The organism is Chryseobacterium sp. T16E-39 (assembly GCF_002216065.1).
In the GTDB taxonomy this organism is placed as follows: domain Bacteria; phylum Bacteroidota; class Bacteroidia; order Flavobacteriales; family Weeksellaceae; genus Chryseobacterium.
On sequence record NZ_CP022282.1, the window covers coordinates 1,787,817 to 1,845,487 of the forward strand.

At 35.4% G+C, this 57,671-nt stretch carries 53 protein-coding genes (1 of these 53 only partly in view); 31 read left to right on the forward strand and 22 right to left on the reverse strand.

What is annotated here, in order from left to right:
* The first annotated feature begins 789 nt into the window (after positions 1-789).
* From CEY12_RS08070 to CEY12_RS08080, 3 genes are all read left to right on the forward strand, one after another.
* A complete protein-coding gene (locus tag CEY12_RS08070) occupies positions 790-1,008 on the forward strand; it encodes a cytochrome C551 (RefSeq protein ID WP_089027208.1) in 219 nt (72 codons plus the stop codon).
* A gap of 261 nt (positions 1,009-1,269) precedes the next feature.
* Positions 1,270-1,482: a hypothetical protein gene (locus CEY12_RS08075; protein ID WP_089027209.1), complete on the forward strand. Its 213-nt coding sequence runs from the start codon at positions 1,270-1,272 to the stop codon at positions 1,480-1,482.
* A gap of 152 nt (positions 1,483-1,634) precedes the next feature.
* On the forward strand, positions 1,635-2,795 hold the full coding sequence (locus CEY12_RS08080) for a thioredoxin family protein (RefSeq protein WP_089027210.1): 1,161 nt from the start codon (positions 1,635-1,637) through the stop codon (positions 2,793-2,795).
* 60 nt (positions 2,796-2,855) lie between these two features.
* On the opposite strand, the gene CEY12_RS08085 is transcribed toward CEY12_RS08080, so the two are convergent.
* Entirely contained in the window at positions 2,856-3,590 is a 735-nt protein-coding gene (locus tag CEY12_RS08085; protein ID WP_089027211.1) for a hypothetical protein, read from the reverse strand.
* A gap of 596 nt (positions 3,591-4,186) precedes the next feature.
* Entirely contained in the window at positions 4,187-5,209 is a 1,023-nt protein-coding gene (locus CEY12_RS08090) for a 3-oxoacyl-ACP synthase III family protein (RefSeq protein WP_089027212.1), read from the reverse strand.
* A 72-nt stretch (positions 5,210-5,281) separates the two neighbouring features.
* Between CEY12_RS08090 and CEY12_RS08095 the strand changes: the two genes are divergently transcribed.
* From CEY12_RS08095 to CEY12_RS08110, 4 genes are all read left to right on the forward strand, one after another.
* A complete protein-coding gene (locus tag CEY12_RS08095; protein ID WP_089027213.1) occupies positions 5,282-6,181 on the forward strand; it encodes a CorA family divalent cation transporter in 900 nt (299 codons plus the stop codon).
* Between the two features lie 207 nt (positions 6,182-6,388).
* The gene (locus CEY12_RS08100) at positions 6,389-7,975 is read left to right on the forward strand and encodes a patatin-like phospholipase family protein (RefSeq protein ID WP_089027214.1); all 1,587 of its coding nucleotides are present in this window, start codon (positions 6,389-6,391) and stop codon (positions 7,973-7,975) included.
* Between the two features lie 52 nt (positions 7,976-8,027).
* Positions 8,028-8,693, forward strand: a complete 666-nt coding sequence (locus CEY12_RS08105) for a DUF4919 domain-containing protein (RefSeq protein ID WP_089027215.1) — start codon at positions 8,028-8,030, stop codon at positions 8,691-8,693.
* On the forward strand, positions 8,693-9,193 hold the full coding sequence (locus CEY12_RS08110; RefSeq protein WP_089027216.1) for a DUF2199 domain-containing protein: 501 nt from the start codon (positions 8,693-8,695) through the stop codon (positions 9,191-9,193). Before CEY12_RS08105 ends, CEY12_RS08110 begins: the two co-directional genes overlap by 1 nt.
* Before the next feature lie 151 nt (positions 9,194-9,344).
* Here the strand turns inward: CEY12_RS08110 and CEY12_RS08115 are convergent, their stop codons facing one another.
* A complete protein-coding gene (locus CEY12_RS08115; RefSeq protein WP_089027217.1) occupies positions 9,345-9,875 on the reverse strand; it encodes an NAD(P)H-dependent oxidoreductase in 531 nt (176 codons plus the stop codon).
* A 92-nt stretch (positions 9,876-9,967) separates the two neighbouring features.
* Between CEY12_RS08115 and CEY12_RS08120 the strand changes: the two genes are divergently transcribed.
* On the forward strand, positions 9,968-10,336 hold the full coding sequence (locus CEY12_RS08120) for a winged helix-turn-helix transcriptional regulator (protein ID WP_089027218.1): 369 nt from the start codon (positions 9,968-9,970) through the stop codon (positions 10,334-10,336).
* Between the two features lie 130 nt (positions 10,337-10,466).
* Here CEY12_RS08120 and CEY12_RS08125 read toward each other — a convergent pair whose 3' ends face one another.
* The 4 genes from CEY12_RS08125 to CEY12_RS08140 form a co-directional block, all read right to left on the reverse strand.
* Positions 10,467-11,018: a DNA-3-methyladenine glycosylase I gene (locus CEY12_RS08125; RefSeq protein ID WP_089027219.1), complete on the reverse strand. Its 552-nt coding sequence runs from the start codon at positions 11,016-11,018 to the stop codon at positions 10,467-10,469.
* Entirely contained in the window at positions 11,015-11,332 is a 318-nt protein-coding gene (locus tag CEY12_RS08130; protein WP_089027220.1) for a MazG-like protein, read from the reverse strand. The genes CEY12_RS08125 and CEY12_RS08130 overlap by 4 nt, the downstream gene beginning before the upstream one ends.
* Before the next feature lie 7 nt (positions 11,333-11,339).
* Positions 11,340-12,251, reverse strand: coding sequence for a helix-turn-helix domain-containing protein (locus tag CEY12_RS08135; RefSeq protein WP_089027221.1), 912 nt, complete (start codon positions 12,249-12,251; stop codon positions 11,340-11,342).
* A 137-nt stretch (positions 12,252-12,388) separates the two neighbouring features.
* Positions 12,389-13,210 carry an SDR family oxidoreductase gene (locus CEY12_RS08140; protein ID WP_089027222.1) on the reverse strand — a complete coding sequence of 274 codons (822 nt, stop codon included), beginning with the start codon at positions 13,208-13,210 and terminating at the stop codon, positions 12,389-12,391.
* Between the two features lie 217 nt (positions 13,211-13,427).
* On the opposite strand from CEY12_RS08140, the gene CEY12_RS08145 reads away from it, so the two are divergent.
* The 3 genes from CEY12_RS08145 to CEY12_RS08155 are packed head-to-tail and all read left to right on the forward strand — an operon-like array spanning position 13,428 to position 15,825.
* Positions 13,428-14,342 carry an alpha/beta hydrolase gene (locus CEY12_RS08145; protein ID WP_089027223.1) on the forward strand — a complete coding sequence of 305 codons (915 nt, stop codon included), beginning with the start codon at positions 13,428-13,430 and terminating at the stop codon, positions 14,340-14,342.
* Positions 14,343-14,402: 60 nt separating this feature from the next.
* Positions 14,403-14,762, forward strand: a complete 360-nt coding sequence (locus tag CEY12_RS08150; RefSeq protein WP_089027224.1) for a hypothetical protein — start codon at positions 14,403-14,405, stop codon at positions 14,760-14,762.
* A gap of 52 nt (positions 14,763-14,814) precedes the next feature.
* Positions 14,815-15,825 (forward strand): TQO small subunit DoxD, encoded by a 1,011-nt coding sequence (locus tag CEY12_RS08155; RefSeq protein WP_089027225.1) that lies wholly within the window; start codon positions 14,815-14,817, stop codon positions 15,823-15,825.
* Between the two features lie 50 nt (positions 15,826-15,875).
* On the opposite strand, the gene CEY12_RS08160 is transcribed toward CEY12_RS08155, so the two are convergent.
* The 6 genes from CEY12_RS08160 to CEY12_RS08185 form a co-directional block, all read right to left on the reverse strand.
* Positions 15,876-17,453, reverse strand: coding sequence for a DHA2 family efflux MFS transporter permease subunit (locus CEY12_RS08160; protein WP_089027226.1), 1,578 nt, complete (start codon positions 17,451-17,453; stop codon positions 15,876-15,878).
* Positions 17,454-17,593: 140 nt separating this feature from the next.
* The gene (locus CEY12_RS08165) at positions 17,594-18,706 is read right to left on the reverse strand and encodes an HlyD family secretion protein (RefSeq protein ID WP_089027227.1); all 1,113 of its coding nucleotides are present in this window, start codon (positions 18,704-18,706) and stop codon (positions 17,594-17,596) included.
* A 15-nt stretch (positions 18,707-18,721) separates the two neighbouring features.
* The gene (locus CEY12_RS08170) at positions 18,722-20,044 is read right to left on the reverse strand and encodes a TolC family protein (RefSeq protein WP_089027228.1); all 1,323 of its coding nucleotides are present in this window, start codon (positions 20,042-20,044) and stop codon (positions 18,722-18,724) included.
* Positions 20,028-20,654: a TetR/AcrR family transcriptional regulator gene (locus CEY12_RS08175; protein ID WP_089027229.1), complete on the reverse strand. Its 627-nt coding sequence runs from the start codon at positions 20,652-20,654 to the stop codon at positions 20,028-20,030. The genes CEY12_RS08170 and CEY12_RS08175 overlap by 17 nt, the downstream gene beginning before the upstream one ends.
* Positions 20,655-20,993: 339 nt before the next feature.
* Positions 20,994-22,214, reverse strand: coding sequence for a tail fiber domain-containing protein (locus CEY12_RS08180; protein WP_089027230.1), 1,221 nt, complete (start codon positions 22,212-22,214; stop codon positions 20,994-20,996).
* Positions 22,215-22,440: 226 nt separating this feature from the next.
* Positions 22,441-23,559, reverse strand: coding sequence for an ATP-binding protein (locus CEY12_RS08185; protein WP_089029821.1), 1,119 nt, complete (start codon positions 23,557-23,559; stop codon positions 22,441-22,443).
* A gap of 196 nt (positions 23,560-23,755) precedes the next feature.
* Here CEY12_RS08185 and CEY12_RS08190 point away from each other — a divergent pair, with 196 nt between their 5' ends.
* The 5 genes from CEY12_RS08190 (at position 23,756) to CEY12_RS08210 (ending at position 28,885) form a co-directional block, all read left to right on the forward strand.
* Entirely contained in the window at positions 23,756-24,190 is a 435-nt protein-coding gene (locus CEY12_RS08190) for an organic hydroperoxide resistance protein (RefSeq protein ID WP_089027231.1), read from the forward strand.
* 98 nt (positions 24,191-24,288) lie between these two features.
* Complete coding sequence (gene mdlD, locus CEY12_RS08195) at positions 24,289-25,608, forward strand: NAD(P)-dependent benzaldehyde dehydrogenase MdlD (protein WP_089027232.1); 1,320 nt, start codon at positions 24,289-24,291, stop codon at positions 25,606-25,608.
* A gap of 327 nt (positions 25,609-25,935) precedes the next feature.
* Complete coding sequence (locus tag CEY12_RS08200) at positions 25,936-27,240, forward strand: hypothetical protein (RefSeq protein ID WP_089027233.1); 1,305 nt, start codon at positions 25,936-25,938, stop codon at positions 27,238-27,240.
* 1 nt (position 27,241) lies between these two features.
* Positions 27,242-27,832, forward strand: a complete 591-nt coding sequence (gene lptC, locus CEY12_RS08205) for an LPS export ABC transporter periplasmic protein LptC (protein WP_089027234.1) — start codon at positions 27,242-27,244, stop codon at positions 27,830-27,832.
* A gap of 9 nt (positions 27,833-27,841) precedes the next feature.
* Positions 27,842-28,885: an anhydro-N-acetylmuramic acid kinase gene (locus tag CEY12_RS08210; RefSeq protein WP_089027235.1), complete on the forward strand. Its 1,044-nt coding sequence runs from the start codon at positions 27,842-27,844 to the stop codon at positions 28,883-28,885.
* A gap of 31 nt (positions 28,886-28,916) precedes the next feature.
* Here CEY12_RS08210 and CEY12_RS08215 read toward each other — a convergent pair whose 3' ends face one another.
* Positions 28,917-29,306 carry an orotate phosphoribosyltransferase gene (locus tag CEY12_RS08215; RefSeq protein ID WP_089027236.1) on the reverse strand — a complete coding sequence of 130 codons (390 nt, stop codon included), beginning with the start codon at positions 29,304-29,306 and terminating at the stop codon, positions 28,917-28,919.
* A 29-nt stretch (positions 29,307-29,335) separates the two neighbouring features.
* Here CEY12_RS08215 and CEY12_RS08220 point away from each other — a divergent pair, with 29 nt between their 5' ends.
* Positions 29,336-29,947: an NUDIX hydrolase gene (locus CEY12_RS08220; protein ID WP_089027237.1), complete on the forward strand. Its 612-nt coding sequence runs from the start codon at positions 29,336-29,338 to the stop codon at positions 29,945-29,947.
* Here the strand turns inward: CEY12_RS08220 and CEY12_RS08225 are convergent.
* Together CEY12_RS08225 and gldJ are read right to left on the reverse strand one after the other, a co-directional pair.
* On the reverse strand, positions 29,940-31,211 hold the full coding sequence (locus tag CEY12_RS08225; protein WP_089027238.1) for a UDP-N-acetylmuramoyl-tripeptide--D-alanyl-D-alanine ligase: 1,272 nt from the start codon (positions 31,209-31,211) through the stop codon (positions 29,940-29,942). The two genes, CEY12_RS08220 and CEY12_RS08225, sit on opposite strands and share 8 nt — an antisense overlap.
* A gap of 65 nt (positions 31,212-31,276) precedes the next feature.
* Complete coding sequence (gene gldJ / locus CEY12_RS08230) at positions 31,277-32,878, reverse strand: gliding motility lipoprotein GldJ (protein ID WP_089027239.1); 1,602 nt, start codon at positions 32,876-32,878, stop codon at positions 31,277-31,279.
* A 164-nt stretch (positions 32,879-33,042) separates the two neighbouring features.
* On the opposite strand from gldJ, the gene porU reads away from it, so the two are divergent.
* The 3 genes from porU (at position 33,043) to CEY12_RS08245 (ending at position 40,499) form a co-directional block, all read left to right on the forward strand.
* Complete coding sequence (porU, locus tag CEY12_RS08235; protein WP_089027240.1) at positions 33,043-36,930, forward strand: type IX secretion system sortase PorU; 3,888 nt, start codon at positions 33,043-33,045, stop codon at positions 36,928-36,930.
* A gap of 60 nt (positions 36,931-36,990) precedes the next feature.
* Entirely contained in the window at positions 36,991-38,154 is a 1,164-nt protein-coding gene (gene porV / locus CEY12_RS08240; RefSeq protein WP_089027241.1) for a type IX secretion system outer membrane channel protein PorV, read from the forward strand.
* 77 nt (positions 38,155-38,231) lie between these two features.
* Positions 38,232-40,499: an FUSC family protein gene (locus CEY12_RS08245; protein ID WP_089027242.1), complete on the forward strand. Its 2,268-nt coding sequence runs from the start codon at positions 38,232-38,234 to the stop codon at positions 40,497-40,499.
* Here CEY12_RS08245 and CEY12_RS08250 read toward each other — a convergent pair.
* Complete coding sequence (locus CEY12_RS08250; RefSeq protein ID WP_089027243.1) at positions 40,480-41,094, reverse strand: 4'-phosphopantetheinyl transferase family protein; 615 nt, start codon at positions 41,092-41,094, stop codon at positions 40,480-40,482. The two genes, CEY12_RS08245 and CEY12_RS08250, sit on opposite strands and share 20 nt — an antisense overlap.
* Before the next feature lie 200 nt (positions 41,095-41,294).
* Positions 41,295-41,825, reverse strand: coding sequence for a pyridoxamine 5'-phosphate oxidase family protein (locus CEY12_RS08255; RefSeq protein ID WP_089027244.1), 531 nt, complete (start codon positions 41,823-41,825; stop codon positions 41,295-41,297).
* Positions 41,826-41,992: 167 nt separating this feature from the next.
* Here CEY12_RS08255 and ahcY point away from each other — a divergent pair, with 167 nt between their 5' ends.
* The 5 genes from ahcY (at position 41,993) to CEY12_RS08280 (ending at position 48,859) form a co-directional block, all read left to right on the forward strand.
* A complete protein-coding gene (gene ahcY / locus CEY12_RS08260) occupies positions 41,993-43,309 on the forward strand; it encodes an adenosylhomocysteinase (protein ID WP_089027245.1) in 1,317 nt (438 codons plus the stop codon).
* A 110-nt stretch (positions 43,310-43,419) separates the two neighbouring features.
* Positions 43,420-44,223: a hypothetical protein gene (locus CEY12_RS08265; RefSeq protein ID WP_157676787.1), complete on the forward strand. Its 804-nt coding sequence runs from the start codon at positions 43,420-43,422 to the stop codon at positions 44,221-44,223.
* A 215-nt stretch (positions 44,224-44,438) separates the two neighbouring features.
* Positions 44,439-44,831 carry an inner membrane protein YiaA gene (gene yiaA / locus CEY12_RS08270; RefSeq protein WP_089027247.1) on the forward strand — a complete coding sequence of 131 codons (393 nt, stop codon included), beginning with the start codon at positions 44,439-44,441 and terminating at the stop codon, positions 44,829-44,831.
* Positions 44,832-44,975: 144 nt separating this feature from the next.
* On the forward strand, positions 44,976-47,096 hold the full coding sequence (locus tag CEY12_RS08275) for a BspA family leucine-rich repeat surface protein (RefSeq protein ID WP_089027248.1): 2,121 nt from the start codon (positions 44,976-44,978) through the stop codon (positions 47,094-47,096).
* Positions 47,097-47,104: 8 nt separating this feature from the next.
* Positions 47,105-48,859, forward strand: a complete 1,755-nt coding sequence (locus CEY12_RS08280; protein ID WP_089027249.1) for a BspA family leucine-rich repeat surface protein — start codon at positions 47,105-47,107, stop codon at positions 48,857-48,859.
* A 56-nt stretch (positions 48,860-48,915) separates the two neighbouring features.
* Here CEY12_RS08280 and purE read toward each other — a convergent pair whose 3' ends face one another.
* Entirely contained in the window at positions 48,916-49,419 is a 504-nt protein-coding gene (gene purE / locus CEY12_RS08285) for a 5-(carboxyamino)imidazole ribonucleotide mutase (RefSeq protein ID WP_089027250.1), read from the reverse strand.
* Between the two features lie 252 nt (positions 49,420-49,671).
* Here purE and CEY12_RS08290 point away from each other — a divergent pair, with 252 nt between their 5' ends.
* The 4 genes from CEY12_RS08290 (at position 49,672) to CEY12_RS08305 (ending at position 54,244) form a co-directional block, all read left to right on the forward strand.
* Positions 49,672-50,568: a DMT family transporter gene (locus tag CEY12_RS08290; protein WP_089027251.1), complete on the forward strand. Its 897-nt coding sequence runs from the start codon at positions 49,672-49,674 to the stop codon at positions 50,566-50,568.
* Between the two features lie 180 nt (positions 50,569-50,748).
* On the forward strand, positions 50,749-51,315 hold the full coding sequence (locus CEY12_RS08295; protein ID WP_172821022.1) for a hypothetical protein: 567 nt from the start codon (positions 50,749-50,751) through the stop codon (positions 51,313-51,315).
* A 9-nt stretch (positions 51,316-51,324) separates the two neighbouring features.
* Positions 51,325-53,448 carry a cation:proton antiporter gene (locus tag CEY12_RS08300; protein ID WP_089027252.1) on the forward strand — a complete coding sequence of 708 codons (2,124 nt, stop codon included), beginning with the start codon at positions 51,325-51,327 and terminating at the stop codon, positions 53,446-53,448.
* Between the two features lie 163 nt (positions 53,449-53,611).
* Positions 53,612-54,244: an HdeD family acid-resistance protein gene (locus CEY12_RS08305; RefSeq protein ID WP_089027253.1), complete on the forward strand. Its 633-nt coding sequence runs from the start codon at positions 53,612-53,614 to the stop codon at positions 54,242-54,244.
* 42 nt (positions 54,245-54,286) lie between these two features.
* Here the strand turns inward: CEY12_RS08305 and CEY12_RS08310 are convergent, their stop codons facing one another.
* Together CEY12_RS08310 and CEY12_RS08315 are read right to left on the reverse strand one after the other, a co-directional pair.
* A complete protein-coding gene (locus CEY12_RS08310; protein ID WP_089027254.1) occupies positions 54,287-55,396 on the reverse strand; it encodes a 5-(carboxyamino)imidazole ribonucleotide synthase in 1,110 nt (369 codons plus the stop codon).
* 232 nt (positions 55,397-55,628) lie between these two features.
* On the reverse strand, positions 55,629-56,177 hold the full coding sequence (locus CEY12_RS08315; RefSeq protein WP_089029823.1) for a DUF1543 domain-containing protein: 549 nt from the start codon (positions 56,175-56,177) through the stop codon (positions 55,629-55,631).
* A gap of 87 nt (positions 56,178-56,264) precedes the next feature.
* On the opposite strand from CEY12_RS08315, the gene CEY12_RS08320 reads away from it, so the two are divergent.
* Positions 56,265-57,095 (forward strand): sulfite exporter TauE/SafE family protein, encoded by an 831-nt coding sequence (locus CEY12_RS08320; RefSeq protein ID WP_089027255.1) that lies wholly within the window; start codon positions 56,265-56,267, stop codon positions 57,093-57,095.
* The gene (locus CEY12_RS08325; RefSeq protein ID WP_089027256.1) at positions 57,092-57,475 is read left to right on the forward strand and encodes a DUF1634 domain-containing protein; all 384 of its coding nucleotides are present in this window, start codon (positions 57,092-57,094) and stop codon (positions 57,473-57,475) included. The genes CEY12_RS08320 and CEY12_RS08325 overlap by 4 nt, the downstream gene beginning before the upstream one ends.
* A gap of 5 nt (positions 57,476-57,480) precedes the next feature.
* Here the strand turns inward: CEY12_RS08325 and CEY12_RS08330 are convergent, their stop codons facing one another.
* Positions 57,481-57,671 carry the 3' portion of a VOC family protein gene (locus tag CEY12_RS08330; RefSeq protein ID WP_089027257.1) on the reverse strand. Its footprint extends 187 nt past the window's final position, so the window shows 191 of its 378 coding nt (coding positions 188-378); its start codon lies beyond the right edge, outside the window; it ends in the stop codon at positions 57,481-57,483.

The window sequence follows — 57,671 nt, forward strand, 5'->3', positions numbered from 1 at the left end:
ACTTAAAAATAACTTAAGTGTTTAAAAACTTTTGTGACTTTTGACTACGTCGAACCTTCGGTTTGTGGTTAAGTTTACTACGGTTCTCGATACATTTTTCTTCATTTCATGATGAAAAACACTCGAACTGACGGTAGATCATTATTTCTCGGAATATACTTTTTCTATACTGCTATGGTTATCGATTGAAATTACTTCACATTCATTCATAATAGCAGAGTCAGTAAAAGATCAGGAACCAAAAAATCAAAGATTTTTAAAAAGCTTATGTGTACTTTCTTATGTAGTAAGTATTAAACTTAAAAATAACTAAAGTGTTTAAAAACTTTTGTGTCTTTTGTGGTTAAGTTTACTACGGTTCTCAATACATTTTTCTATAAGGTTGCTGTTATCGATTGAAATTACTTCATATTCATTCATAATAGCAAAGTCAGTAAAAGATCAGGAACCAAAAAATCAAAGATTTTAAAAAGCTTATGTGCACTTCTATGCAGTATGCATTAAACTCAAACTCACTTAAGTGTTTAAAAACTTTTGTGACTTTTGACTACGTCGAACCTTCGGTTTGTGGTTGAATTTACGGTTCTCGATACATTTTTTCTCATTTCATGATGAAAAACACTCTAACTGACGGGTAATGTCTTTAAAAACAGTAAATTAATTCAAAAAATTCCCTATAAAGTTATTTTAATTAACATAATTTTTATTTTTTTATCGTTTTTTTAATAGCACCACTATCCTGTTAGGAACAATTATTGAACTTTTATTAGTACACCAAAACAGAATATTATGAAAAAGTTGATGTTGCTAACCCTGGGTTTAGGGATATTTGCAGTGAGTTGCGGGACAAAGGAGGCACAAATGTCATCAGGAAATAAAGATTCTACAGCAGTAGATCAGTCGGTAAAACCGACATCTTCTACGACTGATACGATGAATACAAAGATGACTACTCCTGACAGTATCAAAATGAAAATGGATACTGTAAAAGCTCCGGCAACCCGATAATAATTTTTTAATTAAATATGGAAAATCCGCAGACGAAACGCTGCGGATTTTTATTGTTTAGTAAAGAAGTATCTCCAGTATTTTAAGTTCTCGTCACAGGATCTTTATTATTTACAACTCCATTTCTACCGATGAAATATATTGATACCTGATGATTTTCAAAAATAGCTTTGATTACTTTGCTTTTATACTCTGTATTGTTCGTTCTTTACTGTTAATATTTTTCTATATTTGATTCTACAAACATTAAAATAAATTACTATGAGAAAATTATGGATCGGAGTCATTTTAGGCTCACTTTTTTTAGGTAGTTGTGCTCAGAATAAAGAAAAGCGTGAAGAGTTTAAAGATGAACATGATAAGAATGCCATGAGAAATACAATGGGCGATTCAGCTGTTGCTAATTCGGAACAGGCTCCGGCGATGAAATCGGATACTGTAAAAATGAAAACAGATTCTACAAAAACAAAATAATAAAATAATCCGCAGAAATTCTGCGGATTATTTTATTAGAAAGGGATTATTAAAAATATCCTATCAAAAAATACAATATCGTAACAATTCTCACTACTGCACGACTTATCAATTAACATATTTGTTACATTTGTAATTAATAAAAAGTATTTATGAAAAAGTTAGCTATACTCTCTTCCATCTTTATTGGAATACTTGCCTTTGGACAAGGAATAAAGTTTGAAGATACCAGCTTTGCAAGCGTTGTTGCCAAAGCGAAAAAAGAAAACAAACTTATTTTTATCGACGCCTATGCTTCGTGGTGTGGACCATGTAAACTGATGGTCAAAAATATTTTCCCTTTGAAAGATGTTGGGGATTATTATAATGCTCATTTTATCAATGCAAAAATTGATATGGAAAAAGGAGAAGGAATAGATCTGGCCAAAAAATATAATGTTAAGGCTTTTCCTACCTATCTATTTATCAATGGAAATGGTGAAGAAGTACACAGAACTTTAGGGTATGTAGAAGAAAAAGATTTTATTCAGTTTGCTAAAGATGCTGAAGACCCTAACAAGAGATTGACGGCATTGAAACAAAAATTTGAGAATGGAGAAAAAGATCCGGAATTCTTAAAGAATCTTGCCGATCTTACCATCTACAATGATGCTGAATTTGCAGGTAAGGTTTTAGACCGTTATTTTATGGCAAAACCAAATCTGGATAAAGAAGATGTGCAGATGCTTCTTCAGGGAATTCAAAGCACGGAGAGTCCTTTATATAAAATATTTACAGATAAAAAAGAAGATATTGTTAAGATCCTTCCCGCTGAAAAGTATGATATGATCAACAAAAATATCAAGATGAACACCATCGTTAAAAAGTCTTACAATCCTGATACGAAAACATGGAGTGACAGCTACTTTTTTGCTGAAACACAAAAATTCTTAACCAAAGAAGAATCCGAAAAAATATTAAAAAGAGCGAAGGCGAACAGAGCATTAAAAAATAAAGATATTGCTACTTATGAAGCATTGACTTTGGAGCTGTATAAAGATTACGCTGCATCATCTTCAGAAGAACTGAATGCTATCGCATGGAATTTCTTTGAAAATGTAAATACTAAATCATCTCTTGAAAAAGCTGTCCTTTGGGCTCAGGAGTCTGTAAAGAAAAGTGAAAACTCAGCGAATACAGATACTCTGGCTAATCTATATAATAAAGTTGGAGATAAGAAAAATGCAAAAGTTTGGGCTGAGAAAGCAATAGCCCTTGCTAAAAGCACCGGAGAAGATGCTTCAGAGACTGAAAAATTATTGAAAAGTCTTTAAATAAAAGCTTTATATAAAAACAAAAAACCGTAGCGTATGCTACGGTTTTTTTATTGAAAATTATTTTAAGCGCTTCAAAGACATTTGTGTAACAGGACCAGAACCTGTGTTTCCACTACTTAGGTACTTCACAGTTACATTTCGAGTATTTGAAACTCTAAATGAATACTTTTTTGATGCCTGCATAGGAATAGAAGTGAGTAATGTGTAGGTTTGTAAGCTTCCAGTTGGAGCTGTAAAATCATCATTGACCCGGGCAACCCAGTTATTGGCACCATTATCCCAAATACCAATCACAGGGGTAGTTGCATTACTTGTTGATAATTGTGCATTCATTCTCACCTCATACACACCATCGGCCGAAACTTTAAATGAATTGGTTGTAGCCGTCCCGGAATATGTATTTTCATTATCTATAATTTCATTTGTTAATTGTCCAATAGGATCTGCTATAGTAGATGAGGACGCAGATGTGTAATCAGCAGTCATTTGCACCACAATTTCCTGAGCCACTATAAACTTTCCATCTACCACAATTACTGTTCCGGTAGCATCAGGAGCCCCTGCAAGACTTTGCCAGGTAGGAGCCGTTCCAGGACCATTAGATTTCAATACCTGGCCTGCTTCTCCAGCAGAACCTGCGGTTGTGCCATCTCCACCGACGTTGAGCTCATTGACCAATTGTAAGGAACCGTTTACGTGTAATGTTTTTTGTGGAGTTGTCGTGTTAACCCCCACTTGTGCGTAGGAGATTAAAGGAAGCAGTACTGCTCCCAGAAATAGATTTTTTTTCATTGTTTGTATTTTTAAAAATTATAAATATTATCAGAATAAGTAACCATAGTTATTTACTGGATACCCATTCTATCCATTGATTTTTATACCAATAATTGGGTTTTTAAATAAAATCCGGAAAGGGATCACAACATATATACCAACTATGCGTAATATTGTCTCTCAAATGAATTCAACCCACTCATTATCACACCATTACACACAAGTGTTCCGAAAAATTTATACGGTAAAATATGCTGCTTTGCTATTTCTCTTCAGATCGAGTTTATTGACGAACTGTAAAGAATTTTTTCATAGAAATGCAGAAGATCGTTGTAATATTTCCTGATCGTACACAGGAAATCATGTAGAGTATCTACTACTTTGAGATTGTTTTTTCATTTTTGCTTTAGTTTGTGTTTTTTAAATAATTACCCAAATATAACAATTATAAGTGAAAATAAAACAATTTCATTCTTTTTTAATAAATTTTTAATATTCTCATTTACAATTCTTTTGGCCTTAGGAATGTCTCTAAAACAGCCGTACCATATAAAATATCATATAAAAAAAACCGCGAAAATTTGCGGTTTTTATTTTTGATCACATTGAAAATTTTAATATTCAAAAAGCACACTTCCCCAGGTAAATCCACTTCCGAAAGCGGAAAGAAGAACTAAATCCCCCCTTTTTATTTTACCTTCTTCAATCGCTTCACTTAAAGCAATTGGAATAGAAGCAGCTGTTGTATTTCCATATTTCTGGATATTGTTGTGAATCTTCTCATCCGGTAATCCAAATTTTTGCTGCACAAACTGGGCAATTCTCAAATTAGCCTGATGCGGAATAAACATATCCACATCTTCAATTGTTTTTCCGGCTTTATCCAAAGCTTCCATCATCGTTTCAGGAAATCTTGTCACGGCATTCTTAAACACAAAGTTTCCGTTCATGATCGGATATACTTCTTTATTGGTGACATTTTCCGGCTCTTTTCTCATCCTGTCACTCCATCCGTATTTAGAACCTGGAAACTGGGTACACAGTTCGTCTGCATATTTCCCTTCAGAATGCATATTGAACGATAAAATATCCCCGGCATTCTCATCTTCGGTTGCAGAAAGAATAATCGCTCCTGCCCCATCTCCGAAAATTACAGAAACCCCTCTTCCTTCATCAGAAAAATCCAAGCCGAAAGAGTGGACTTCAGCTCCGACTACCAGAATATTTTTATAGGCTCCTGTTTTAATAAAAGCATTGGCTACGCTCATCGCATACACAAACCCAGAGCATTGATTTCTCACATCCAATGCTCCAATAGTATCACAGCCTAACATATCCTGAAGCAATACTCCACAACCCGGAAAATAGTAATCGGGAGAAAGCGTAGCGAAAACAATATAATCGATATCTTTACCGGTTAAGCCTGCTTTTTCAAGTGCTTTTTCAGTAGCTTTATATGCTAAATAAGCCGTTGTCTCCTGAGAATCGTTTCTGTTTTTTCGATGTCTTCTTTCTTTGATGCCGGTTCTTTCTGTGATCCATTCATCATTAGTGGTCATTAATTTAGCTAAATCATCATTGGTTACAACATTATCCGGAACATAAAATCCGATTCCTTTTATTGTACTTTTAATCATATAGTTTTTTAATTTTGGCAAAGATAAACTTATTTAATCCATAGTATTTCAAAATATTAGTATTTTTACTTTATGCCAATTGATACGATATACAGAGATTCCCACTGTGAGTGGGTAGATGTAGAAGCTCCTACTGCTGAGGACCTGCAATTTCTTCATGAAAGATATGAGATCAACAATCTTCTTCTGGAAGATACGCTGGATCCGAATCACTTACCGAAATATGAAGAGGATGGAAATGTAAAATTCTTTTTACTACGGGAAAGCACAGAGCTGGAAAGGAAAAACCTGAATACCATCAGTGATATCAGCACCAAGATTGGTATTTTTATTTTAGGGAATACCATCATCACTGTTCACAGGATGAAAACAAAAAGTATCTCCGAAACCAAAAAGCAACTTTCTGCTGATCAAACCAGCACATCTCCTGAAAAAGTGGCATTAATGATTGCCCTGCTGATCATGAAAAGTTTTGATGATGAATCGATCAGCCTGCTGGAAACTATGGATAATATTGAAAATGAGATTTTTCTAAAGAATACCAACCACACAACACAGATCCGAAGACTTTATAAGCTAAAGAGAAAATCAGGATTGAATTCCAGAGTATTGATCATTTCTACAGATGCGGTTGACAAGTTTAAACTCTTAAACTTACAGGATTCCGAATTTGTGGATCTGAAAGATAAACACAAGGATGTTGTGGCCGATTTTGATCACCTGAACATTCAGATTACCAACCTTATTTCTATGTTTCTTGCACTCTCCGATCAAAAGGCCAACCAGGTGATGAAAGTACTGGCTATCTATTCAGTTTACTTTTTACCGATCACCTTTATTGCTGGAGTATATGGGATGAATTTTGATAATATGCCGGAACTTCACCATAAGCATGGATATTATTTTACATTAGGGTTAATGGCATTAATTGTCATTGTTACTTTTATCTATGCGAGAAGAAAACAATGGTAGTTTTACGGATGAATTAGGGGGAAAACACTTCTTTCCCGGATTTCTTTTATCATTATTTTTATGCTTTGAAACTTTGTAAGGGAGTAATTTCTTATAAAACCTGCAGAATATTTTTTAACGCAGAAATGCAAAATAATTGAAGTCGCTATTGTAAGAGATTGCTTCACCTTCGGTTCGCAATGACAATTAAGTAACACTAAAAACACCATGAAAACTGATCTTCTTAATAAAATTCTGGATGATGATGTCCTTTCAAAGGCGTCTAAAGATAAATTGAAAGCCCTCCATGAAAATATTTCCACCAAGGAGTTTTCAGACCTTCTTGATGATGCCGGAAACCAGTATGTAGAATTTGTACAGGAAGGCGGCGGTGTTTGGGGAAGCGCCCTTGTAGGGTATCTGTATGGCCTTGAAATCTTTGGAGTCCGTTTTCTGAAAGTAGCTGGGACAAGCGCCGGAGCTATCAATACCATGCTTATTGCAGCTTACAAAACAAAGGAAGAAGCTAAAAGTGAAATGATTAAAGAAATCCTATTCAACTGGAATTTTGCTGATTTTATGGATGGTAAACCTTATGTACGGACAACCATCCATGCAATGCTCAATAATAAGAACTTTCTGAAAATAAATGCGATTATTGCAGTCATTCTTTTACTCATTCTTGTTATTTCCCCATTTGCAATTCCTTCAGAAACCATATGGCAGGCAAAACTTCTTTTCCTTGTTCCCATTATTCCTCTGATCATCCTGTTCTTTTGTATCCGAAAATTTTATAATGATTTCAGGAAGCAAAACAGTGGTCTTAATCCTGGAAATGCTTTTCTGAATACCATGAAAGACGCACTGGACGGTTTTGGAGTAAAAACGGTAGCCGAGCTGAATCAAAAATTTGCGGCAAAAGAATACGACCTCAATCTCAATTACAGGTATGGAAATAATCAGGAATATTATACCATCGCATTAAATAGTATCGAAGAGATCAAGAACAACATTCAGGAACATATTGACGAAACCCAGTATAAAATATTTTACGATAGCGCCGTCAGCAATGATCACTATAAGAATAATCCTTTCTATCAATTAAGATCTGAATATGTAGTAATCGCTACTGATATCAATGCGAAGATCAAAGTTGAATTGCCATCAATGGCCAATCTATATTGGTCGGAAGAAGAATTGAAACACAGCAGCCCGGCAGAATTTGTGCGTGCTTCAATGTCTGTACCCTTCTTTTTTGAACCATTACAAAAACGGATCAACAAAGATGATGATTCAGTGAAATACGCCTGGAGATTCTGGATGAATACAAAATCTGAAGATATTTATCCTGTAGGTGTTTTTATTGATGGTGGAAGCATCTCAAATTTCCCCATCGATCTTTTTCATGCCAATGATGTATTTTATCCTAGAATGCCTTTGTTTGGGGTACAACTCACCAGTAATTCTGAAGTGGATGCTGAAAAAGGAAAAACAAGTGAACAGATTTTAAAGACTCCTTTTTCCTATGCCGGAAATATGATTGATACTTTAAAAGGATTTAATGATAAATCTTTTCTTACTAAACATACTTTTTATCGGTTGTACAGCATACAAACTGTAGATTGTGGTACCAGCAGCTGGCTTAATTTCTTTATGAAAAGAGAAGAAAAAGAACAGCTTTTTAATGCCGGCTTCCTTGCAGCCCTCGATTTCCTTAATGGCTTTGATTGGAAAAAATATAAAAAGGAAAGAATGATGATCTCCATGAAAGAGAAAAAAATACTGAAAGAGGAAGATACCAAGACGGTGGGATGAGAGATTTTTGAGTATTTTTGAAACAAATTTTTCAATAAAACCATTATTATCAATGAAGACCTTAGTAATATTATTTTCTATTATTCCATTATTTGTCTTTAGTCAAAACTTTGATTACAAAAGAGACTTCGAAAATATTCTAAAAGAAACTCAAGATAAAAAATCTGATCTGAACTATGAAAGTTTACTGGAGAGATACAATAAAGTTGACACAACTCTTACAAATAAACAAATGCTATCATTACTCATTGGATTTACTGTTAATAAAAATTATAAGCCATATAAAGACATTGAATTTGGAAGAAACCTATACAAGTTGAATGATGAAAAAAAATTCAATGAAGTTATTAAAACTGGAAATGAATTTCTAAGTACTCATCCCTTTGATATCAAAACTCTTTATGAAACTTCCTATGCACAAAGCGAAAGTGGGAATGACAAAGTAGCCGAAAGCTATTTAATTAAGGCAATGTTAATTTTTAAAGCAATGAACTATAGTGGTAGTACTACATCAATGGATACTGCATTTTTCGCATTAAATCCAACTGATGGACAAGACTTTATAAGAAAGGGAATTGGTGCTAAAATTGGAATGATGGGCTCCAGTAAAGATAAGAATGGATACTTTATAGATATATTAGAGGCCATTTTTAAAGATGATTCAAGACAAACTTTCTATTTTGTAATTCCTCATGCAACTAAAAAAATGTTTGAATAATGACAAAATATATCTGCGAATGTTGTGGCAAAGAAATGGAAGACTGGCCTGCCCTTGCTTACAAATCTCCTTCAAGTTATATGCAATTAACTAAAGAGGAATTAGAGAATGCTGAACTTAGCTCAGATTTGTGCGTTATTGAACATCCCGAACAAACAGACCGATTTATCCGTACGGTATTGGTGCAGGAAGTTATTGAAAGCTGTCAAACTCTTGAATATGGAGTTTGGGTGACTTTAAGTGAAAAAAGCTTTAATGAATATGTCGAAAACTATGATAATAAAGAATTCGAAGCTGAATATTTTGGATGGCTTTCAAATTATCTGCCTGATTATGATTTCTCAGAAAGTATCCCTACTAACGTTGTAGTAAATAATAAAATAGGACGACCTTTTGTTTATCCACATGAGAGCTTTGAACATCCATTTGTGGAAGATTTCTATAATGGGTTACCAATAGAAGAAGCTGAAAGGAGAATTAACAACCTTTTAAATAGATAAAATAATGATTCAACTTTAATAAGTTGGAGAATAGAGAATGTAAATTATAAAGAGTAGGTCTTAAGTAGATCCTTCGACTCCGTTCAGGATGAAATTCCTAATACAAATTGTTCTATCAGAACAGAATCGACGATACTACTTTCTTAAATAGCTATAGCTTATCAATAAACTCCAGATACATTGGAACACTTCTATCAATCCATTCTTTAGAACTATTAAGCTCTATTCCATAATACACAAACATTCCCTGATAATGAGCTTTTATATACTCAAAACTTAGCTCATAGGGTCTTGCCAACTCTTCCATTGTGTATTTATATTCACCGGATGCGGAGTAGTCTTCCTTTTCAACTCCTGCTGTTATGGATAAGGCAACCTTCTTCCCTCCCACTTTGAATCCACTTTTGCTTCCGTATGCCCAGCCATAAGTTAGCACTTCATCAAACCATTTTTTCAAAAGTGGCGGACTGCTGAACCAATAGAATGGAAACTGGAAAACAATTTTATCATAGTTTTCAATAAGTTGCTGTTCTTTGGCGACATCAATTTTCTCATCAGGATATACACTGTATAAATCATGAACAGTATATTTTTCAGGATATTTCTCCAATTCCTCTTTCCATTTTTTATTAATTAAAGAATCCTCCATATGGGGGTGGGTTATAATAACTAATGTTTTCATTTTCTTAAAATTTACTCCTACAAAAATAATCCACTTCACTTACATTTCGTACATTAGCATCTAATTGTATGGTACTATAAAAAAGGTAAGTAATGGGTAAAATAAAGGAAACTTCTACAAATTTCGCTAATAAAAAGGTACTTGCTGATGAGTGTTCAGAGGTGTATGCATCCAATATCATTGGTGGACAATGGTCACTGGCGATATGCAGCTGGCTGATCAACGGGAAATTAAGATTTGGGGAATTGAAAAAACTCCTTCCAAATATTACGGAACGGATGCTTACTCTACAGCTTCGAAGGCTTGAAGAAAGTAAGATCATTACCCGAACTGTATTCGCAGAAGTTCCGCCCCGTGTTGAATATGAACTTACAGAAATTGGCTATAAACTTAAACCCATTATTACGGAGCTTGAACAATGGGGAAAAGAGCATAAGGAAATTGTGAAGACAAGTGAATAGGAAAATATTAGATAAAGCTACTGTATAATTTTTACTTTGTTAGTTGAATATGCAAAGGTTCTCGATACATTTTTCTTCATGAAATGAAGAAAAACACTCGAACTGACGGACAAGCAATATTTATCTTATTTTATCCTTTTTGCCACATCGGGTGATGCTTCAATATCGTTTTATAAATAGAACAGTTTTCTGTGTGAGCACCATTGAGATAGCCAATACTCATTAAAAATTCATTAACAATTTCGCCTCCTGTAAACTTAAATGTCTTCTTAAATAGTTTCATCCATTCCTGTAGTGTTTTAGGATGATGATGTTCCAACCATTTTTCAAAAGAACCAAATTCCTTTTGTAATTCAATAATCGTCTTGGCATTTTCGATGGCAGCATTCACTTTTAATTTATTCCTGATGATACCACTATCGCTCAATAATCTTTCACGATCTTCCTCGGTATATGCCGCAACTTTCTGAATATTGAAATTGTCATAAGCATTTCTAAAGCTTTCTTCCTTTTTTAGAATGGTTTCCCAGCTTAATCCTGCCTGATTAATTTCCATCACCAAGCGTCCGAACAATTCATTATCGTCATGAATAGGAAATCCGTAATGATTATCGTGATAATTTTTATGAAGTGATTTTCTACTTTCAGGCTGCATCCCTTCTATGGCTGAACAATAACTCATTTAAATAAATTTTCTGTTTTAGTTAAAAATTTTTCCAGAGCATCTTTGATATCAATGCCTGTTCGATCTGCTAAGATAATCAACCACCAGATATTTTCTCCTAACTTATGTTCCAGCTCAGCTGCTGACTCTTTTTTCAACCATGTTTTTTCATGGGACATTACATCTCTTCCAATAAGCGCGGCATCTGTAAGGTAAGCCAAGACATCCTGTTCCAACGTCCATTCAGAACCATTATGTTGCTTTTCCAAGAGATGGTACTTTTCTCTGATATCCAGAGAACGTTCTATGATTTTGTCTAAGTTATGATCCATGATGTAATTACTGAAAAGATTGTCTGTATTGATTAGGAGTCTGTTTTGTTTTATTTTTAAATAATTTATTAAACGATTGTGGATGTTCAAACCCCAGCTGATAAGCTGTTTCAGAAACGGATAAATGTTCCTCTGACAAATACTCTTTAGCTTTTTCAATGAGTTTTTCATGGATATGCTGCTGTGCACTCTGCCCGGTATGATGTCTAAGCATATCACTCAGATACCGTGGAGTAAGATTGAGCTGAGAAGCGATATATTCAACAGTAGGTAATCCCTTAATTCCTTTTTCTTTGTCGAAGTATTCATCCAGTAAATCTTCCATTTTAGATACTAAATCATTATTTACTGATTTTCTGGTGATGAACTGTCGGTTATAAAAACGATTACTGTAGGTAAGAAGCAATTCTATCTGGGAAATAATAACATCCTGACTGAAATGATCGATCCTTTCATTCAGTTCGCTCTGAATGTTTTCAAAAACGTCCATAATTGTTTTCTTTTCCTTCTCTGAAAGGTATAGAGCCTCTGAAGCAGCATATGAAAAGAACCCATAATTCTTAATTTTCTTCAACAGGGAATACGGTCTTATAAAATCCGGATGGATATGCAGTGACATCCCTGAATAGGTCCTTTCTTCCTGCTCAAACATTAGAACCTGACCAGGTGCCACAAATGATAATCCTCCCTCTTCAAAATCATAATATCCCTGTCCATAACGAACTTTTCCTTTAAATTTTATTTTAAATGAGATCTTATAAAAATCAGACTTTGTTCCATGCTCAAAAACTTTGGGATCAAAATTTACATCTTCATAATTAACAATAGTAATTAGAGGATGAAGCGGTGCAGAAAGCCCCATAGCTTCACGTAAAGCAGATAATGAACGAAAATGGACGGGTGTGTGATTGGTTTTCATAGTACAAAGATATGATGGTTTGTGACAACTGTTAGTCAGTAGGGAATTTTATTGAATTGAAAATTGAAAGTTGAGAATTGAAAATTAATACTGAGACTACTACGTCTTAATCACTTTCCTCTTTTAACTTTCCACTTTCAATTTTCAACTTCTTTAAACGCAAACCCTGATTTTACTTTCTGAACATAGTTTTCAATTCCGATTGTATTGCGGTCGTTGTACAGAGCAATAGCATCTTTACCGGCAATATATCTCAACTGATCTTTACCATCGGTAGCAGCTTCAAAAATTACACTGGCAATGTCTTCTGATTTTGAATAATTGGCCATCTGTTCAGGACTGTATCCCTCCTGCACTTTTTCAGTCAGTTGCTGATACGCTTTATGCTGGGCTCCATCCAAAGACCGTCCTGCAAAATCAGTTTGAATCCCTCCGGGAGCAACTACTTTTACCTGAACTCCAAACTGAGCCAGCTCATATCCCATACTTTCTGAAAAACCATCAACCGCAAATTTTGTTGCACTGTAAATAGAACATGTTGGAAAGCCCATTAATCCAAAACTGGAAGTAATATTAATCAGAACCCCCTCTTTTCTTTCTCTGAAATAGGGCGTAAATGTTTTGGTGATACGGATCACGCCCATCAGATTGGTTTCAATCTGCTTTTTGATCTGCTCATCTGTAAATGCTTCCAAAGGACCAACCAAACCATATCCTGCATTATTAACGACCACATGGATCTGAGTTTCGGTAAGAACTTGTGCTATCGTTTTTTCCAATTCTTCTTTATTAGTAACGTCCAATTTAATAACAGACACGTTATCTAGTGTAGTAAGTTCAGTTTCATTTTCTGGATTTCTCATGGTAGCAATCACATTCCATCCATGACTATGAAATAGTTTTGCTGTCGCCTTTCCTAATCCAGATGAAGCTCCGGTGATGAAAATTGTTTTTCGCATTGTTATATTTTTATGGTACAAAGGTCTTTAGAAATCGAAAATTAAAAGTAGCCATATTGAGTATCCTTGTAGCTATTTTGACGAAATACAGGAAATGAGTAGTTTAGTAAAAAATAAATGATCGAATAGGTAATATATTTTTTTGTTCCCTTGTCTTATCAATATAAACTGCATGAACTTGTCTTAACCCTAAAATTTCAAACTCAATTCAATCATTATGAAACAGGTTATTTTCATTCTTTGCTTTCTATTTTTTAGCTTTATAAAATCACAAACCATATATTCTAAAGATTATGGGAACAAAGACAATCCACCAATTATTTTTATTCATGGTGGGCCAAGCGGAAATGCAACCTTATTTGAAGGAACTACTGCTGAAGCTTTAGCCAATAAGGGATTTTATGTAATCGTGTATGACAGACGTGGTGAAGGACGTTCAAAAGATGATAAGGCAACCATGACTTTTAAGGAAAGTTTTGAAGATCTCCTGCAGCTTTATAAAACCTATAACCTTAAAAAAGCAAATATCCTGGGGCATAGTTTCGGGGGGATTATTGCGACTTTATTTACCAATCAATATCCAGAGAAAGTAAACTCTTTGACACTCGCTGGTGCCTTATTCTCACAACAGGAAACTTATGATCACATTCTTAAAGGGGCTAAGGAGAAATTTAAAGATGATCCTTCACACTTGAAACATATTGGTGAGATTGAAAATTTAAACAAAAACTCCGCCGAATACAGGAAAAGCTGTTACGATATAGCCAGTGAAATGAATCTTTTCACAATGCCTGCCCCAACTCCAAAAAGTAAACAGCTAAGGGAAGAATATGCATCCGGTGATTTTTATAAAAATAACTACAGAAACCCGGATTCACCATTAAAATTTTACAAAAACGAAAGTCAGAATAACCTTAATAACATTAATGTTTTAAAAAGTATAAAAAAGAAGGGTATTCCCATTTTTGCTGTCTACGGGAAGGACGACGGGATATTTTCTGAAAAACAAATCAGTGAATTGCGCTCTATCACGGGAGACGAAAATTTCAGCCGTATAGATAATTGTTCACACTACTTATTTGTAGATCAGCAGGACGAATTTTTAAAATTCATCGTTCAACACCTGCATTAAATGCTTCTATTGAAATATAAAAGCCTAGTTTTGTAAAGCATGCAAAATCACAAAATACATATGAAACCTTCCAAAGCAATTATCACATTGCTTGTTTTGATATTTTCATTGTCACCGTGTTCTGTAAAAAGAGATTTGCTGGATATTTTCGATATACAATATATCAGTCCTCTCAACAAATTCAAAACGACTCCCAATCCAAGTTTCAGTTGTGACAGTTCTGCTGAAATCTCATCCGGAAAAATCGTTCATTCAAAAAAACAATCCCGTTCTGAAAAAGATTTCCCATTTCGATCCGATTCCGGGTTATGTTTTTCTGCAGAGAGAAAAAACATTTATACAAACTTTTCGGGTACAGCTTCCGGAAATAGTCCTCCAAAATATATTTTATTTAAACAACTGAAATTAAATGTGATCTAGTTTTCATCCTAAAATTAGTGACATTCAATTATTTAAATAAAATAACATTCAAATGAAAAATATTACCAATCAGCCTACTGATAGGGCTGGTTTATATACCTTATCGATCCGGATGGTTATCGGATGGACTTACTTTTCAGCTTTTTGGCGCCGCCTTGTCCTTGAAAATAAACTCGTTCCGGATGAACACGGATATATAGGGGAAAAATTCAATCACTTCCTTCCCAATGCCCTAGGGATCAAACCTATTATAGAATATCTGGTTACCCATCCTGATGCTTTACATACCTCAATGGTTACCTTTACAATAGTTGAGGCCGTTGTTGGATTACTGATTATGTTTGGACTGTTTACCCGTTTAATGAGTATTGGAATCTTCGGACTTGCTTTTGGGATCCTGCTTGGATCCGGCTGGTTGGGAACAACATGTCTTGATGAGTGGCAAATTGGTGTTTTGGGGATTGCAGGTGGATTCACTTTATTCCTTACAGGTAGTGGACCTTATTCTTTAGACTACTATTTTTTAAAAAACAAATTACGTTTCACCTCCAGGAGATGGTTTCAATGGCTTGGCTCAGGTGACCTTCCTATTCGTAGCCCTCAACCTTTTGTATTGGTAGTTTCAGTTTTCATCCTGGCTCTTACTCTTTTCACCAATCAATATTTCCACGGTGGTGTTTGGGGAAGATTGCATAATAAATCTGTAAAACCAAAAGTTGAAATCTCCAATCTTTCTCTTACTGATACTCATATTCAATTCGAAGTATACAGAACAGAAGGTGCCGATGTTTACGGTTCGTTTCTTATTGGAATTCACATTCTGGATAATAAAGGACATCTGTTAAAAGAGTTAGATCATATTGAATTATCAAAATTTCAACCGGAAAATATCAAAAATCACTATGTGGCTAAAGTAAAGGCAGGTAAACACAGCTTGATTATTCCATTAGGAGCTAAGGCAGATTTAAAACTGAATATTAAAGATATCCCCGATCTAAAAAACAAAATCCACAGTATAAAACTGATCGATATCAGTGGCATCGAATGGATTGCTGAACTTTAGATTTTTATAAAAAAATACCTCCGAAAATTCGGAGGTCTTTTTTTTAAAATTTAGTGCATGGCTTCACTCAAATCTATTTTTTCTTTACTTTTCCGTTCTTTTACAAACAAGATAAATGGTATACAAATTAGGAAAGCGATTCCCAAATACAGGAATACATCCATATAAGATAACACCGTTGCCTGTTTCGTTACCGACATATCCAGCATTTTGTATGCTGCATTCAATGCGTTATCAGGAGTCATACCTTTAGATATAAAGCTTGCTTTCAGGGCTGCTAACCTTTGTTGCACTTCAAAGCTGTCTCCATCGAGATGGGTAATAAGATTCACTCTGTATTTCTGGCTCGCATTCGCAATGAATGTGGTAATAGCTGCAATCCCAAAGGATCCTCCCAACTGCCTCATCATTCCGGTAAATGCCGCTCCCTGTCCAATTTCCTGCCCTTTCAATGTACTTAAGGATAAGGATGTAATCGGTATAAACAAGAGTCCCAGTCCGGCCCCTCTTACAATCAACATCCAGAAAAAGGCTTCTTTACTGGTGTCTGGTGTAAGGATCTTATAGCCCCAGAAACTGTAAACAAAGAAGATAAACAGTCCCAAGGAAACAAGGATCTGCTGTTTCGCTCCTTTTGAAAGCAATCTACCGATAATTGGCATCATGAAAGCTGTCGTCAAAGCAGCAGGGATCATTAATGCTCCAGACTGTAAAGCCGTCCACCCTAAAATACTCTGTGTATATAATGGAACAATAAAGGTGGAACCATATAAACCAAATCCTAATACAAAGGACATCGCAGTTCCGATCCTCAGATTACTGTTCTTTAAAACCCGCAACTCTACAATAGGATATTTAAAGGTAAGTTCCCTCCAGAGAAAGAGTATAAATCCTAATATTGCAGATACGGTAAAGGCCACAATCATTCCACTGGCAAACCAATCTTCTTCATGTCCCCTTTCCAGAATAAACTGTAATGATCCTACAGTAACTGCTAATAAAGCAATTCCAAGCCAGTCAACATCGGAGACTTTCCTTTTTTCAGCATATTTCGGACTTTTTACAAATTGTAAAGTCATTAAGGTAGCTGCAATACCAATTGGAATGTTGATATAAAAAATATAAGGCCAGCTAAAATTATCAACGATATATCCTCCCAGTGGTGGACCTAACGTTGGACCAATGATTACTCCCAGCCCATAAATCGCCTGAGCCATACTTCTTTTTTCAACAGGATATGATTCCGTGATGATCGTCTGCGAGGTTACCAATAATGCTCCTCCACCGATACCCTGGCATAATCTGAAAAATACCAGCTCCCAGATGTTCGTCGCATTCCCGCATAAAAATGAAAATATGGTAAATATAATAATAGAGGCTGCAAAATAATTTCTACGTCCGAACTGCTGTGAAAGCCAGCTCGTCATCGGTACGATAATTACGTTACCTATCGCATAGGCAGTAATTACCCAACCCACTTCAGAAAGTGTAGATCCCAGGTTACCTTTCATTTCGTTCAAGGCAACGTTCACAATCGTGGAATCCACAATTTCAAGCAGAGCACAAAGAATAGCTGTAATCGTAATGATTACTCTCCGGGCTCCATATTCTACTAATGAATCTTGCATAGTTAATTGTGTGTGATGTACAATTGTATTTACGTAAAATGTATTAATGACTTAGATTGACTAAAAGTCCTTCAATCTTTAAATTTTTAAATCCTTAAATCAATCAGCGATACATTCTACATAAATACATTTTACATATTTTATTTTAACGAAACTTCAGCTTTCACATTCATTCCTGTTCTCAGTTTTTTAGCGATATTCGGATCTAGTTTTACAAAGTCAATTTTTACGGGAAGTCTTTGTACCACTTTTACGAAGTTACCACTTGCATTATCTGGAGGCAGGATAGAGAATGTAGCTCCCGTTGCAGGAGAGAAAGAGCTTACTACCCCTTCAAATTCCTGATCAGGGAAAGCATCAATTTCAATTTTCACTTTTTGCCCTTCTACCATTTTATCAACCTGAGTTTCTTTAAAATTGGCAACTACCCATTTTTGGTCATTCTTTACCAAACTGAATAATTGAGCTCCTGCCTGTAAATACTGTCCAACCTGAATAGGAACTTTTCCAACGAATCCATCTTCAGAAGCTGTAATTACGGTATATGAAAGATTTAATCTTGCATTTTCAACATCTACTTCTCTTTGTTTAGCTACAGAATTCGCAACTCCAATTTGTTGAGAAGTAGCTTCAGTTTGAGAAGAAGCAATACCCGTTTGCTGAGCAATCTGATTTCTCTGATCTACCAGAACCTGTAATTGTCTGTCAGCAGACTGTTTTGCTGCTAAAGCCTGTTCGTACTGTTGTTCAGTAATCGAATGGTCTTTTACAAGAACACTGTATCTTTTTAAATCCTGACCTGTTTTCCAAACATTTACTTTAGCGGCCTCTATCTGGGCATTAGCCGTAGCTACTGCAGCTTCAGAGCTTCCAATATTTTTGGAAGAAGCGGTTGTAGATGCCTGTGCAGTTGATATATTACTTTTTGCTGTAGATAAAGCGGCTTCAGCTTGGCTCAAAGCCATTTTCTGATCTCTGTTATCCAAAATAACCAAAGTATCCCCTTTCTTTACCAGCTGGTTATCTTTTACTTTTATTTGTGTTACATATCCTGAAACCTTAGAAATAACCGGGCTTAGATTAGAAGCAATTTGTGCATCATCAGTTTCTTCGTGAACCTGTCCGTAAGTGTAAGTTCTGTATCCGTAAATCCCACCTCCGATCAATACAACGGCTAAAATGATAGGAAAAACTAAACTTTTTTTCTTTTTTGGTTCTATGTTCTCTATTTGTTCTGTTTTATTATTTTCCATTGCGGTATTATTCTTTTATTTAATTGTTAAAGTTCCTGTAGTTTGTAATAGTTTTCTGTACGCAAGTGCTGCATCTGCTTTTGCATTAATTACTCCAACATTGGCTGAAATCTGAGCTGCATCTGCATCTAAAAGTTCTGTCATTGTTGCCAAACCATTGTCAAACTTATTTTTTGTAATTCTATAGTTTTCATTGGCCTGAACTGCTGACTTTTCAAAAACGGCAATTCTTTGTTTAGAATAATTTGTATTTAAAAATTCTCTGTTGACGTCAAGTTTGATATTGTCATTTAATAATTCATTATTTGCTTCCAATTGCTTTTCTTTAGCCTGAGACTGTCTTAAAGATGAATTTTGCTTCCAAAGATTAGCCAGATTATATTGTATTCCCAATCCAACATTCACTGCATTATAGACGGTTAGGAATTTCGGTGCATCCACTGCAATATAACCTCCGGTTAAAGCTACTGTAGGATAGTATTCAGCTTTTGCTGCTTTGGTTCCTAGTTGTGCTGCTCTTCTTTGTTGACTTAAGGCCTGCAGGTCTTTACGATTTTGCTGAGCCTCATTCATGTAATAATCTACAGGTTTGGCATCCTGACTTTCGTCAATATAATTAGGATCAACTTCTATCTCAGTGGTTTCAGGAAGACCTAATAATAAATCCATATTGAGATTAGCAATATTGTAATTGTTTTTAGCATCCAATAATTGCAATTCAAGATCTGAAGTTTGAAGATTGGCTTTTAAACGGTCGTTTCTTGCAATCACCCCATTATTTTCCAATTTAAGAAATGTTTCATCTCTTTTTTGAGAAGCCGTAAGGTTTTCCTCCAGAACTTTTATAGATTGGTTCGCTTTAAACAAGTTATTATAAGCCTGTGCAACGTTATAAGCAATAGCTATTTTATCGTTTTCAGTACTTAGTTTTGATGCTTCCACAAGATATTTTGCAGATTCAATCCCGTATCTGATTCTTCCACCAGCATACAACGGCATTGAAAGATTTGCCTGCCCCAGAAATACAGATTTTGGGGATGCCATCGATCCGCCTCCACCTGATCCTGATTCATTCAAAAACTTCACATCAACTTTTGCATTCGTTAAACGCATGTACTGCCCTGAGATTTTCAAATCGGGAAGTTGCTTATTCTTTGCTTCCAAAAGATCTGCGGTTGCCTCTTCTATTTTAGCAGCATCGATCTTAAGATTCTTGCTATTTTGGATTCCCAACTGAACAGCTTCATCAAGGCTGAGTTGTTTTTTCTCCTGAGCATTTATGTTTGCAATTCCTACAAATAGAGCAAGTGCAATAACTGAATTATTTATTTTGTTCATAACCCAAAAGGTCTTTTAGTAAATATTTTATATGTTTATTAAGTTCTTTGTAATATTTTTCATCAAAAGTTTCTTCATCATCGGTATCATTCAGGAACTCCTTATACATTTCCTTAGCATTGGATGCATAAAACAACGTTCCGCTTACCGTTGTGTGTAATAAGTATATAAGAGGATTTTTAGTGAAAATACCTTTTTCCAAACCACTTTTCAATATCTGTGAATACATGGAAAGAAAACCCATTTTTGTTTGCTTTAAGAATTCTACAATTTGTGGATTCTCCGCATGGAGCTGCTCACGTTGCATGATCCTGTAAAAGCATTTATTATTTTTCACTTTCCCTGAAAATTCATCTACTATCTTTTCAATTTTTTCCCATTCATTGATATCTGTTCTCTCCAAAATGTCTTTTGAAAAAAACTGACCTTCATTCATTCTGTATTCAACCAATTTTTCATATAATTTCTCTTTTGAACCGAAATAATAAGAAATCATGGAGATATTTACATTTGCTGCCTTAGAGATTTCTCTTGTAGAAGTCCCGTCAAAACCTTTTTCTGCAAAAAGCTTTTCTGCGGCAAATAATATATTTTCTTCTTTTGAAATCATGTCACTGTTAATTTTTCAGGCTGCAAATTTACACAAGTTTTCATATGAATCAAACGATTGATTGATTATTTAATATATTTTTAATCTATCTTAATTATAACTTACTGAAAATTAATACTTTTAAGCTAATTAAAATTACAAAATATTACGAAATAGTTTATATTTAAACCATGAAACGATCGTTAGCATTAATTTTTTCAGATAAAAATCACACGGCTTAAAAAGAAAAAATTCTATTTAAAAGACTAAAATGGCTAAAACGATCTGACTAAACTCTATAAAAAAACAACTTCCAGCATAGCAGGAAGTTGTCTGATTTATGGTATTAGTTTTACCCTGTTAATTGGTCACAATCATTTTCTTTGAATCTACTGTTTTACCATTTACAACAAGATTATAAAGGTAGGTTCCCGGAGATAAAGTCCTTGCAGAAAGCGTAATTTGTTTTTCTCCTTTTTTTATGGGTATCAGTTCCATTTGTCTGCCACTCAGATCATACACCCCAATAGCTGCGTTATTATCATTGACATTAAATCGTATTACTGTTTCCTGATTAAAAGGATTGGGAACATTCTGTTCAAGAGAAAAAGATCCGGTAGTTTTTACCATTTCATAAGAGGTACCCTTACTTGAAATAGCATTGATTTTAGCTTCCATTTCATCCATCTTAGATTTCAGTTCTTTTATTTCGCTTTTCTGGTCTTTTAATTCATTGAGTAATAATGGTATTATTTCAATATAATTAAGTGCATAGTTTCCTTTCTCATCTATACTAACTAAATTAGGAAATTCCTTTTCTACTTCTTGTGCAATAAGACCAAAATGCACTCTAGTATCAGCTCTGCTTTCTAAATCTTTTTTAGGCTTAAAAGTATAAGAATAAGTATTTAGGTTAAATAGATTGCCTGAAATTTCTTTCAAGGGTTTAATATTATCTTTTAGTCTTCTGTCTGATGTACTGATAAAAGATTGGGCTCTTGCTTCAAGAGCGACCTGAAAACGTCCGTCCACATAGAGTTCATTGTTTCCATTTCCTAAAAGAGTAACTCCTCCGGTAGAAGAGCCATTCCCACCGTTCAGGAAATTAAAATAAGCTACTCCTCTTATAGAATTAATAATAGTTCCATTCCCAAAGCTAGGACTGGAATACATCGTAATTCCGGAAGATCTCACATTTCCCAGATTATCATTATACATCATACGGCTTTCATTTGCTGCGTTAGATAATGAAAGAAGCCCAAAAGTTCCGCCAGTACTGAGCCAGTTAATTAATACCGGATTTACCGGAGGAATTATATTAGTTGCCTGATTATAAATTTCCACAATATTTGCAACATTTGAACCGAGAAAGGGCTTGTAAAAATGATTAATTTTCACAGCAGAAATAGCACTTCCTGAGCTTATATCTAGTCGTGCTGCGGGAGTTGCAACACCAATACCTACATTCCCACTTGTAGTAGTTGTGGGTGTTGCTGTCCCTGTCCATACGTTAGTCTGTGCAGATACAAACATTGTTATACCTGAGAAAAGTAAAAATAAAGAAGTTGTGATTTTTTTCATAATATTAGTTTTAATGATTGGATTTTCCGTTCGTTAATAAATATACCATGAAAAAGAGCTTTTCACTTTCTCAAAATAAGTAAGTGTCGGACTATTTTTAGTAAGTGCATTCACTTTAAAAATAAGTGTAAGCAATTGACCAGATGTTATTTACTTTTAAAGCAAAAAAATCCGGTAATATACCGGATTTTCTATTTTCTGTGTGGTGACTTTTATTTAGTCATTATTATGTCGTTTTGTGAATATATCTCGATAACTTGATTCCAAGATCTGTCCAGATAATTTTTGGATTTCCATTTCTCGTTAAGTGCAGATCGGCAGTACTGATTTCTTCTAAAATACTTTCAATGTTTGCCCCACTGATAAATTTTGAAAATCCTGCCCAGTTGAAACCATTGGCATCGATTTTTTTATAAACCAAACTTTCTGACTGATAATTCTGCAACAGCGCCAAACGGAATATTTCAGAGCAATAGTCTAAAAAGTTTTTCTGTTTTTCTCTGTTCCATCCTGCAATTTCCCTCGCCCAAAGTATAATATTTTTAAGAAATTCAGGCTTTTTTTTGACCTGGAAAGCATCTCTTACCCACTGAATAAAAAGTCGCTCAAATTCTTCGTTTTTATTTCCTGATTGTAAAAGCTTTACCGCATCATTCAGGTTTCCTTGTGCCTCGTGAACTATTTCTCTGGACTGATCTTCCGAAACCGAAAAATTTTTCTTTAGATACCCTTCAATATCCGCATCGTTAATCCTTGGAACTTCGACAATTTGTGTTCTTGAAAGTATCGTTGGTAGGATGTCATTCGAATTTTCTGCCGTAAGCAGAATGATTGTTTTAGCCGGAGGCTCCTCAAGAAATTTTAAAAATTTATTAGAGGCAGCAATATTCATTTTATCCGCTCTCCAAACGACCAAAATCTTGGTTCCCCCTTCAAAACTTTTCAGAGCGAATTTTTGGTTTTGATCATCAACTTCGTCAGCAGAAATAAAAAGCTGTTTATTTTCTGAATCCAGAAAAGCCGTCCAGTCGTCATAACTTGCATAAGGAGAAGCGAGAATCATTTCCCGGAAATCTTCAAACTTATTTTTACTTAAAGAGTTTTTGTTGTCTGTATAGACAGGAAAGCTAAAGTGCAGATCCAAATGGTTCAAATGTTCAACTTTAGAAGCTGCATGCTCATTTTCGCGTTGTAAGATCTCTTTTGCATAAGCGAGGGCTAATGGAAATGTTCCATATCCTTCTTTTCCTATGAAAAGCTGGGCGTGGCTTACTCTGTTTTCATCGATACTGTCTCTGAGAAGTTTTTTCAGGTTTTCTTGTCCGGCAATGTTCTCCCAATTCATGCTCCAAAGATAAAAATCTTCTTTCAAATCCCCGAAATTTAACATGCTCTATTTGTTAAATAATTTCAGAATGCCACTTCTCTGTGGTGATAGTCTGTATCAATAATCTAATTTAAATAATTCATTAATTAAATTGTGTGCAATTTAATTTTTAACAATACATTTGCTTTATAATTAAATAACAAGTATAGACATTATGAAAGTATTATATCGTATTGGCGCAACTGCCACAGGAGGAAGAAACGGACACGTAAAAAGTGAAAACGGGATATTGGATCTTGAAGTAAGAATGCCAAAGGGACTGGGTGGAGCTAATGAAGATTATGCCAATCCGGAAATGTTATTTGCGGCAGGATATTCTTCTTGTTTTGACAGTGCTTTGAACTTAGTCATTAAACAAACCAGAGTAAAAACGGGAGAAACTACGGTTACGGCCCAGGTAAGTCTTGGCCAAATTGAAAATGGAGGTTTCGGTCTGGCAGTGGATTTACACGCTAATATTCCCGGGGTTTCTTTGGAAGAAGCTCAGTCTTTAGTTGAAAAAGCACATCAGGTTTGCCCTTATTCTAATGCAACCAGAGGAAATATTGATGTAAAATTAAGTGTAACAAATAATGAGTTCTCCAATTAATACAGAAACATCTGTCTAAATTTCAATTAAAAATCAATAATTTAGATTAAGTTTTTAACAAACGGTACATAGAACTCACTAATATTAACACGAAAGAAATGACATCAGAATTAGAACAAAAAATCAGGACTGTTTTCGAAAAACAAAAAACGTTTTTTAAAACCAATCAAACCAAGAATATTGAATTCAGAAAGGCACAGCTAACCAAATTCCGTGAGGTATTTCTTGGGCATACGGATGCACTTTGTGAAGCCTTGGACATCGACCTGGGAAAAAGCAGGAAAGAAGCAGAATATGTAGAAATTCAAATTGTATCCAGCGAACTGGATTACCTTCTGGAAAATATTGATGACTGGGCCCAGCCTACTCCGGTAGAATCCAAACCACATCCGTCCGGAGCTGAAATTGTGAGTAAAATAATGTATGAACCTTATGGCGTAAATTATATCATTGGTCCGTTCAATTATCCTGTACAGCTTACGTTCAGTCCTTTAATCGGAGCGTTAATTGCAGGAAATACCGCCATTATCAAACCATCTGAAAACACTCCCCACGTTGCAAAAGTGATTGAAAAGATCATAGAAGAAGCTTTCGATGAATCTTATGTCAAAGTGTTTCAAGGTGCTATAGAAGAAAATACCTTATTATTAAGTCTTCCTTTCGATTATATATTCTTTACAGGAAGTCCTAATGTCGGTAAGATTGTGATGAAAGCTGCTGCTGAACAATTGATTCCGCTTACACTTGAATTAGGAGGTAAATCGCCAACGATTGTACATAAAGATGCCGATATAGATAAAGCTGTAGCAAGAATCTCCTACGGAAAGTGGATCAATTGCGGACAAACCTGTGTGGCTCCCGATTATATTTATATTCATGAATCTGTAAAAGAAACTTTTGTCAATAAGTTTATCGCCTATTTAAAGACTACATATCCTGAAGGATCTTTGGGTAAAATAGGGAAAATCGTCAGCCCCAATCAGATTAAACATCTTGCCGGATATTTAGAAGCCGCGCCGGACAAAGTAATTTACGGAGGTAAATACGATCTTGAAACGCGGCATTTTGAAGCTACACTAATGGACAATATAACCTGGGATGATCAGGTGATGCAACAAGAAATCTTTGGTCCGATCTTACCGATCATGACGTATACTGATATCGATAACGCTTTGGAGGAAATCAATAGCCGTCCAAAACCCCTTGCTTTATACGTTTTCTCCGAAAGCCAGGAGTTTGCTGATGATGTTCTTAGTCGCACAACAAGTGGTGATGCTGAAATCAACAGTGCAATTATCCATGTTGGCTCACATTTCCTCCCATTTGGAGGTGTCGGAACATCCGGAATGGGAAAATACCACGGAAAGTTCAGTTTTGAAGCTTTTAGCCATAGCAGATCTGTTTTACAGGTAAAATAAGCTTCTTCATAAATTTTTTACAGCCGGTTTTCAGCGATGAAAGCTGGCTGTAGTTTTTTCTCTTAATCTGATAATACGCCTTTTAAAACATTGAGATACATCCTCCGATTTATTCTTAATCAACTCACATAGTGAATGATGACTATTTCCATATCGAATGAATAATTTAATCTCAAAAAAGCCAACAACCCCCGGTTAATAATTATTTTTATAATAAAAAATCTTGTTTACGTTTAAACATAAATCCCCTTAACAAACTTTAACCTCATGAAATTTTTACAATTCATTAATATTTAAGATATTTGCGCATTATTTTAAAAATAAAGAATGAAAAAAATCTTTGTACTATCATTCATTTCTGTTGGGTATTTCCTTAATGCGCAAAGTATAAGCAATTCACCATATGCAACTTACGGAATCGGAGATGTAAAATATGATAATACGATTGAAACAGCTTCTATGGGTGGCATTTCAACGGCTTTTATAAGTGACTTCACAAGTAATTTCAACTTTGCCAATCCAGCAAATAATACAAATTTCGAACTGACAAGTATAAAGCTTGAAGCGACCAACGAAAACAACTATTTCAAAACGAATTATAACAATACGAAGTCTACCAAACATTCTACGTATTTATCAAATATCTCACTAGCATTTCCTATCTCGTCAAGGGTGAAAATGGGACTTTCCTATCAGCCCTACAGTTCAAAAAGTTATGACATAGAAAGTAAAGTAAAACAGGATGATGGTTCTACTTTTCAGAATAACTTTAAAGGAAGTGGAACTTTAAATACAGCACAGGTTGCCGTATCTTATAAAGTGAATAATGAGTTTGCTGTAGGGGTAAGAGCAAACTATTATTTCGGAAACCTTTACGACCGTAATGAGTTCTCTCAGCCATATGACAAGGATAATCCCACTGCTCCTTATTCAGAGTTGATCAATGGCTATGAAACTAAAAACAGCATTAAAAACTTTAACTTTACCTTAGGGGGAAGTTATCAGCACCTTAATACCCGTACTGATAAAAAATTAACCATCGGAGCAACGACTACTTTTGGTAATACCAGTAATATGACTACTGACTACAAAAACAGCAGTTATTTTTATTCAGGTGTTGACATCAAAGCTTATGAAACAATCATTGAGCAAAAAAGTACAAGTTCTAAAAACCTTTTACCACTACAAGCATCTTTTGGGGTGGGATATGGTAGCGAAAATCAATGGTTCGTATCTGGCCAGTTAGATTATAAAAAGGGTGAAAGTATTTCCTATTTTGGAAAAACACTTGACTTTGATGATACCTACAGAATATCAGCAGGGGGATGGTACCTACCTAACTATAATAACTTCAGAAACTACTTCTCAAGAGTTGTATACCGATACGGAGCTTTCTACGAAAGAGGGGGTCTGAAACTTGGAAGTAACAATATCAACAAGTTTGGAATTTCTGCGGGGGTTATGCTTCCATTTAAAACGAGTAGTATTACAAGGATGAGTGGACTTGAAGTGGGTGTTGAAATTGGTAAACGTGGAACTTTAGACAACAACCTGATCAACCAGAATTTCATCAACCTTAGGATAGGATTTAATTTTGCTGACAAGTGGTTCAGAAAGAGTTTATATAACTAAAATGAAGTTTAAAAACTTATCATATAAAAAAAATATAGCATGCCTTTTTAGTTGTGCTATATTTTTTATATTGACATCGTGTGAAGAGGACCTCACCAAAAGAAATGGTAACCAAAGTAAGAATTTCCCCTCACAGATTATTAATAATGCTCACATTATTCAGAGAGACTCTGGATTTGTGACATTAAAAGCAGTAGCCCCAATCATTGAAAAATATGAACTTATAGACAGTCCATATGTGGTTGCTAAAAGAGGAATCAATATTGAATTTTTTGATAAGAAAAAGCCCAAAATCCCGGGAAAGATCATTGCTAAATATGCAAGAATTTTTGAATATAAAAAATTCTACGAAGCAAAAGGTGATGTAAGAATTACCAGTAATGAAGGGCACAGATTTGCAATGCAAAGTATTTACTGGGATCAAAGAAAAAACCGCATTTACACAAAAGATACGGTATATGTAACAATGACAGATGGTTCAACACTTGTAGGAGCTAACGGGATGACCGCTAAAGATGATTTCTCAGAATATACTTTATTCAACAGCTCTGGAGATTTTACAGCTAAACAATTATCTGAATCCAAAAAATAACTTTTCCCAATGACTGTACGAGCAATAGGTTTAATGTCAGGTACCAGCTTAGACGGCTTAGATATTTGTTTTGTACAATTTGAAAAACAACAGGAATGGAGCTTTCAAATATTGAAAGCGAAAACAATTCCTTATCCCAAACATTGGAAAGACCAACTTAGAAACTCTATTTATCTTTCTCCGGAAGAATTACTGGAGCTTAATGCGGAATATGGATTTTACTTAGGAAAATCCATTCACCAATTCATCCAGTCTCATCAATTAAAAAATATCGACCTCATTTCGTCTCATGGTCATACGGTTTTTCACCAACCTCAAAAAAAATTCACATTGCAGATTGGAGACGGAAGAGCCATCAAACTTGAAACGGGCTTACCAGTAATTTATGATTTCAGAAGTCAGGATGTACTTATGGGAGGTAACGGAGCTCCATTGGTTCCTATAGGAGATGAGCTTCTTTTCCCCCAATATGATGCCTGTATTAATTTGGGCGGATTCTCCAATATATCATTAAAAAGTAACTCAAAAAGGGTTGCATTCGATATAGTTCCTGTTAATATCATTCTTAACCAGCTTGTTCAGAAATTTGGTAAGGAATATGATAAAAATGGCGAACTGGCAAAAGAAGGTAAAGTCCACGATCAATTACTAAACCATCTTAGCGCACTTCAATTCTACAGACTACCCTATCCAAAATCGCTTGGCATTGAATGGTGTAACGAAAATATTTTCCCTTCATTTGAAAATATAGAAACTCTTGATTTGCTAGCAACTTTTACAGAGCACATTGCTCAACAGATTTCCCAGGTAATTAATGAAAATAAGTTAGAAAATATTTTATTTACAGGTGGAGGAACTCATAACACCTATCTTATTGAAAAAATAAAATCTAAAACAAAAGGTGAAATTGTTATCCCAGAGAGACAGATCATCGATTACAAAGAAGCATTAATATTTGCTTTTATAGGCATCTTAAGGCTCAATAATGAAGTTAACGTCTTAGCTTCTGCAACGGGGAGTTTTAGGGATCACAGCTCAGGAATTATAGCATAAAAAAACCTTCATTTCTGAAGGTTTTAATTTATTATTTGTAAGCTTCTATTTTATCTGTCAAAGTATTGATAAAATTCTGAAGAGGTTTTTCGACCATCATTTTTATAAACGGATTGAATTTACCTTCAAAAAGCATTTGCACTTCAGTTTGATTTTCGTTAAGAGGATTTAAAGTTGCCGTTAATGAAAAATCCAGACTAGAACTTGCTGATTTCAAAACAGCTTTTTCATCTGTAACTTCATCTATTTTTAAAGCGATTTCCGGCATTCCCTGTAATCCGAATTTAAATCCATCTTCTCTGCTTTCAAACTTTTGAAGTCCGTCCGGCATAAATTCTTTATAGTTGTCTGGTGTTTTTAACAGTTCCGCCAACTCTTTAGATGATTTATTGACAATAATTTTTCGTCCTTCTAAATTCATTTTTTATTTTTGTATTTAAATTCCTACAAATGTATAAAGTTTTTGTGAACGAAAAAAAATTATTACTGTCTAAACAGTCTGAAAACCTGGAAAAAAATGTTAGGTACGAAAACTTTACAACTTTTGAAATCGCATTAGATCTTCTTGAAAATACATCTGTAAAAGAATTGAATGTGTTTGGGGATGATATTGATGCAATTTGGAAAGAATTCCAAGGACTTTTCAGGATCATCGAAGCAGCAGGTGGATTGGTCAGTAATAAAAGTGGTGAAATGCTTTTCATCAGGAGACTCGGAAAATGGGACCTTCCAAAAGGGAAAATGGAAAAAGGGGAATCCCGTGAAGAATCTGCAGTAAGGGAAATTGAAGAAGAAACAGGACTTACAGATGTGGAACTGGTAAAATTCATTAATACAACCTACCATATCTACGTGGAAAGAAATGGAGAAAAGATCCTGAAATGTACGCACTGGTTCGAAATGAACTTTGATGGTAAGGATACGTCAAAGCCACAGATTGAGGAAGGAATTACAGAAGTGGCATGGAAAGATGCCAATCAAATAGAAAACGAAGTTTTTCCAAATACTTTTAAAAATATTCAACTGATCGTTAAAGAGTTTAGAAAAGCCCAGACTAAATAAAGTCCAGGGCCTTTTCTAAAGAAATACCTCTCGAGGCTTTCAGTAAAATATTGTCAGATTGAATTCCGTTCAGTTTTAGATATTCTATAAGTTCCTGAGTATTCTCAAAGGACAATGTCGTCAGGTTTACTTTTTTAAAGTTTCCTCCTACAGTTATAATTTCATCAAAACCAAGTTCAAGAGCTTGTTTTAAAATATTCTGATGCTCGACCATACTCTCCTCCCCCAGCTCAAGCATATCCCCAATAATAATGGATTTGCTTCCCTCAAAAGTTATAAAGTTGGATAAGGAGACAGCCATCGAACTAGGATTAGCATTATACGTATCCAGAACGAGAGTCTTACCTTCTTTTTTTACAATTTGAGAACGCATATTAGTCGGTGTATAACTTTCAATAGCATGTTTTATTTTCTCCTGGTCAATTCCGAAATGCAGTCCAAGACTTACCGCTGCACAAAGATTTGTAAAATTATAATTACCTGTCAGCTTTGATAACGCCTTTGTACCTTGATAGGATAGTCCAACACAATGATCTTCAGAATAGGACTCAAAATAATAGTCAGAGTCTTTTTTACCAAAGGTTATTTTTGGTTCATAATTTTCGGTTTTATCTACCTGGATACTGTCGTTTTCATTGACAACAATCGTCTTATTATATTCTTTTAAATAATCATATAGTTCAGATTTCCCTTTAATAACCCCTTCAAAACCACCAAATCCCTCTAAATGAGCCTTACCAAAATTTGTGATATAACCATAATCAGGTTTAGCGATGGTACAGAGCAGCTCAATTTCTTTTTGATGATTGGCTCCCATTTCTATAACAGCCATTTCATGACCGGGCTTAACAGATAAAATCGTCAATGGAACCCCAATATGATTATTCAGATTACCGTATGTATACTGTACATTATATTTTTCAGAAAGAACCGCATGAATCAACTCTTTTGTAGTGGTTTTACCGTTACTTCCTGTAAGCCCTATAAAAGGAATATCCAGCTGGTTTCTATGATACACAGCAAGAGCTTGTAAAAAATCTAATGTAGAAGGAACATAGAAAATATTTCTCGCTGTATTTTCAAAATCCTTACGCTCGACAATTACAGCTAAAGCTCCATCCGAAATAGCTTTTTCTGCTAGAGTTGCGGCATCGAAATTATCACCTGAAAAAGCAAAGAAAATATCATTACTTTCAATTTTTCTGCTGTCAATAGTCACTTTATTGGCTTTCGAAAATAAAGGATAAAACTGTTCTATATTCATAGTTCAAAAATAAAAAAACCTTCCTGTATTTAGGAAGGTTTTTTATAATTATTTTTTGATAAATATTATCTTCTAGTTCTACTTTTGTCAGCTGCTCTAGCATCTTGAGCAACACGGAATCCAATCCATCCAAAAGCTCTGTTTTGATCTTTATATCTTCTTTGTCCCGGATCCAGCCAATACGCTGTATCCTGCCAAGAACCACCTTTGATAACTCTGATGTCATTCGACATTGCAGACGTTCTGTCTTTGGTATCTTTTTGCATAATTACTCTACCACTTCCATCTACAATAAATCTCTGTTTTGGAGAATTGTACATATCATAAGCTGCAGTAGAATCTCCTGCTTTATAATATTCTAAAGAAGATTGTCTGTCACCATCTCTGTAGTTTCTGTAATCAGCAATAGTCTGTTTTTCAAACTGCCCTGGTAAGCTTTTGTATACTAATCTACCATCAGCTAAAGTATCATATTTAATACTTCCTTCATCCACCATTTTATAAGTACCGTCTCCGTTCTTTACAACAGCTTGAGGCATGTTTCCTCTGTAGTAGTTGAAATCACTGAAATCTTCGTCAATAATAGGTCTGTACACATCGGCAGTCCATTCAGAAACGTTTCCATACATTCCATAAACACCAAGGTCATTTGAAGGATATTGTCTAACATCTGAAGTTCTTGCAGAACCATCATTTTTCCAACCTGCAATACCAGAATAATCTCCTCTACCCATTTTGAAGTTTTCAAGGAACATTCCTCTGTCTCTTCCTTTGGTACCTCTTAATCTTTCGATTTCCGGTTTTTTACCTAAGTATTGGTTATATTCTCTATTTTTAGCCATACCAAGCGCTGCATATTCCCATTCAACTTCTGTAGGAAGTCTGAACTTCTGAACCATTGCAGAGTTTGGAGCTCTATTAGCAGAAAGTAATCTTTGGTTTGTCGTTTTTAAACCAGATTTTTGCTGCATCCTTTGTTCATTAATATATCCTTGCATTTCAGGATCATTCGCTTTGAATTTATCCATATTAAATGCAGTTCCTCCTTGATTATTGGATTCATTGATATACAAATCTTTAGCAATGATTCCTGCAGACATTAAAGCTTTTTCATTTGCTCTGTCTGTTAACCATTCGCAGTATCTGTTTGCTTGAGTCCATGAAACACCAACTACCGGATAGTAATCAAACTCAGGAGAACGGAAATACGTCTCATTGTAATCATTTCTAGATAGTTTGTTATCCCATAATAAGGTATCTGGCAAAGCACCATTATAGATTTCCTTAAAACTTGGATCACTAGGTGGGAATACATACTTCAACCATGTCAGGTATTCGCGGTATTCGTAGTTAGTAATCTCTGTTTCACCGATAAAGAAAGAACTTACCTGCATTCTGCGAGGCGAATTATTCCAATCGTGCATGACATCATCTTTCACTAATCCCATTGTAAAAGTTCCACCTTCTACATATACCATCCCCGGCCAACCTTTCTGCTTTTGTTGCTTTCCTGCAAAAAACCAACCTTGTTTTTCGTTTGGTTTCCAACCCGTCTTACTGATAAATTTTTTAGTACCTCCACCTTTGTTGGTACCTGATCCACCACAACTGGTTAATGCAAGTGTAGAACTCAATGCTATTAATGAAAACAACTTTAGTTTTTTCATAGTCGATATAAATATTTTCAAAGTACAAAGAAAAAATAAATTATTCAATAAATCAAGTAAACATTTGATTTTTTTGAAAAACGTTAACAAATTAATTTTATTGTATCGCAATTTAATTATAAAATTTTCATTTATTTTGTAATTTAGCAATTTCAATAACAAACATGAAACAAATAATTACGTTTTTACTCTTATCATCTTTTGTATCAACGCTTTATGCTCAAAAAATCAACATCGAATGGAATGGGTCAAAAATTCAAGATTTTGGCGATACAAAAATCAATCTTCCTAATTTCAAAAACAGAGGTTTTTCGTATGGCCAAAATAACATTTTTATCATAACCACACAAAAAATAGGAGAAAGACAATTAAAAGTTTCTAATTTGGTTTGGGAGTCGGTTTCCAACAGGGAATTGTTTGAATTAAGTAAAAATGTACTACCCGACTACGATATCACCAATGTTTCATATTATTATTCTGAAGGAGAGCAGTACGCCAGCGTAAATGTAGGTTTGTTTAAAAATGTAAAAGGAAGAATCCAGCGACTTTCATCATTTGAAATCTCCGAAGGAAGCGGATCCAACCAAATTATGAATGCCGCTAAGGTCGGTACCAGCAACAATCCTTTGTCGAGTGGCGCTTTCTACAAAATCAAGGTTGATAAATCAGGGATTTTTAAGATCACAACTCAATTTTTAAAAGATAACGGGATCAATCCATCTTCTGTTAATCCAAAAAATTTCAGAATATATGGGAATGGAGGAATCATGCTTTCTGAATTCAATCAGGATGTAAAATACAGCGCTCTACAGGAAAATGCAATACAGGTAGTGGGTGAAGATGATGGGATATGGAATGATCAGGATTATGCATTGTTTTATGCACAGGGACCAAACGGATATAACCTTTACAATAAATCAAATGGCGGTGGATTCAAAAGAGCGGATGAAAGAGTTGATAAAAGTGAGAATGTAAAGAATATCTATGACGACTTCTCTTATTATTATATCAATTTTGATAAAGGAGCCGGAAAAAGAGTTCTGCCAATAGATGCTGACCTTCCTGCAACAGCACTGATTACAAGATTTGATAATTACCAGGTCATTAATAATGATCAGAAAAACATCATGAAAGTAGGAAGAGTGTGGACAGAAGAGGCTCCATTCACTACGGATAAAACAGTAACTTTTAATCTCAACTCCCCTATCCAGGGTGCAGACGCCATAAAATACAGGACAAAAGTAATCGGATATAAATCTCAGGGAAATAGTATTTCGTTTGATATCAACAATCAAAATGCGCAGATCTACTCATCTGGTTCAACGGATCCGGATTACTTACCACTCACTTACAGTGGAGACATCACGAACTTAAATGGGAATCAAATCTCTTTTAATTATAAACCAAATATTACGACCAATCCTAACGGGTCATTTTATTTTGATTATGCAGAAGTTCAATATAAGGAGGACCTGAAATACAATGGCTCACAAATGAACTTCAGGGATTTCTCTCTGACCAGCGGAACTAATACCAGCTACGGATTCAGTGTTAACAATACTGCCGGATTAGAACAAATCTGGGATGTTACAGATATTACCAATGCCAACAGAAGGGTGAACAAGGCTACAGGAAGTGCCAGTTTTAATTTCGGATATGTTACAGCTGACTTGAACTTCAACAATGAGTTTGTGGCTTTTAAAGCAGATGCCGCATATTCACCACAATTTGTAGAGAGAATTGCCAATCAGAATCTATCCGGGTTACAAAACGTAGATTACCTTATTATCACTGTTCCTGAAATGATGTCGCAGGCTCAAAGGCTGGCTAACTATCATCAGACAAAAAATAATTTTAATGTGCAGATTGTAGATGCTAATAAAATCTACAATGAATTTGGCAGCGGCAGCAGAGACCTTACAGCGATCCGTGATTTTATCACTAAATTAAATACCCCACTGGGAAGTTTAAAATACGTATTCATCCTTGGAGATACTTCGTATGATTATAAAAACAGGGTTCCTAATAACTCCAATGTGGTATCGAGTTATCAAAGTGAGCAATCTTCAGAATTTGTTACTTCTTTTGTAACGGATGATTATATCGTAATGACAAAACCTCAGACCTCTGCGTCAGTTCCAAGTAATCTGCCTGATCTTCCGGTGGGAAGACTTCCAGCTGCAAATGTTACTGAAGCAGGAATAATGATGGATAAAACCCTTGCCTACTACAATTCATTATCCGGCCAGTCGACACCTTTTGGAGAATGGCGTATGAAGCTTGATTTTGTTGTGGATGATGACAATGATGGCGGAAGTCCGTTTCATGATGTAATGAACAACACACTATCAACTGTTTTCGAACAGCCGGGATCCACAAATCTTAAAGAATATAATGTACGAAAATTATACCTGGATGCTTTCCAGGCACAAAGTACAGCCGGAGGACAGAGATATCCGCAGGTAAACCAGGCCATCTCCAATGATATCGGAAACAGTATGTACCTATTCTATTTCGGACATGGAGGAATCAGTGGTTGGGCTCAGGAAAGGGTTCTAACTCTGGACGAAATCAATAACGCGAATAATTTTTCTAATGTATACAGTAGATTCCCATTCGTATCTACGATAACCTGCGAATTTACTTTATGGGATGAGCCTGAAACACTTTCTGCCGGAGAACGTTTCCTGAAAATGAAACAGGGAGGGCCGGCAGCTATGATCACATCAAGCCGCGCTATCGGTGTAGATTACGGTCGTGATTTTACAGATCTTTATACTCAGGATATTTTCAAATTGGTGAATGATGATTTTGAAACACTGGGAGTCGCTCATTTGAATGCTAAAAAACAAAAAGGTCCTCAAACAGACCACTTAAAAGTAAATCTGCTTGGTGATCCTGCCATGAAACTAAGCAGACCTAAAAGATTGCTCGTGATCGACAATATTGAAACTCCTGTACCCGGATTAATCAGAGGTCTTGATTTTGTAAAAGTAAAAGGACATATTAATAATACAAACGGAACTGTAAATACAACGTTCAATGGAAGAGTGGTCATCAATATTTTTGATAAAAGATTAAATAAAAAAACGCTTAACAACGATGGTGGTTTAACCCCTATTCTTAATTATACTGAGGAAGGAAGTGCTATTGTAAAGGCATCAGGAACCGCTGTAAACGGAGTCTTTACTGTAGAGTTCTATGTACCTAAAGACATTAACTACGCAGTAGGTGAAGGAAGAATCCTGGGATATGCTGATAATAAGGCTATGGATGTATTCAATAACCAATCTGTTCAGGTCGGAGATATCAACCCGAATGGAATTAATGACAGCCAACCGCCAAAAGTAAAATTATACATGAACAATACCAACTTTGCTGATGGCGGAATTACAGACCAAAATCCAATGTTGCTTGCCTGTGTTACTGATGATACAGGAATAAATTCTACAGGTTCTGGTATCGGTCACGATATTACTGTATATTTGGACGGGCAAATTATCAATACTATTGTTTTGAATGATTTCTATGCTTCCGGAGAAGGAAACGGATGTCTGAGCCCGAGTCTTGCAGATTACCAAAAAGGAAATGTAACCTACCCTTTCAGAAATCTGTCAATCGGTCAGCATCAATTATCCTTTAAAGTTTGGGACATAAACAATAATTCTACATCTGCTACGTTAAACTTTGAAGTTAAGGATGAGGCCGATCAACATTTAGTGATCAACAGACCACTCAACTGGCCTAATCCATTTACAAATAAAACCTATGTTCAATTTGAGCATAATTGTGATGATATCCTAAATGTGAATGTTCAGATCTATACCATAACAGGAAAATTAGTAAGAACTTTATCCCAGGCTGTTGTTGCAGAACCTTTCCTACAGGGCTTTAGAACCCCTCGTCAGGCAATAGAATGGGATGGAAGAGATGATTTTGGGGCAACTGTTGGGAAGGGAACATATATTTTTAAGATATTTGCAAAAAGTCAAAATCAAGAAAAATGCAAAGGAAGTGCTACAGCTGTAGAAAAAATGGTACTTTTGAAGTAAAATAAAACAAGTATAAGTAACAATATTAATAAAAAACTGATAATATATAAAAGACAACATATGAATTTAACTACTAAACTGCTTTTAGGAATTGGTTTTACTGCTGGTTTTTTAGGCTATTCGCAAGATCTGAGTAAGGTAGGACCTGTATTAACCGGGGCTCCTTTTCTAAGAATTGCACCAGATGCGAGATCTGGAGGTATGGGTGATCAAGGTGTCGTTACCTCTCCGGATGCATTTTCTCAATTCTGGAACGCGGCAAAATATCCTTTTAGCAGAACTAGTTCTTCCGTAGGTCTCAACTACACTCCTTACATGGGAAAATTAACGAATGATGTATTCTTATTATATGGTGCATTTCATAAATTTTTAGGTCAGGATGAAAGATCTACGATCTCAGCAAGTATTTATTACTTCAATATGGGACAGGTAGATTTAACTCAATTGGTAGGTACTGAAGTAGCTTCCATGGGAACATCCAAGCCAAATGAATTCTCCATTGACGTTGCTTATGCGCTAAAACTTTCTGATTCTTATTCAATGGCAGTAACAGGTAGATTTATTCGTTCAGATTTAGCTGGAGGATTCAACACTGATACTACACTTAAACCGGCAAACTCTTTTGCAGTAGACGTTTCTGGGTACTATACTTCTCCAAGATTCTCTAGTTTCGGAGGATATGATGGTAAATTGAATGCAGGTTTTGCGATTCAGAACTTAGGTCCAAAATTGGATTACACAGGAAATGAAGAATCAAGATCTTATCTTCCTACGATGGCAAGATTAGGGGTTGGTTACGATATGTATTTGGATGATGTTAATAAGATCGGACTGAGTGTAGAAGGTTCTAAAATCCTTGTTCCAGGTTCAGAATTTATCGGAATGGATCCTAATACAAGACAGCCGATGTATGCAGTACCTAACGTAGGACCAATCGCCGGTATCGGAAAATCTTTCAAAAATAAGAACAGCATTATGTATAGTGGTGCTTTAGAATATTCATATGATAATGCTTTCGCTGTAAGAACTGGTTATTTCCGTGAAAGTGAAGAACAGGGAGCCAGACAATTCGCTACAGCGGGTATTGGTTTGAAATACCGTTCTTTCGGACTTGACATTTCTTACCTGATCAATATGTCTAAAATTAATACTGCATTGGATAACACACTTCGTTTCGGTTTAACCTGGAATATCGGAGATGAAACATCTAATGTTGATTATTAAAAAAAATATAACATTTAAGTTTACAAAAGTCTCATATTTATGAGGCTTTTTTGTTTTCCAATAATTATTTTTGTAATATGAACTATTCGGCGGAGCTAAAAAAATTTGTAACCAGTCAGTATGTATATTCTGCCATCAGAATTACACTAGCTACGGTATTACCATGTTTGGTCCTCGCCCACTTTGGAATTTTAAAAGAGTATTTTCTCTTTCCTTTGGGAACCAGCTTTGTAGCACTTACTGATCAACCGGGACCATTTATTAGAAGAAGAAATGCGTTAACTTTTGCCATTTTCTGTTTTGTACTTGTAGCTCTCATTGCAAGTCTGGTCATGAATATAAAAGTCCTGGTCATCCTTGAAATTATTGTATTTGCCATGTTCTTCTCACTAATTGGTGTTTACGGGCAGAGATTGGCTGCAGTAGGTTCTTTATCTCTGGTCGTTATGGCTATCTTTATTGACGGACATCTTACCGGAGATAATATTTTTAAAAGTCTTCTGATTTTTGCATCCGGATGTACATGGTTTCTCCTGATATTCCTCATCGTCACCACCATACAACCCTATAAACTGGCCAGCCAGATGATTGGTGAAAACTATCTTCAACTGGCAGAGTTTTTAAAAATAAAGGCTAATTATTATCAGAAGAATCCTGATTTTGATAAATTGACCACTCAGGTCATTGCAAAGCAAATAGGAATTAAAAATCTTCAGGAAGAAACCCGCGAAACCGTTTTTAAAACAAGAACGATCGTCAATGAATCGACGACTACCAGCAGATTACTAATGTTGATGTTTCTGAACTCGATGGACCTTCATGAAAAATTAATGACCTCTGAAAGTGATTACCAAAAACTTCAGGAAAGTTTTAAGGACAGCATGATCCTGGTTCATATTCATGATTACCTTAATCTGCTTGCTGAAGAAATAACGAATATTGGAATTTCATTACAAGTAGGTACCCGGGCAAAACCAATCTTTAACCTGGATGCTGAATTAAAAAAACTAAACACCCAATATTTTGAAGTAAGAAATAGGCAGATCACTCCTGAAACGTTGGAAAATTTTATGATCCTGCGTCAGATTCTCATGCGTATCAGTGAGATCACCAAAGAAATTAATGAAATCTACAAAGTGTTTTCACAGGATGTGAAACTAGCAAAGAGTCTTTCAACCGGGCTGGACTTAAGGAAGTTTATGCCTAATGAAGAGAAACTTAATTTCCAGGTACTAAAAAATAATATCTCGTTCTCATCCTCACAGTTCCGCCATGCGATCCGTATTACAACAGCGTTATTGATTGGCTACCTTTTTTCATTTTTCCAATTTCTAAGTATTGGTCATACTTATTGGATATTAATCACAATTACTGCCATACTAAAGCCGGCCTACTCGATTACAAAACAGCGAAACGGACTTCGTTTGTATGGAACCATTGTAGGAGCTACTATTGCGTATATAATACTTCATTTTATTCATATCAACGCTATTTTATTTGGTACTCTTTTAGTAAGCATGATTCTTTGTTTCAGTTTATTGAAAGGAAGATACTTCTGGGCAGTATTGTTTATGACGATCTATGTCTTTCTGAGTTTTAATTTTTTAAGTCCCGGAAAGGTAGATATTATCTTTAAAGACAGGATCGTAGATACTGTAATTGCAGGTATTATTGCATTCTTGGTCTCTTATATTGTTCTTCCCGTTTGGGAACACACTCAGAATCTGGATCTGATGAAAAAATCTGCGGAAAGTAACCTCATCTATTTCCAGAGTGTCATTTCCAAATTTCTTCAGGAAGGTTTTGATCTTGAAGAATATAAAGTAAAACGTAAAAATGCTATCATTTCACTTGCCAACCTTTCTGATAATTTCCAGAGAATGATTTCTGAACCTAAAAATCAGCAGAAAAAATTAGAGGTAGTACATCAGTTTGTAGCAACTTCACACCTTGTTACCGCCTATACAGCATCTCTTTCCCAGTATTCCAAAAACGACGAAAAATATCCTGAAATAGATGCTGAAAGCTGGAGTAAGAAAATAGAATCAGAATTACAACAGACTTCTGCCCTTCTTAAAGGTGAGGAAATAAATGAAGTTTTAAAAATGGAAAGCCGACTTGAACCGGAAGACTCCTCTATTGACGATCTTATGCTTAAAAGAAAAACTGAACTGGAAGAAAATGAAGCATCGGATGTGAATGACCCCAATAAGATATCTCATCTTACTGAACTGAAAAACATTCATGATGTACTGGAACTTATTTATGATGTGGCTAAAGAACAGAGAAAGGTCATTGAAAAATATAAAAACGAGTCCGAAGCGACTACTCCTCCACAATCGTAAAGCAGTAATCATCAAAAAATTCCACTCTCGCCTTAAACTCGTCTGAAAACTGATCGTCATAAACTCTACAGCTTATCTTATGAAGGTTTTTCAGCTCGAAAGGTTTTACCTCATAGTTCTTTTTCAGAGACCAGTATTTTGAATGGTGGATTTTATACATGCTTTCTTTTACACTCCAGATAATCGTATAATATGTACTGGCAATATCTTCCGGTATAAATCCTCTTTCATTTTCATAGGTGAATTTATCAATCACCCGCATTATTTTGGGGTTGAACTTTTCAATATCAATTCCAATTTTATTCTTTGAAATAGCAATGGAGGCAAAGGGAAAAGAATGAGTAATGGAAATTTCCGCATCTTTAGGAGAAAGGAATGGCTCTCTTTCGTTATACAGAATTTTAGAATTTGGTTTCAAGCCTTTTAACAGCTTCCGAACCATCAGAACTTCCAGCAGCTTTTTAGGATGATAATCTTTTACCTTTTCCGCATTTTCAGGTTCCAAAAGGTCCTCAATGCGTAATTCCTCGCTCTCATCATATTTCCATACAAGAATGGTAGCTGTATCATCTGAAAAATCTCGGTAAAGGGGCATTGTTTTTTATTGGATAAAAGTACTAAAAAGAAATTTAATAGAAATGTAATATGAGAAGATGGAAGCAGGGAGACGGAAGTTAATTACAGCCTTTAAAATTGCTTTTGAAGTCATGATTGTAAAGAATCGATTTCCTGAAAAAAAAACTATCCTCTACCATTATAAGCTTCTATCTCCCTGCTTCCTGCTTCATATCTTAGTTATTTTGACTGGTGGTTCATATCATTACGGTGTTCAAGAATTTCTAAGTTTTCGTCTACAAAATAAGCACTTCCAAATCCGTTAACATAAGACCCTTTAGTTGGATGTAAAGCAATAAGAATAAAATCCTTCATTTTAGAAATAACATCAACTACTTTTCCGTGAGTTTCCTTTAAGCCGGCAACTACATTATTCCAGGTTTCAGAGTCTCTTTCAATCTGTGAAGGAGTTGCTTCGATGGTTAAACGTTCACGTGCATAGATCTGCTTTGTAGTGGATTCATCTTCAATAAACATCATTGAAACCTTTCTTTCGTCAGCCAGATTTTTTGTATGTTTTGCCATAAAAGACACCAGAATATAGAATGTATTTTCTACCTGAACAAAAGGTGCATAGCTTGAATTGGGATTCCCTTCAGCATCTACAGTTGCTAAAATTACACTCTTCGTATTTGCAATCAGTTCTTTTACCTTTGGCGCAACAGGTTTTGCTTTCTTCTGAGCCCCGTCCTCTGTATTTGTATGATTCATAGTATAAAATTTATTGAGGCAAAAATAGGTTATTTAGATTAAATCCAAATAATTTAAAACCATGTATAATCTCATTAACTGAACTTGATGCGTCGTTTTTATATCTTAATTATTAATTGTAATTTTGCACTTCATTATCAATTGAATTTAAACTTATTCATTAACATATGAGTACTACAACACAATACATTCCTTATAAAGTTAAGGATATTTCTCTAGCAGAATGGGGAAGAAAAGAAATTACGCTTGCTGAGGCAGAGATGCCTGGTTTGATGTCTATCCGTGAAGAATACGGACCATCTCAACCCCTAAAAGGAGCAAGAATTGCAGGATGTCTTCACATGACTATCCAGACAGCTGTGCTTATCGAGACCTTAGTCGCTTTAGGTGCTGAAGTTACCTGGTCTTCTTGTAATATTTTCTCTACACAAGATCATGCTGCTGCTGCTATTGCTGCTGCAGGAATTCCTGTTTATGCATGGAAAGGGCTAAACGAAGAAGATTTTGACTGGTGTATCGAGCAGACTTTATTCTTTGGTGAAGATAGAAAGCCATTGAATATGATTCTTGATGACGGTGGTGATCTTACGAATATGGTATTTGATAAATATCCTCAGTTCACAAAAGATATCAAAGGACTTTCTGAAGAAACAACAACTGGAGTACACAGATTGTACGAAAGAATGAAAAACGGAACTTTGGTAATGCCGGCGATCAACGTTAACGACTCTGTTACTAAATCTAAATTTGACAACAAATATGGTTGTAAAGAATCTGCAGTAGATGCTGTAAGAAGAGCTACAGACCTTATGTTGGCTGGAAAAAGAGTGGTCGTTTGTGGTTACGGAGACGTAGGTAAAGGTACTGCAGCTTCTTTCAGAGGAGCTGGTTCTATTGTTACAGTTACTGAAATTGATCCAATTTGTGCTTTACAGGCTGCAATGGACGGTTACGAAGTAAAAAGATTAGATACTGTTGTAGATAACGCAGATATTATCATTACTACGACAGGTAACTTCAACATTGTAAGAGGAGAGCATTTCCTTAAAATGAAAGATAAAGCGGTAGTTTGCAATATCGGTCACTTCGATAACGAAATCGATATGGCTTGGTTAAACGAAAACTACGGTTCTACAAAATCTGAAGTTAAGCCACAGGTGGACATCTATACTTTAGAAGGAGGAAAAGAGGTAATTATCCTTGCAGAAGGTAGATTGGTAAATCTTGGTTGTGCAACTGGACACCCAAGTTTTGTAATGTCAAATTCTTTCTCTAACCAGACTTTAGCTCAAATCGAATTATGGAATAATTCTGCAGCTTATGGAAACGAAGTGTATATGTTGCCAAAACATTTGGATGAAAAAGTAGCTGCTTTACACCTTAAAAAATTAAGCGTTGAGTTAGAAACTCTTTCTCCTGAACAGGCTGAATATATTGGTGTAGATGTAAAAGGACCATTCAAACCGGAATATTACAGATACTAAGACATACATTTAATCTATATAAAATCCCATTATTCAAAATAGTGGGATTTTTTATGGCCAATATTTTTAAAGCAGATAAGTATTCTTTACTTTTGCCAGCAAAAAAAAGAATGAAAAAGTATTTATTTCTGGGACTGATAGGCACAGCTACCATTTTTAATAGTTGCAGCAGTGATAATGATAATGCCAATGATCCTTCCGAAAAAAGAGTATTATTAAGCAAGATCACTACAATTTACTATGATAATCCTGCCCAGCCAGAAACTACTGTATCAACGCTCGAATATAATGCCCAGGGAGAGTTGGTAAAAACACTATCTGATGGAAGAGTTTCCATTTTTGAATACAATAACGGGAAACCCGTAAAAGTAAATTACTATAATGCTGATCATACATTAGAATACTATACTTCTTTTGCCTATAACGGAGAGCAGTTGGTTAATATCAAAGCAATCTATTCCAATCCAAATTTTAACAGAAGCAGCACGTATACCTATAACGCAAATGGTAAACTCGCATCTTCTACCCTTTGTCAATCAGAAGACTGTTCCCATCCGAGTATCTCTTCCTATACATATAACGGAGACAACATCTCTGTGGAAACTTATCTGATGGGAGGAACAATAAGTTACTCTAATAAAAAGGAATTTTCTTACGACGATCAATTAAACCCTTATACAAATATCAATAAATACATCAAAATTATGATGGAAGGAGCTTATACTATAAGTAAAAACAATTATACGACAGAAAAAATAAGCTATAAGGATAATAATAATGGTACCTGGATTCAAAATCAGACGAATACATACAGCATACAGTATAATAGTGATCATTTACCTGTACAGGTTATCGGCAAACAATCCAATGGGCAGAACTACGTACAATACAATTACGAATATATTACACAATAAACTTAAAAAGCTCTCCGAATAGGAGAGTTTTTTGTTTTCAGGAGCTATTTCCCGCTATCCGCTCATACTCCTCGCTCCCTGCCTCACCCTTTTGCTGCGGGGTAACCGCTACTATCGGGGCTAAGACAATTCTTGAGGCATCACAATATAGGTGTTCAATTCTAATAAAAAAAAGTATATATTTGGCTCCTGATTAAACAAAAACATTATAATTAATGAAAAAACAAAGAGTATCAAATGCATTTGTCGCAGCATCTTGGATTGCACTGGGAGCAGGAATGATTGGCTATATCGTTGGACTTGCAAGAGCTGAAATGCTACTTAATGAAAAAGGATATTATTTTACAATCCTTTTATATGGGCTATTTGCAGTAGTTTCTTTACAAAAAGCGGTTCGTGATAAATTAGAAAATATTCCGGTGACTGATATCTACTATGGAATTTGTTGGTTTGCCACTTTATCATCTATTGTATTACTGGCAATAGGTCTTTGGAATGCCACTATTCTTCCAAGTGAAAAAGGGTTTTATGCTTTTGCATTTTTATTAGCCCTTTTTGGAGCCATTTCAGTTCAGAAGAATACAAGAGACAATATGCTTCAGGACTAATATCCTACCCGTCAAATTCAGGAGATTTTCAGATCTTTTTGATAAAATTACAAAAAGAATAAAATAAATCAATTATAACAATAAACTCTTCAAACATTTGGAGGGTTTATTATTTTTATTATCTTTATTTCACAAAATATTGATATGCATAAGAGATTTTTACCGTTTCTCCTTTTCATTTTTTTATTTCAGATTGTAAGTGCTCAAAACGAATTTATTACGATCTGGAAACCTTCAAATACCCAAGCCCCTATCCCGTCGGGAGTTCCATCCGGTTCATCTGATCACCAGATATGGCTTCCGGTGCAAGGAGATAATTACACTGTATATTGGGAAGAAGTAGGCTATCCTTCTCACAACGCTACAATAACAAATGTAACCGCTACATTACAAACTTTAATAGATTTTGGAACTCCAATAAACCCCATTCCCCAAAATGCTACTTATCGCGTAAAAATAAGCAACGGAAACGGAAGTTTTCATAGAGTACAATTTTCAAGTGTACTTACTAATGGTATAGTGGTTGGAGACACAAAAAAAATAATTAATGTAGAACAATGGGGAACAAATATGTGGTCATCAATGGAGCGAGCTTTTGCAGGATGCAGTTCAATGGATATAACAGCTACTGATACTCCTGATTTATCTAATGTCGACAATATGAAATATATGTTTTTTAACTGTTCCGGCCTAATTGCAAATCCCGCCATTAACAACTGGAATGTTTCTAACATAATCGATATGGAAGGTGTTTTCATGGCCTGCTCATTATTCAATCAACCTCTGGGAAATTGGAATACTTCTAATGTAACGAATATGGCCTATACTTTTTTTTCAGCAACAGTTTTCAATCAGCCAATTGGAAATTGGAATACTTCCAAGGTAATACAGATGGTGGCCATGTTTAACAGTGCTGAAGCATTTAATCAGCCTATTGGAAGCTGGGATCTCTCTGAAAATAAAAGTACTGAGTTTATGTTCTCAGATGCCCATGCGTTTAATCAGCCTATTGGAAGCTGGAATATTTCCAAATTAGTTGAGACAGACCACATGTTCAGTAATGCTACAAGCTTTAATCAGGAGATTGGAAATTGGGACACCGGCAATATTACAGTTATGTCAGGAATGTTTAATGGCGCAGTAGCATTCAATCAGAGTATAGGAAACTGGAATGTAGGCAATGTAATCGATATGCGGGAAATGTTTCAGGATGCGACAAGTTTTAATCAGAACATTGGAAATTGGAATACAAGTAAGACACTGCTCATGATGGCCATGTTTAATGGCGCGAGTGCATTCAATCAAAATATAGGGAACTGGAATGTAAGTCATGTAATAAATATGAGCCAGATGTTCAAAAATACAGCAAACTTTAACCAGAATATCGGAGGTTGGAATACTGGCAGTGTTACACTCATGCCTGAAATGTTTAATGGTGCAGTGGTATTCAATCAGAATATAGGAAACTGGAATGTAAGCAATGTAACAAATATGAATCAAATGTTCCAAAATGCAACAAGCTTTAATCAGAATATCGGAAGCTGGAATACCGGCAGTGTTACACTCATGACAGAAATGTTTAATGGTGCAGTGCCATTCAACCAGAACATAGGGAACTGGAACGTAAGCAATGTAACAAATATGAATCAAATGTTCCAAAATGCAACAAGCTTTAATCAGAATATCGGAGGTTGGAATACTGGTAATGCTAAATTCTTAAACAATATGTTTAATCATGCTACAAGTTTCAACCAAAATCTGGAGCTATGGAATCTCGGCTCCTTATTATCTGCTCAAAATATATTTTTAAATTCTGGTATAAACTGTCAGAACTATAATAAAATCCTTCAAGGCTGGAGCCTAAATGCAGCTACACCTAATAATATTAATCTGGGTAATACATCTCCTCTTGTGTATTCCACCCTCCAGGCTTCTAATGCCCGAAACAACTTAATCAATAATAAAGGATGGACGATTACTGGAGATACTTACAATACAGAATGCGCTTTATTGGCTACATCTGATCCTGTCCTTACCGGCACAAACGGGATCAGTATTTATCCAAATCCTGCCACAGACTTTATTTATATTAAAAATGTAAAAGCTCCGGGCCATTACAAAGTATTGGACACCGCAGGAAGAATTGTGATTCAGAATTTATTAAATAATGAAAAAATCGATGTAAGCTCTTTAACAAAAGGAAATTATATTTTACAAATCACTTCAAAAGATAAAACCCAAGCCATAAAATTCATTAAAAATTAATTTTTAATATGTACAAAAAACTAATACCATTCATTTTTTTTCTTTTCTTTTTTCATTTCGGAAATGCTCAAAATGAATTTATCACCGTATGGAAGCCAAGCCTTCCACGATATTCAACTGCTTACTCCGGGATACCTGTTGCTTCAACGGATCAACAAATTTGGGTCCCTGCGGTAGGAACAAACTTTCAGATCTATTGGGAAGAAATTGGTTTTCCAACAAACCATGCCACTCTCACCAATCTTAATTCTACGCATCAGGTTCTTGTAGATCTCGGAACACCCATGAATCCTAATCCGGCAGATGCAACATACCGTCTTAAAATAAGCAATGGTAACGGAAGCTTCCATAGAATGAGATTTTCAAACTGGGATATGTTTACGAATGGAGATGGCCTTGTAGGAGATGTTCATAAAATAGTAAAACTTGAACAATGGGGAAACATTCACTGGTCCTCTATGGGACAGGCATTTCAGCTATGCAGAGATTTCGATGTAACAGCAACTGATAGCCCTGACCTTTCTGCTGTTACTGATATGTCTAATATGTTCGCAAGTAATTTTACTTTAATCGGAAATTCTACTTTTGATAATTGGGATACTTCTCATGTAGAAAATCTGCTAGGAACATTTTCGGGCTGTTTTGTTTTCAATCAACCAGTCGGGAGTTGGGACACCTCAAACGTTAACATGATGGGAATAACATTTACAGCCGCAAAACAATTTAATCAGCCTTTAGCACATTGGAATACTTCTAAAGTCGTTTATATGACTGCCATGTTTAGCGGGGCTAAGGAATTTAATCAGCCTATCGGAAACTGGGATCTTTCAAGTGCGATAGACTGTGAGTTTATGTTTTCTAATGCCGAGAAGTTTAATCAACCCATTGGAAACTGGAATACCTCTAAGGTGGTTGAAATGGACCGCATGTTTAATCAGGCAAAGGCATTCAATCAGGACATCAGTAACTGGGATACTTCAAGCGCCACTATAATGGAAGGGATGTTTGCAGGCGCATCGAATTTTAATCAAAACATTGGAAACTGGAATTTAAGTAAAGTACTCTACGTTAATGATATGTTTAATGGAGCCACACAATTTAACCAGAACATTGGAAACTGGGATGTAAGTAAAGTAATCTGGACGTATAATATGTTTAAAGATGCCAAGAATTTTAATCAGAATCTTGGAAGCTGGAATGTAGGCCTTGTAACCAACATGAATAATATGTTCAATGGAGCGACTGATTTTAATCAAAACTTAGGATCTTGGAATTTGCATTCACTGGTTTCTGCTCAGAATATGCTTTTAAATTCCGGTTTAAATTGCCAAAATTATGACAGCACCCTTTATGAATGGAATATAAATGGATCCACTCCTAATAATATTAATCTGGGGAACACATCACCATTGGTATATTCACATCCTTCTTCAGTAAGTGCGAGAAATAATCTTATCAATAATAAGATGTGGACGATTACCGGAGACACCTACAATGGGGAATGTCAATCTTTCCTGTCCTCATCAGAGGTATTGGCTCATAACGAAATCAGTATTTACCCCAATCCGGCGACTGATTTTATTAACATTAAGAATCTGAAAGGAAACAATAATTATAAGATTTTTGACATAAGCGGAAGAATCGTTCTCCAGAATCTGTTACATGAAGAAAAGATCGATGTAAGCTCTTTAACTAAAGGAAATTACATCTTAGTCATTACAACGAAAGATAAATCTCAATCGTTTAAGTTTATTAAAAAATAAAATAAAAGCCTCACGTAAAATAGTGAGGCTTTTTTTATGATGATTTCTTTATCTCTTTATCTATCGTATTGATTAGGATGTTGTGCTTTAATGTCATCAACAGTTCCTAATACTTTATCTTTTAAAGAATCCTGATATGTCTGCAGTTTTTCCGCAATCTGCTCATTTCCGCTTCCTAATATTTTAGCAGCAAGAATTCCGGCATTTAAAGCTCCGTTTAAAGCTACTGTAGCAACAGGAATTCCTCCCGGCATCTGAAGAATTGATAGTACAGAATCCCATCCGTCAATTGAATTACTGGACAGAATAGGAACTCCGATTACAGGAAGTGTTGTACAACTTGCAACCATCCCGGGAAGATGAGCAGCTCCTCCAGCTCCTGCAATAATAACTTTCAACCCTCTTTCTTTTGCTGTTTTTGCATAATCAAACATCCTTTCCGGTGTTCTGTGTGCTGATACCACCGTAAGTTCGTAAGGGATTTCCAGCGTTTTCAAAAAATTTGCAGCTTGTTCCATAATTGGCAAGTCACTTTGACTTCCCATAATAATTCCTACCATCTTCAATATATTAGATTTTCAAAGATAAAAATTAAAATCTGTTTTTTAAAATCGTCTCTTTTTTACCACAACAAAATCATATAAAGTGATAACCATAAATACATATAAAGGAATGATCAATCACAAGAATTGTTTTTAGTATTGGTATATCAGTTCTCCGCGAATGATTTTCTGAACAATATTAAATGACAAGAAATTAAACCTAAAATTATACTTAAATAAGATATATTTGCATAGTATTTCACTTACATTTTGAAAGATTATAAACTTACTTTCGCTATTCTCACAGTTGCTATTGTCTGGGGAACGACTTTTTTATCGATTCGGGTAGCAGTACAAACTATTCCGGCATGGTTTGTAGCCGGAATTAGGCAATCTCTTGCAGCTTTGATCATGCTTGTCATTCTTTTATACAGAAAAGAACTGCAATGGATCGGATGGAAAAATCTGAAATATCAGATTGTTTTCTCTTCGCTTATGCTGATCATAGCCAACGGAATGACTACCGTGGCAGAGGAAACAGTGACCAGCAGCCTGGCTTCACTTATCAGCGCCTGCTCTCCTATTTTGGTTTTTCTTGGGAGTGTAGCGGTTGGGATACAAAAATTTAGTATTAGGGCTGTCATAGGAATTTTAATGTCTTTCGGTGGGGTCCTTTTTATATTTTGGGATGGGATAAAAGATTTAGCAAATCCGGATTATGCTATGGGAATTATTTTTCTTCTTGTTGCCATCGCAGGTTGGGCGTCGGGGACCATTTTCACCAAAAAGCTGAATATACAAAGTGGAAATATAACATTGAACCTCTTATACCAGTTTGCCTTCGCCGGAATTGTTCAGATCATTTTTGCCTTTTTATTTTCTGAAGATTACAACTTTGAAAATTGGAGCTTCAGGAGTATTTCAGCGATGCTTTACCTCGCTGTTTTTGGTTCTGTAGCTGCCTTTTTCGCTTATCATTACGCTCTGACAAAAATCTCACCAGTCCAGGTTTCTATTCTGGCCTATATCAATACAATTATCTCCATTTTCTTAAGCTGGTTGATTCTTGGCGAAAGTATTTCAGTTAAATTTATCCTTGCGGCCGTACTGATCATTCTGGGAGTTTTCACGATCAATTACAATCCCGCCATGTTTAAAAAACAATAGATTAAGCAAATAATCGACCGTAGGCATCAAACGTTCTCATACCGGCTTTTGATCGTATTTACATCGAAGATACTGTAACCTGAATTCAAGTTATTTATGGCGGAGCAAGCTTCTATTTCTCCATTTCATGCCTCTTTTTTGTTTTTTTTTGCCTATCTTGTTTAGATCAATTCCGATCGTATGCTAAAAAACACCTTGCTGATTTTATTTATTTCCCCATTCCTTTTGCTGAGCTGTGACAATCGTCAAAAGGAAAAAAAGCTGCTTGAAAGAGAACAACAGCTTCTTGAAAAGGAAAAGCTCTTTGCCCATAAAGAATCTGAATATCAGGCTTTGATTAAAATGAGAGACAGCATATTCTCAAAGAAAGATTCTATCCAAATAATGAAATGGCCAACAGAAATTTCCGGATCATGGAATGGCAAGGTCATTTGTATCGAATCCAATTGCAGCGATTATGTTGTCGGCGATCAACGAAACGACACTTGGGAGTTCGATAGTGATTCTATCCAGCTGGTCACTAAAATAATAAGCAACAGCAATCTTATAAGATTATATTCGGGAAGGTTTGAGAACAATGAAATTAAATTAAATTTCAAAACAGATTCTACAGCCAAAAAGAAAGTAGATATGAATATTCTGCTTAACGATATTTCTGATACCAAAATCAGAGGTACCAGGACAGTGATGACAGACAATAATTGTACTGCAAAATTCTCTGTTGAATTAACACGTTCGTCCAAATAAAACACATTTATGATTTTACTGAGCATACACAACCTAAGTTTCCCAATTGAGGATCCTGTATTAAAATTCTTATTGGTTTTAATCATCATTCTTGCTGCTCCGCTTCTGCTTAACAAAATTAAAGTTCCCCATTTATTAGGACTTATTATTGCAGGTGCTGTCATCGGCCCCAACGGATTCAACCTTCTAGCCAGAGACAGCAGCATTGTGGTCACAGGAACAACAGGATTACTTTATATTATGTTTTTAGCAGGGCTGGAAATAGATATGGGTGATTTTAAGAAGAACAAATGGAAAAGCCTCATATTTGGTATTTATACATTTACCGTCCCTTTTATATTAGGTTTTATTGGCGCTTATTATCTTCTGCATTTTTCATTACTTACCTCTATTCTTTTTGCCAGTCTTTTTTCTTCCCACACTCTTATTGCTTACCCTTTGGTCAGCAAGCTGGGAATTGCTAAAAATCTGGCTGTAAACATTACTGTTGGAGGAACTATGATTACCGATGTGCTGGCTTTATTGGTTCTTGCTATCATTGTAGGAATGTCCCAGGGTGATGTCGGACCGGAATTCTGGGTCAAACTTTCGGTTTCATTTATTATTTTCAGCCTCATCGTCCTGTTGATATTTCCCATTATCGGAAGGTGGTTCTTTAAAAAAGTGGAGGATAAAATCTCACAATATATTTTTGTACTCGTGATGATCTATCTGGCAGCACTTTTAGCTGAACTTGCAGGAATGGAGGCCATCATAGGAGCTTTCTTTGCCGGACTTGCATTGAATAGACTTATTCCGCACACTTCTTCACTGATGAACAGGGTAGAATTTGTAGGAAACGCCATATTTATCCCTTTCTTTTTGATCAGTGTAGGAATGCTGATTGATTTCAAAGTATTTTTTAAAAGTATGGAAACCCTTGAAGTAGCGGCCATCATGCTGGTAGCTTCTATCGGTGGAAAATACCTGTCGGCAGTAATGACCCAAAAAACTTTTCGTCTTTCCAAAGAGGAAGGGAAGCTTATTTTTGGTTTAAGTTCTGCTTCTGCAGCGGCTACCCTAGCTTCAGTAATGGTCGGTTATAATATTATTGTATCAGAGACAGAAACAGGGGAGCCGGTAAGGCTACTTAATGAACATGTACTGAATGGAAGTATATTGCTTATTCTAATTTCATGTACCATCTCCTCATTTGTATCCATGTCCAGTGCTCAGAAAATTGCAGAAACCGATAATGAAGATACCGTATCAGGAAACAGTCATGAAGAAGAGAACCTGCTTCTGGCAATCAACCATCAGGAAACAGTGGAAAGAATGGTCAATCTGGGCATTCTGATAAAGGCACAGTCTAATATTGAGAACTTTTTCGCTCTCAATGTAATCAATGAGGATAAAAACGAATCTTCTGTAAAAAATGCTGAAAAATTACTCCATCAGGCCACTGATACTGCGGCGGCGGCTGATGTTCAATTACAGCCCCTTAAAAGATATGACAACGATGTGGTAAATGGCGTAAGCAATGTTATCAAGGAACAGAACATAACTGATCTTATCATTGGACTTGAAGATGAAAAAGGATTTTCCCCCTCTTTTGTTTATAACCTTTACAATGGATATTTACAGAATGACGACGTGAATGTCTTAGTATATCATGCTGCACAGCCCATTTCCACCATTAAGAAATATGCAGTAATGATTCCTGAAAATTCAGATAAAGAAGCCGGTTTTTTCCATGCTCTTTTACGCGTGTGGAACATGGCCAGAAATTCAGGAGCAACAATGACGTTTTATGCCCCTGAAAATATCATTGACATCTTACAAAGAATCATCAAAAAAGCCAATATTGAAGCTGAGTTTATTATCATGAGTACATGGCGTGACGGAGAAAAAACAGCAGCTCAGCTAAAAAATGATGAAGCTCTTATTGTATTCATGGCAAAAAGAGGTATGGTTTCCTACATTCCACAAATGCGGTTAATGCCTGAACTCCTCAACCGGAATTTAAAAGAGAACAATTATCTCCTCATTTTCCCTTTTTCAGAATATGATAAAAACGATTCTGAAAAGAGATCTGTTGGAAATCACAGGGACTTTATAGAAATCGGAAACGTTATTCAGAAAATTTTCAAGTAACAAGTACTGATTATCAGAATAATTTCAACCAATATCGGATTTCCTTATTTGTTTATTTTCAGTACTTTAGACTATAGTAATATTCAGGATTGATTATTATGAAAACAGAAAACGGACCCGCCGAACACCGTACGTCAAAGTAGGCAACAAAATACTTTCAATTATGCCAAATCTATTAAAATCATTCAGGAACTCAGTCAAACACTGGTATATTCCATTAATATTGGGAATCCTTTTTATCGGATGTGGAATCTATGTATTTTCATCACCGCTTGAAACCTATTTAACGCTATCACTTCTTTTTAGTGTTTCTTTTATAGTCTCGGGAATCTTTGATATATTCTTTTCCATCAATAATGCTAAAGTATTAAATGGGTGGGGATTATATCTTGTCACAGGATTGCTTTCTCTTATTATGGGAATTTATCTTGTTTCTTACCCTCAGATCTCAATGACCATTCTTCCGTTCATCGTAGGATTTACAGTAATGTTTCGCTCTTTTCAGCTTTTGGGTATCTCATTTGATTTAAAAGATGCTCATGTACTCAGATGGGGTAATCTCGCTATCTTCAGTATTTTGGGTATTATTTTATCGTTTATGCTTTTAGCCAACCCTATATTTTCAGGAATGTCCCTTGTTGTACTTACCGGCTTATCATTTATTTTCGTTGGAGTAGCTTCAGTCATTTTAGCTTTCAATCTTAAGAAAATAAAAGATTATCCCAGTAAACTGGGTAGTGAACTAAAGGACAAAATAGAAAGTCTTCACCATGAACTCAACGATAAAATGAAGTAAAATTGACAATAAAAAAGACTGCTTTTCAGCAGTCTTTTTATATTAAGCAATTACCCTTATCATCGATTTTACTTTAATCAGCTTATCCATCAGCTCTTCTTTCGAATCTGCCAGAACATTGATATGCCCCATTTTTCTTCCGGGTTTGGTTTCTGTTTTTCCGTAAAGATGAATATATGTTTTAGGAAGTTTTAATACATCCTCTATTCCTTCATAAATTACTTTTCCGCTATACCCTTCTGCTCCCACCAGATTAAGCATACCACTGTAACCAAAAGCATCCGTATCAGCCAGCGGTAAGTTTTTAACCACTCTATACATCTGTTCGAATTGTGAATTAGCATTCCCCTCCTGACTTTGGTGTCCTGAATTATGAAGTCTCGGTGCTGTTTCATTCACCCATACTTTCCCTGCTCGATCCAGGAATAATTCTATAGCAAAAAGCCCCGGAGAGTTTATTGCATTTAGAAACTTCTCAGTGATGAGATCGATCTGTCTTTGAATATCTTCATGTAAGAAAACGGGACAAATATTGAAATCCAATAAATTTAATTTAGGATCAGCGACCATTTCTGTAACCGGAAAAGTCTTCGTTTCCCCATTTTCATTTCTTGCCACAATAACAGACAATTCTTTATCGATATCAACCAGACTCTCTATAACAGAGGCTTCCTTCCATAGATTTTGGAAATCTTCTTCATTTCTGATCACCTGGACTCCTTTTCCATCATATCCACCTGTATTCATCTTTTGAACAAAAGGTAGTGGCATTGTAATTTTATCATCACTATTCCAGACTACCTGAAATTCGGGACTGGGAATGTCATGAGCTTCATAGAATTCTTTCTGAAGGATTTTCTGTTGAATCGTTTTAATAATTGCAGCATTCGGAACCACTCTTACTCCCTGGTTTTCGAGTTCAGCCAAAGCATCTGCATTTACATGCTCAATCTCTATGGTTACAACATCTTTATTTTTACCAAAGTTCAGAACAGTTTCATAATCATTGAAATTTCCTTGTGTAAAATTTGAAATATTATTGCAGGGTGCATCAGAAGCCGGATCAAGAGTGTAAAATTCATCATCGTATTTCAAGGCACTCTGTATCAACATTCTTCCTAGCTGTCCTCCTCCTAAAATTCCTATTTTCATTCTATTTTTTATTAGATATTTTCAATTGAAAGTACTTAGACAATACGTAATTATTTTTAGTTTTTCAGTAATTGCAATACAATATCTGACCACTTATCTAAGACTGTGCAAAGATAAAAATTTTATATCCTATTACCCAAACTTTCAATCCCTTCAAGTGTTTCTCCAATATCCCCACATCTTTTAAACAACTACGCCGGCTTAAAAGCCGGCGTAGTTAATTATTCCAAATTTACACTTTATCTATTTTCAGGTATCCAAGTCCCATTGGATTATTCTGATCTTCTGCATCAGATTTCTCTAAAATGATAGAGTATTTTTCTTTCATTTTCTGTGGAAGGATATCATTAACATTGAAAATATCATCAATGTCAACTCCATGTTTATCATCCACGTGGCTTACTGCACCTTCGAATCCCATTGTTTTATAGAACTCCGTTTCCTTCACTCTTTTTATGATCTCTCCCATCGATTGCCCCACCATAAGATGCTGTTCATGAAACTCTTCAAAATACCCTCTTTTGTACCCACCCAAATTAATAAAATACAACTGGTCCTCAATCGGCTGACCGGTTTTCTCAACAATTTTCACCTCATATCCATTTGCAAATCTCACTTCCTGATGACAGTCGATATGAATTTTTCCATCTGCTTCTTTCCAGAAATCTTTCATATCCGGAACAAGATCTTTTAAGTTCTCAGCAATTCCAAAGAATACATCATGCTGTTCGATATTCCTTCCTGGAGGAGTAGCACCGAGGATTACATAGAATAATTTCATTTTCATTTTTTTATTCACACAAAAATACGTCAAATTTATCTTTTTGAAAGTTTGGCAGAAAACACCAATAGTTTTATATTTGTATTCATGTCAGAAATCATTATTCTCTTTCTTGGAGCAATCTCTGCTGGCCTTTTAGGTTCGCTTACCGGTTTAGGAGGAGGAGTTATCATTATCCCTTTATTGACGCTGGGGTTTGGCGTCCCAATGCACTACGCAATTGGAGCTTCTTTAATTTCCGTGGTAGGTACCTCTTCTGGTGCTGCCGTAGCATTTGTTAAGGAAGGCTTTACCAATATGAGAATCGGAATGTTCCTCGAAATTGCCACTACAGCTGGGGCTATCGCCGGAGCTCTTGTTTCCGGAATTCTTAACCCAAATACCATCGGAATTATTTTCGCAAGTATTCTTCTTCTTACCGTTATTTTAAATATTAAAGGTAAACCTGATCACCAGGAACCCTTGATAAAAGGAAGTTTAGAGGATAAACTTAAACTATACGGAACTTTTCCAGATAAAGGAGTGATCAAGAGCTATTCGGCTCGAAATACTATTCCAGGGTTTTTCATGATGATGTTTGCTGGTGCCATGTCCGGGCTTTTAGGAATCGGTTCAGGTGCTTTAAAAGTATTGGCAATGGATAATATGATGAAACTGCCATTTAAAGTATCTACCACCACCAGTAACTTTATGATCGGTGTAACCGCTGTTGCAAGTTCTTTGATCTATTTTCAGAGAGGAGAAATTATTCCGGTGATTGTAGCTCCCGTACTGGTAGGCGTTGTAGTAGGCAGCTTTATCGGTTCCAAAACATTGATGGTTTCAAAGACAAAAAAGCTAAAAGTATTTTTTGCGATCGTCATTACAATTCTTTCAATTTACATGATGTATAACGGTATAAATCAAAGTTTCAGATGAGAAAGAACTTCACAGATGTTGATTTGAATCGTTCGGTAGGAAACCTTCTTAGAATGGGTGTTATCTTATCAGTAGCCATCTCTATTGTCGGTTTTATAAAATTGTTCCTTGAAGGTTTTAAAATGCCCAAAAACTATTCTTTACTGGAAACAGGTTCTTCTTCTGAAAAAGTATGGGGCCAGTTTTGGGATTCTTTATGCAAAGGAGAAGGAATGGCAATTATCCAACTGGGAATACTCGTTCTTATTTTCACTCCTTTAATGAGAATTGTTTTTGCATTGATAGGCTATCTAAAAGAAAAAGATTATATCTACGTTATCATTTCTTCTATTGTTTTGGCAATTATGGCAATCAGTTTCTTTACAGGATACGCCCACTAAATCTTTTACATTTCATAAAACTCCAAAGGAAGATGATCCGGATCCTGTGTAAAGAAAAACTCTTTACCGGTAAACTCATCAATACGAATATCTTCACAATCAAGACCTTTATCAATAAGTTCCTGACGTTTTTCACCAACATTCTCCACAGAAAATGCCAGGTGTCGTAATCCACATGATTCAGGACGGGAGGGTC

What these genes read in the sequence shown, in the direction of transcription:
- CEY12_RS08070 (WP_089027208.1), top strand. Translation starts at nt 790, where the DNA reads ATGAAAAAGTTGATGTTGCTAACCCTGGGTTTAGGGATATTTGCAGTG.
- CEY12_RS08075 (WP_089027209.1), top strand. Translation starts at nt 1,270, where the DNA reads ATGAGAAAATTATGGATCGGAGTCATTTTAGGCTCACTTTTTTTAGGT.
- CEY12_RS08080 (WP_089027210.1), top strand. Translation starts at nt 1,635, where the DNA reads ATGAAAAAGTTAGCTATACTCTCTTCCATCTTTATTGGAATACTTGCC.
- CEY12_RS08085 (WP_089027211.1), bottom strand. Translation starts at nt 3,590, where the DNA reads ATGAAAAAAAATCTATTTCTGGGAGCAGTACTGCTTCCTTTAATCTCC.
- CEY12_RS08090 (WP_089027212.1), bottom strand. Translation starts at nt 5,209, where the DNA reads ATGATTAAAAGTACAATAAAAGGAATCGGATTTTATGTTCCGGATAAT.
- CEY12_RS08095 (WP_089027213.1), top strand. Translation starts at nt 5,282, where the DNA reads ATGCCAATTGATACGATATACAGAGATTCCCACTGTGAGTGGGTAGAT.
- CEY12_RS08100 (WP_089027214.1), top strand. Translation starts at nt 6,389, where the DNA reads ATGAAAACTGATCTTCTTAATAAAATTCTGGATGATGATGTCCTTTCA.
- CEY12_RS08105 (WP_089027215.1), top strand. Translation starts at nt 8,028, where the DNA reads ATGAAGACCTTAGTAATATTATTTTCTATTATTCCATTATTTGTCTTT.
- CEY12_RS08110 (WP_089027216.1), top strand. Translation starts at nt 8,693, where the DNA reads ATGACAAAATATATCTGCGAATGTTGTGGCAAAGAAATGGAAGACTGG.
- CEY12_RS08115 (WP_089027217.1), bottom strand. Translation starts at nt 9,875, where the DNA reads ATGAAAACATTAGTTATTATAACCCACCCCCATATGGAGGATTCTTTA.
- CEY12_RS08120 (WP_089027218.1), top strand. Translation starts at nt 9,968, where the DNA reads ATGGGTAAAATAAAGGAAACTTCTACAAATTTCGCTAATAAAAAGGTA.
- CEY12_RS08125 (WP_089027219.1), bottom strand. Translation starts at nt 11,018, where the DNA reads ATGAGTTATTGTTCAGCCATAGAAGGGATGCAGCCTGAAAGTAGAAAA.
- CEY12_RS08130 (WP_089027220.1), bottom strand. Translation starts at nt 11,332, where the DNA reads ATGGATCATAACTTAGACAAAATCATAGAACGTTCTCTGGATATCAGA.
- CEY12_RS08135 (WP_089027221.1), bottom strand. Translation starts at nt 12,251, where the DNA reads ATGAAAACCAATCACACACCCGTCCATTTTCGTTCATTATCTGCTTTA.
- CEY12_RS08140 (WP_089027222.1), bottom strand. Translation starts at nt 13,210, where the DNA reads ATGCGAAAAACAATTTTCATCACCGGAGCTTCATCTGGATTAGGAAAG.
- CEY12_RS08145 (WP_089027223.1), top strand. Translation starts at nt 13,428, where the DNA reads ATGAAACAGGTTATTTTCATTCTTTGCTTTCTATTTTTTAGCTTTATA.
- CEY12_RS08150 (WP_089027224.1), top strand. Translation starts at nt 14,403, where the DNA reads ATGAAACCTTCCAAAGCAATTATCACATTGCTTGTTTTGATATTTTCA.
- CEY12_RS08155 (WP_089027225.1), top strand. Translation starts at nt 14,815, where the DNA reads ATGAAAAATATTACCAATCAGCCTACTGATAGGGCTGGTTTATATACC.
- CEY12_RS08160 (WP_089027226.1), bottom strand. Translation starts at nt 17,453, where the DNA reads ATGCAAGATTCATTAGTAGAATATGGAGCCCGGAGAGTAATCATTACG.
- CEY12_RS08165 (WP_089027227.1), bottom strand. Translation starts at nt 18,706, where the DNA reads ATGGAAAATAATAAAACAGAACAAATAGAGAACATAGAACCAAAAAAG.
- CEY12_RS08170 (WP_089027228.1), bottom strand. Translation starts at nt 20,044, where the DNA reads ATGAACAAAATAAATAATTCAGTTATTGCACTTGCTCTATTTGTAGGA.
- CEY12_RS08175 (WP_089027229.1), bottom strand. Translation starts at nt 20,654, where the DNA reads ATGATTTCAAAAGAAGAAAATATATTATTTGCCGCAGAAAAGCTTTTT.
- CEY12_RS08180 (WP_089027230.1), bottom strand. Translation starts at nt 22,214, where the DNA reads ATGAAAAAAATCACAACTTCTTTATTTTTACTTTTCTCAGGTATAACA.
- CEY12_RS08185 (WP_089029821.1), bottom strand. Translation starts at nt 23,559, where the DNA reads ATGAATTGGGAGAACATTGCCGGACAAGAAAACCTGAAAAAACTTCTC.
- CEY12_RS08190 (WP_089027231.1), top strand. Translation starts at nt 23,756, where the DNA reads ATGAAAGTATTATATCGTATTGGCGCAACTGCCACAGGAGGAAGAAAC.
- mdlD (WP_089027232.1), top strand. Translation starts at nt 24,289, where the DNA reads ATGACATCAGAATTAGAACAAAAAATCAGGACTGTTTTCGAAAAACAA.
- CEY12_RS08200 (WP_089027233.1), top strand. Translation starts at nt 25,936, where the DNA reads ATGAAAAAAATCTTTGTACTATCATTCATTTCTGTTGGGTATTTCCTT.
- lptC (WP_089027234.1), top strand. Translation starts at nt 27,242, where the DNA reads ATGAAGTTTAAAAACTTATCATATAAAAAAAATATAGCATGCCTTTTT.
- CEY12_RS08210 (WP_089027235.1), top strand. Translation starts at nt 27,842, where the DNA reads ATGACTGTACGAGCAATAGGTTTAATGTCAGGTACCAGCTTAGACGGC.
- CEY12_RS08215 (WP_089027236.1), bottom strand. Translation starts at nt 29,306, where the DNA reads ATGAATTTAGAAGGACGAAAAATTATTGTCAATAAATCATCTAAAGAG.
- CEY12_RS08220 (WP_089027237.1), top strand. Translation starts at nt 29,336, where the DNA reads ATGTATAAAGTTTTTGTGAACGAAAAAAAATTATTACTGTCTAAACAG.
- CEY12_RS08225 (WP_089027238.1), bottom strand. Translation starts at nt 31,211, where the DNA reads ATGAATATAGAACAGTTTTATCCTTTATTTTCGAAAGCCAATAAAGTG.
- gldJ (WP_089027239.1), bottom strand. Translation starts at nt 32,878, where the DNA reads ATGAAAAAACTAAAGTTGTTTTCATTAATAGCATTGAGTTCTACACTT.
- porU (WP_089027240.1), top strand. Translation starts at nt 33,043, where the DNA reads ATGAAACAAATAATTACGTTTTTACTCTTATCATCTTTTGTATCAACG.
- porV (WP_089027241.1), top strand. Translation starts at nt 36,991, where the DNA reads ATGAATTTAACTACTAAACTGCTTTTAGGAATTGGTTTTACTGCTGGT.
- CEY12_RS08245 (WP_089027242.1), top strand. Translation starts at nt 38,232, where the DNA reads ATGAACTATTCGGCGGAGCTAAAAAAATTTGTAACCAGTCAGTATGTA.
- CEY12_RS08250 (WP_089027243.1), bottom strand. Translation starts at nt 41,094, where the DNA reads ATGCCCCTTTACCGAGATTTTTCAGATGATACAGCTACCATTCTTGTA.
- CEY12_RS08255 (WP_089027244.1), bottom strand. Translation starts at nt 41,825, where the DNA reads ATGAATCATACAAATACAGAGGACGGGGCTCAGAAGAAAGCAAAACCT.
- ahcY (WP_089027245.1), top strand. Translation starts at nt 41,993, where the DNA reads ATGAGTACTACAACACAATACATTCCTTATAAAGTTAAGGATATTTCT.
- CEY12_RS08265 (WP_157676787.1), top strand. Translation starts at nt 43,420, where the DNA reads ATGAAAAAGTATTTATTTCTGGGACTGATAGGCACAGCTACCATTTTT.
- yiaA (WP_089027247.1), top strand. Translation starts at nt 44,439, where the DNA reads ATGAAAAAACAAAGAGTATCAAATGCATTTGTCGCAGCATCTTGGATT.
- CEY12_RS08275 (WP_089027248.1), top strand. Translation starts at nt 44,976, where the DNA reads ATGCATAAGAGATTTTTACCGTTTCTCCTTTTCATTTTTTTATTTCAG.
- CEY12_RS08280 (WP_089027249.1), top strand. Translation starts at nt 47,105, where the DNA reads ATGTACAAAAAACTAATACCATTCATTTTTTTTCTTTTCTTTTTTCAT.
- purE (WP_089027250.1), bottom strand. Translation starts at nt 49,419, where the DNA reads ATGGTAGGAATTATTATGGGAAGTCAAAGTGACTTGCCAATTATGGAA.
- CEY12_RS08295 (WP_172821022.1), top strand. Translation starts at nt 50,749, where the DNA reads ATGCTAAAAAACACCTTGCTGATTTTATTTATTTCCCCATTCCTTTTG.
- CEY12_RS08300 (WP_089027252.1), top strand. Translation starts at nt 51,325, where the DNA reads ATGATTTTACTGAGCATACACAACCTAAGTTTCCCAATTGAGGATCCT.
- CEY12_RS08305 (WP_089027253.1), top strand. Translation starts at nt 53,612, where the DNA reads ATGCCAAATCTATTAAAATCATTCAGGAACTCAGTCAAACACTGGTAT.
- CEY12_RS08310 (WP_089027254.1), bottom strand. Translation starts at nt 55,396, where the DNA reads ATGAAAATAGGAATTTTAGGAGGAGGACAGCTAGGAAGAATGTTGATA.
- CEY12_RS08315 (WP_089029823.1), bottom strand. Translation starts at nt 56,177, where the DNA reads ATGAAATTATTCTATGTAATCCTCGGTGCTACTCCTCCAGGAAGGAAT.
- CEY12_RS08320 (WP_089027255.1), top strand. Translation starts at nt 56,265, where the DNA reads ATGTCAGAAATCATTATTCTCTTTCTTGGAGCAATCTCTGCTGGCCTT.
- CEY12_RS08325 (WP_089027256.1), top strand. Translation starts at nt 57,092, where the DNA reads ATGAGAAAGAACTTCACAGATGTTGATTTGAATCGTTCGGTAGGAAAC.